Origin of the sequence: Ruania alkalisoli (assembly GCF_014960965.1) — a bacterium.
Taxonomy (GTDB): domain Bacteria; phylum Actinomycetota; class Actinomycetes; order Actinomycetales; family Beutenbergiaceae; genus Ruania; species Ruania alkalisoli.
Map to the genome: position 1 here is coordinate 4,198,237 of NZ_CP063169.1, position 57,671 is coordinate 4,255,907.

Here is a 57,671-nt window from a genome sequence, read left to right on the forward strand (position 1 = left end):
ACCGCCAGTATCGCGGCGAGGAATGCCACACCAGCCCAGCGCGCGATACCTTGTCCGCGCAGTCCGCTCGCCTTCAGCGCCGCAGTCGCGCTCATACGTTCCTCCTCGATTTGCTTCTAGTCTGCGACGCCCACCACTGCAGGATGGCGAGCGCAAGCACAACCGCACCGAAGACAACACCTGCGGCTGAGGCAAACCCGATACGCGGCGATCCGCCACCGGCCACTGCGAAGGCATTCCGGTAGATGAAAACCTCGACCGTCTCGGTTGCAAAGAAGGGGCCACCTCCGGTCATCGTGTGGACGAGATCGAAGACTCGCAGCGTTGACGCAGCCGATAGCACCAGGATGACCAACGCAAACGGGATGAGCAATGGGGCAGATATCCGAGTATGAGTCTGGAACCAAGAGGCGCCGTCGATCTTTGCCGCTTCGTAGACGTCCCTGGGTATTGTCTGGAGCGCAGCGAGCCAGTAGACCATGGTGATTCCGAAGGGTTTCCAGATGAGGATCACCATCAGAGTAGGCAATGCCAGCGAAGGGTTCCCAAGAAAACTCACCGCGGCGTCCGTGATGCCGAGTTGCCTCATCCATTCGTTCACCGGTCCGAGACCGGGGTCCAGGATAAGCGTCATCACCAGTCCAACAATAGCGGTGGTTGTGATCGCCGGTATGAAGAATCCGGTGCGAAACGCGTTCGAGAATGGCAGCTTCCCGTTGAGGACGATTGCCACGATCAATGAGAGCAGCATCCGCACAGGTACGACGACGACCGTCAGCAAGAACGAGTTCTTGAGTGCGTTCCAAAAGTACTGGTCTCGTACGATCTCCTGGTAGTTGTCGAGGCCCACGAACGACTGTGTTCCCACGAAACCGGTCCAGTCGAGCAACGAGTAGTACCACGAGGCGACCATCGGCCAGAAGGTGAAGAGCGCGCCGAGAAGCAAGGACGGTGCCACGAACGCGTAGCACGCGAGCCACGTGCGCCTGCGCTTCCTCGCGGCCGCGTCGCGCCGCTTCGACCCCGCACCTTCGCCTCTGGCTCGCGAGGCCGTGCCGGGGTTAGCCAACAGCGTCACTCGCCGTCCTCATACACGTAGTTCACGGAGGGGTCCCAATCGGCGAAGACCCAGTCATCTCTCGAGACGTTCGCGCCCTCTGCGACTGCGGCATCGACGGCACGATCCAGCTCGGCCTCGGCCCGGTCCTGCAGGTTCCGCATCGCTGCTGCCGGGTCTTCCAGCTGGCCGGTGTAGATGCCCTGGATTGTCGTGCCGAAGTCCGGGCTCAGCGGGCGCAGACCGGCCAGGACCTGAGCGGTCTCGGGATTGCGCGCCGGCGGTTCGGGCAGTCGGCGAACGACCTCGTCAAAGTAGTCGTAGGCGGCGCGAACGCGTGGATCGAGGCCCTCGACCTGGTTCACCTCGGGAAAGGCCAGTGGAAGAGCCCCGCCACCCACACGCTGCCAGTCCGACTGTCCTTCTACGCTTCCAAGGTAGGAGAAGAGCTCGCCGATCACCTCGGGGTTCTGGGACGACGCCGACGCCCACCAGTAGTACCGCTCGCTCGGCGCGGCGACGTAGCCGTGATCCGCGGGCGCCGGCAGGTTCGCGACTCCGAAGTCGAAGTCGGGGAAGGTGTCGAACCACTTCGGTAGCACGCCGGTCTCGTTGATGATCATCGCCGCCTGCCCGGTCGGGACCCGCTCCACTGCCTGTGCGGGAGGTGTTGACGCCACCCCTGGGTCGAAGCTGCCGTCCTCACGCAGCGCTAGCAGCAGTTCGACGGCCTCTAGATACGCGTCTGAGTTGTAGTTGTACGTACCGGTCCGGTAGTCGAAGTCGCCTCCAGGTGCACCTGCGAGTTGACCGAGCAACTGGACCAGAACGCGCCAACGGGATGCCGAAGCTCCTCCGTGAGTGAGGGCCCAGTAGCGCCCGTCTCCCTGCTGCGTGATCTCTCGCGCCGCCTGACGAAAGGTCTCGAACGTGGGTGGCGTCTCCTCGAAGTCGTAGCCCGCTTCCTGCACGATGCCGCGGTTCAGCAGCAGGCCCAGGGTGTAGTTGCCGAGGACGGGGAATGAGTACGTCTTTCCGTTGAAGACGTTGTTGCCCTCGGTGAACACTCCGTCGGGGAACGCGGACCGCCATGTCTCGAAATCTGGCACGATGTCGTCGAGCGGCTGCACGAGTCCGGCCGAGACAGCCTCGGAGGGTGCAACGACGTTCGGCAGCAACCGGAAGATGTCCGGAACGTCGTCGTTCTGGAACGCCAGCTGGAGCACCTGCGCCATGTCGTCGCCGCCGAGGCTCTGGTAGTTGAACGCGACGTTGGGGAACGTCTGCGTGAACCGGTCCGTCACGCTCGGGACGAAGGCCTCGCTGATCGCACCGGTGTCCACCCACTGCACCGTTGCTGATTCCGACGGGACATCCGCCCCTGTCGTAGGAAACGCCTCGGCGCCAGCGCCGGTGTCTGTGGGGGTTCCGCCCGGGCGCTCACACCCCGCCAGCGCCCCTGCGGTCATCATCGACGCTCCCGCCAGGAGGGCGGTCCGTCGGGAAATGTTCGGGCTCATGGTCACTCCGTCGTGGTTCGAAACTGTCGTCGTGCATGCGGATCGGCCGCTCGATGGTGAGCCTAGAATTCCCGTATCGATCTGTCCAAGACGCAGTTCGCATGATTTCCATCCGGAAGACAGATCCAAGTCGAGCGCGATCGGACTGCGGCGCCAAGGTTCCTCCCCAAGGGAGAGGATTTCGGCACTCGGCAAGGGATCGACGACGACAAGAACTTCGAATCAATCCTTGACAACCGGCGACCGTCCGAACTAGCGTCCGTCGACAGTTCAGCACCGGAGAATAGCTTCGGACTGAGCCTCACTTTCGATGCGGACGCATCGTGCAATGTCGACGACGTCCCACCGGTCTCGCCTCCTCACCTGGTCGGTCGACAGCCTTCTTCGTGCGGAAGTCGAATCGACGCCTAGTCATGAAACTGTGGCTAGAGTCCCACCCGTCCTTCATCAAGCCATCCATGAGGGAGAATTATGCGTCAATCTCGCTCCATTCGATTCAAACTGCCACTCTCACGTCGACAGCTGCTCGCCATGGGCGCCGGGGCTGCTTCCACACTCGCTACGCAAGCAATCCCCTCGCCATTTCCGACGACGTCGAACCCGAGCGGCCGCTCCCATTATCTCTTCGCCACGCCTCAGATGTTCGCAGACGCTCGCGCGAAGATCGCACAGAATGAAGAGCCGTGGCGAACGGCCTGGAGAATGACTCACGATCGCGCTTGCTTCGCTTTGACAGCCCCCGTTCCCCTCTATCTCGGTCCCGAGAGGAAACCCTTCAATCACGCTGCTGACATAGCGAAAGGTTACGCGCGCGATTTGGCTTTTTCCTACCAGATCACCGGGAACGTTGCGTTTGCCCACGCTGCTCGCGATATCCTCATGCTGTGGGCAACCGAATCCGTCGGCGCCGATCCCGGATCGGAGAACCCCAACACTAGAGGCCTGGATCTCACATTCGCGGCACACATCTTCTGCTACGCCTACCGCCTGATCGACGAAGAACTCGGCCACGACGAGCGGTCAGCCATCGACACGTGGTTGAGGAGTTGGTCTTCCAAGATCCGAACCTGTTTGGAACGCTGGCACGACAACGACTACTTCGACCAACAGCTCTATCAGAACCAGGTCGTCTGCCAGATCGCTGGACTCACGATCATGGGGGTGACGCTGGATGATCCCGAGTTGGTCGAGTTCGCCCTTCGATCACCCAGCAATCCTCGCAATCTAGAAGTCCTCATCGAGAATTCGATCCTCCTCTCGAACGACGACGTCTGGTACAAGGATCCAACCTTGACCACGGGCGCACCCGACGTGCGGGTGGGTGAGATATACGATCGCTACTTCGGCTCAGGAGGTAAGCTCAGCCACACCTTCCTGAGCATGCGCTTCTTTACATGGGCAAGCGAGGCAGCATTGCACTACCACCACAGCAGCCCAGGCTACTGGGACTACCGTGGCGACGAGGGCGAAGGCATCGACCTTCCTTTCGAATACTACGCAGACTTCATCGTTCAGCAAGACACCGCTGTTGGTGGGGGCTACTACATTGACGATCGAGTGCCTGGAGACTTCGCCGTCACTCAGTACGAGTTCGCCAGCAGCCGGTATCCCCACAGCGAGCAGATTCGCGCCGTCCTCGAGTCGCGAAACCGGGTGGCGTTCGACGCACGAGGTTTCGGCTGGACGGCGCTCTTGACGCACGGCCGCGACGATGTCGACCTCGCCCCAGCGCCAGTTCACGGTCGCGCAGCCGTAAGCTGGAGTTTCTCGGATGAAGAAGTGAGCAGCGGCTGGACGCCTACCGGTGGGTGGAGAACAAAGAACGGTCTCACCGGCGAGCTCAGGGACGGCGCCTGGCATCTCGAGGTCAACGGTCGTGACCCCCAGATCGTCCACGAGAATCTCATCCCTCAAGGAGTCTTCGGCCAGACCCACGTGACCCTACGGATCGTGGCAGCGAACGCCACAGATGACACGGAGGCACGCGTCCTATTCGGCACGGTCGATGAACCAACCTACTCGGGTGACAAGGCGGTCCCGTTCTCGCTGCAACCGCAGAGTGACTTCACGGAGTACCTGATCGATCTGAGCGCGCATCCGAAGTGGAGCGGCGTGGTGGAACGGCTGCGTCTCGATATTGTCGAGAACGTCGACGTGGGATCGGTCGCAGTGAGCGAGATAGCCCTCCTGACGCGCGAGGTTCTCACTCTCCAGGTGGTCAGCCCGCCCAGTCGGTCAATGTACCTCCAGGGCGAGGAACTCGATCTGACGGGGCTGGAGGTGAACGCTGACTACTCCGACGGTTCGCAGGTCGCGGTCGACCACACTCACCTGAGCGTGACCGGCTACGACTCGAACACCCTCGGCGCGCAGACAGTCCAACTCACCTACACCGACGGCGAGATCGAGACCACGGCGACGTTCACCGTCGAGGTGCTGGCCGCCGTCACCGGGATTGAGATCACGTCGCCGCCGACGGATACCCACTACCGGACCGGGGACGAACTCGACCTGACCGGATTGGAGGTGCGGGTGGACCATGCCGATGGGTCGAGCGAGATGATCGGACCTGGGCACGTGCAGGTATCGGGCTATACATCCGTGACCCGGCCAGGACCGCAGACGGTGACCGTGCGCTACGAATCGGCCGCCGGGTCCGCTCAGGACAGCTTCCGGATCTTCATGGCGACAGCCGGCGGCGGACGCCCGGACTGGGTCTGACCCAGCGATTGCCAGACGAAATCGAGGGGAATACTGCCAACCAGTTCGTACAGACCACTGGTCGGCAGTATTCCCCGTCATCCTCGTCCGGCAGGGACCGAGGCTGACCTCAGAGATGATCGAGCCGACGCAGCAGCGCGCCCTCCCGCAGTGCCCACGGGCAGATCTCGACGCGTTCCACGTCGAGTGCGCGCAGCGTCTCGGCCGCCACGACCGCCCCGGCGACGATCTGATACGTCCGCTCGGGCGTGACGCCCGGGAGTTCCATGCGCTGCTCGGCCGGGATCTTCGCCAGCCGCGGCACCCAGTCCTCGAGGAGGCTGGTGCTCATCTGCCAGCGCTGATCCTGCCCGTACCCGTTGACCGACATGCCGGCCAGGCGAGCCAAGGACCGGAAGGTCTTCGACGTGGCCACCACGTGATCGGGGGCAGAGCGCGCTGTCACGCGAGCAACCAGCGGTTTGAGCTGACTACGCACGGCCGATCGGAGCGCCTTCAGTTCCTTCTTCTTGGGAGGGTCGCTCTGCAGGTAGGCCCGGGTGAGGCGGCCGGCCCCGAGGGGGACCGACTCGGCGACGTCGGGGATCTCGTCGATCCCGGCCGCCACCTCCAGTGAGCCGCCACCGATGTCGAGCACGAGAAGCTGGCCGGCGCCCCAGCCGTACCAGCGGCGGGCGGCGAGGAACGTCAACTCGGCTTCCTCGGCTCCGGAGAGCACCTGGAGATCGCCGTCCAGCCGGGAGCGGATCTCACTGAGGATCTCCTCGCCATTGGACGCTTCCCGGATGGCGGAGGTGACGATCACCAACGTCTCATCCACCGCATGAGTGCGGGTGACATCGATCAGCCCGTCCACGGCCTCCAGTAGTGCTGCCCTGCCCTCAGCCACGATCTCACCATCGTCAGAGAGGTAGCGCATCAGCCGCATCGAGACCCGCTCGTCCGCCTCCGGGATCGGCCGGGCGCCGCGGACGACGTCAAAGACGAGCAGGTGGATGGTGTTCGAGCCGATGTCGAGGACGCCTAGTCGCATTCGCACATCGTACGGATGCCAGTGCCGGCGCGCTGGTCATTGGCGAGGTCAAGCTCGCAGCGCAATCGATGACAGGCAGGTGCGTCACCTGACCTGGCTCCGGGATCAGCTGGGCGACCGCGTGGTGGATCTCGTCGTGCTCTACTCCGGCACGGAGGCCTACCGCCGCCGCGATGGCATCGCCGTCGTTCCACTCACACTGCTGGGCGAGTGACCCCGGTTCGCCTAGAGATCCACAACCAAAGCCAGCCTTTCGGCCGATACGCACGAGCCGCCGTCGCGGGCATGCTCGAGGTACCGCCCAACCAAGGAGCAGGCTCGATGCCCAGGACACCGTTCGTCCCACCACGCCCGATCGTCACCGCCGCCTGGAAGGTGCACCGCGCGATCGCCCGCCGCGGGCCCGGCCGCGGCCTGTGGGAACCGGGGCAGCGCAACGCCTGGGGCGCCCTTTCGCTCACCACGCTCGGGCGCCGGTCCGGTCGGGAGCGCACCGTGATCCTCGGCTACCTGCCCGACGGCGTCCGCTGGCACACGCTGGCGATGAACGGCTGGGGCGAGGGTCACCCGGACTGGTGGTTGAACGTGCGCGCCCGGCCGGAAGCCACGATCACCCTGTCCGACGGATCGACGCACGCCGTGCTCACCCACCGCGCCGAGGGCGACGAGCACCGGCGCCTCTGGGGTGCGTGGGTGGCACTCGAGCCGGCGATCGTGGAACTCGCCGCGCGCCGCAGCACGCCCACGGAGGTCGCGGTGCTGACGCCGGTGCGATGACGGGGCTCCCGCACTGGAGCGGTCCGCGCTCGTCCGGTGGAAACGACCACACATGAGACAATTTCGGTCCGGGCCGTATTATCCTGAGAACACGGACGGAACAGAAGGGTCACGATGCTTGCGATGGACGGCGGCACTCCGGTGCGTGCGGAGCCTCTTCCGTCACCCTTGACGGCTGCCGGGCGAACCATCGGGGTGGAGGAGGAGCAGGCGGTGCTGCGGGTGCTGCGCAGCGGCATGCTCTCCGGCGTCTGGGGCACCGAGGTGGCCGCGCTCACTCGTGAGTTCGCCGAGCTGATCGGCACCGCGCACGCCGTCGCGTGCAGCAGCGGCACGGCGGCCCTGCACCTGGCCGTCGCAGCAGTGGATCCCGCCCCCGGCGAGGAGATCATCGTGCCCCCGATCTCGGACATGGGCACCGTCTTCCCGGTGATCGCCCAGAACGCCGTGCCGGTATTCGCGGATGTGGACCCGGCCACCGGCTGCCTGGACCCAGCGGCCGTACAACGTGCGATCACGCCACGCACCCGGGCGATCATCGCGGTGCACCTGTTCGGCAAGCCCGCACCCGTGCACGAGCTTCGCCGCATTGCCGACGGCGCCGGGGTGCTGCTGATCGAGGACTGCGCCCAGGCATACCTGGCACCGGTAGGCGACCGGCTCGTGGGCAGTGTTGGTCATATCGGCTGCTTCAGCCTGCAGCAGTACAAACACATCACCGCCGGTGACGGCGGTCTGGTCACCACCGACGATCCTGCGCTGGCCAGGTCGATGCGTCTGTTCGCCGACAAGGGCTGGCCTCGCGACACCGGCGAACGCACCTACCTCTCCTTCGCGCTCAACTACCGGATGACCGAGCTGGTGGCTGCAGTAGCCCGCGCCCAGCTGCGCAAGCTGCCGGAAGTGGTGCACCGCCGTCGGGAAGGCGCGAGGCGCCTGGCGGACCTGCTCACTGACTCCCCCGGCCCTGCCTTGCCCACTGATACCGGCGATCACGTCTACTGGTACCTCCCGTTGCTGCTGGAGGGCCTCGACGCCGCGGGCCTGCGGCGATATGCCTCGGCCCTGACCGCCGAGGGCGTGCCCAGCCAAGCCGGCTACCTCGCCCGCCCGCTGTATGCCGAGCCGGCGGTGCGCGACTCGGCCGCCTACGGCGGCACCGGCTTCCCCACCCGCGGGGTCGGCGACTACTCCGACGGGCTCTGCCCGGTAGCCGAGGCCCTCATCGAGCGCCGCCTGGTGGTCATCCCTTGGAACGAGAACTTCTCGGATGCCGACGTCGACGACATTGCCACCGCGATCGGCCGCGTGCACCAGGAGGTGGCGCCGTGATCGCCGATTGCGATCTGCTGATCGGGCGAGAGATCACCTCGGGTCTGCGGCAGACACCGGAGCAGCTCGCCGGCCAGCTCGCCCAGGCAGCCATCGACGGCGGAGCGCTCGCCTCGCTGCGTGCGTTGCAGTTCGACGTGCAGACCGGTAACGATGAGGCGGCGGGCGCCGCCCTGCGGTACGGCTGGTGGCCGGTGTACGGGATCGATCTGCGTGACCCGCTGGGCGCCGAGCAGGAGATGGACCGCGCGGCCGACCATGGAGTGCGGCTCCTGCGACTGGCCCCGGGCAGGCAAGAGATCGCTGGAACGGCGCCCCGGCTGCGGATTCTCGTGCGACGTGCCACGGAACTGGGGATGACGCTGCTGGTGGAGGGCTCGACCGTCGATGTGGGCACGGGCATGCTGGGCCTCGGCGCCTCGGTGGTGTTCCTGGACCAGCACTTCTACGACCTTGGCGAGTTCATCCTGCTGGCACGGGACGAACCGGGCTTCCACGTCAGCACCCGGCTACTCGGCAGCCCCGGGGCCTGGGAGCTCCTCCTCGAGCACGCCGGGCCGGAGCGGTTGCTGTTGGGAACCCGCGCCGGTTGGTTCGAGGAGCACGCGGTCCTGGACCAGCTCAAGGGCAGTCCGCTCGCACCCGAGGAGCGTGAGCTCATCGCGGGCGGGAACCTGCGTCGGCTGGCAGGTGGATCCTCATGATCGTGGACGTGCACGGCCATCTGGGCCCGTGGTTCTTCTTCCCGTCCGAGGGCACCGCGGCGGAGAACCTGCGGGTGATGGACGCCTACGGGATCGACATCCAGCTGGTCTCCTCGGTCGAGGCGGTCACCTACGATCCGGTGGCGGGAAACGCGGCCCTGGCCGAGGCCATCGGTGACGAACCGCGGCTACGCGGGCTGTTCGTCATCGATCCGCGCGACCTTGCCGCCGCCGAGCAGCAGCTCGATGAGCTGCGTGGATTGTTCGTCGGCGTGAAGATTCACACCCACTACTCGGCCACTCCAGCCGGTTCGCCGGCGATGGCCGACGCGCTGCGCCTGTGTGCGGACGCCGATCTCCCTGCCCTGGTGCACACGTGGGGGACTGAGATCCTCGACCTTGCCGACACCGTGGCCTCCGTCCCGGGAGCACGGGCGATCGCCGGTCACATGGGCGGCCCGGCCTGGCGCCTGGCCCCCGAAGCACTGACCCGTACAGACCGGCTCTGGCTCGAACCCTGCTATTCGCGGCCCGACGCTGGGCGCGTGCGGTGGGTACTCGACCGGATCGATCCGCAGCGGATGCTGTTCGGCACCGACTCCACCCTGATAGACCCAGCTCTCGCCTTCGGCGCGATCCGGGCGGCGCACCTGAGCGCCGAGGAGGAACGCCTGGTGATGTCCGCCAACGCGATCGACCTGTTCGATCTCGATCTGAGCTGAGGGGCCGACCGGCGACCTCAGCCGCCCAACAGCTCCCCCGGATGCCCGCACCCACACGAGACACCATGCTCGATCTGGGCGTTCAGGCGCACCGTGAGCGGTGGTGCGTCGGGCTGTCGCAGCCGGCGCAGCACCATTCCCATGGCTTCCCGTCCCACGGAAACAGCGGGCTGGCCGGCCGCCGTCACCGACGTGCGCATCAGGTCGGCGTTCGGCAAGGTATCGAAGGCGACGACCGCGATGTCCCCGGGCACCGATAGCCCCACGTCGTCCAGCGCCCGCAAGGCCCCCACAGTCATCGGTGAACTCGCGGTGAGCAGGGCGGTGGGCCGGTCCGCACGCACCATCCGGTCCGCAACCAGCCGCCGGGCATCAGCCGAGCTCCCGTCGCCTTCCCACACGAGCTCTGGGTCCACCTCGATCCCGGCAGCAGCAAGCGCCGACCGGTACCCTTCGAGCCGCTCCCGCAGCGTCGCCACGGCCAGGTCGCCGGCGACGATCCCGATGCGTCGATGGCCCTGGTCGACCAGGTGCTTGACGAGGGTGCGGGTGGCCGAGGCATTCTCCACCCCCACCTGGTCCACCGCGGCGTGATCCAACCGGTCGATCAGCACGACCGGCGTACCCGACTCGCGCGGCCGTTCCACCGCCGCAGGAACACTGCCACTCGCCCGCGCGAGGATCAACGCATCCACCCGGCGGGACTGCAGCACCTGGACCGCACGGAGCTCGGCCTGCGGATCCTCCCCTGAGTCGGCGAGCAGCAGCACGAAGCCCTCCTCGCTCGCCACTGCCTCGATGCCGGTGACCATGTCACGGAAGGCCGGTTCACCGCTGTCGGAGACCACCAGACCGATCGAGTCGGTCCGCGAGCGCCGCATCGCCCGCGCCGAGGCATCCTGGGTGTACCCCGTGGCGTCGAGCGCCTTCTGCACTTTCCGTCGGGTGGCCTCGGTGACGCGACGTGTCCCGTTCACCACGTGCGAGACCGTGGAGGTCGAGACACCAGCAGCGCGCGCGACGTCGACGATCGTCGCGCGACCCCCGTCCGGCGGACGGGTCACGACCGGAGTCTCTCCTGCGTCCACCATCACTCAGCCCTTGACCGCACCGAACGTCATCCCTGCGACGACGTGGCGCTGAAAGACAGCGTAGAGGAGCAGCTGGGGCAGCAGGACCAGGGTGGCCGAGGCCATCATGGCCCCGTAGTCCACCGACCAGAACCCTTGGAACTGCGCCACCCCGAGGGAGATCGTGGTCATCGTTGGGTCGTTGATCAACGTCACCGCGAACGGATACTCGTTCCACACGTAGATGATGTTGAAGATCAACAGCGTGGCCACCACGGGCCGCATCAGCGGGAATACGATCCGCCAGGCCAGCGTCCGCAACCGTGCGCCGTCGATCACTGCGGCCTCTTCGACCTCCACCGGGAAGTCTGCCAAGAATCCGGTGAACAACAGCACGTTGAACGGCAGCTGTGCAGCGATATAGGGCAGGATCAGGGCCCAGTAGGTGCCGAACAGGCCGAGCTCGATATTCAGCCGGTACACGGGGAACAGCAGGATGTAGACCGGGATGGCCAGACCGGCGAGCAGGTAGAACCGTAGACCGTTGCGCAGCCATACCCGTGTCCACTCCATCCGGGTCAGCGCATAGGCGGCCATGTAGGCGAACACCACACCCACCACCACGGACACGCTGGCGAGGATGAAGGTGTTCTTGTACATCAGCATGAGGTTCAGCGTCTGCGTCGCCACCTGGTAGTTCGCCAGGTTCAGCTCGGTGAGGTTGAGCGGGTCGCGCAGGATGTTCTCGTTCGTCTGGAACGAGAGCACCACCACCCACAGCATCGGCAGGATGAGCAGCGCCGTCACCACATACGCCACGACCGCCGCCCACCCCCGACGGCGTCCCGTGCGCCGGCGAGGCACGTCACCTTGTGGGGAGCGCACCTGAGTTCGGGTCGAGGTACTCATGCTGCTGTCGCCTTCCGTCGCAGGAACGCCAGGTATCCGAGCGCGACAGATACACCCAGGACGCTGGTGATCACGGCCAGGGCCATCCCGTAGCCGTAGTTCTGCAGCCCGAAGGTGACGTGGTAGGTGTAGCTGACGAGGGTCTCGGACAGGTGCACCGGTCCGCCGCCGGTGAGCTGCACGACCAGCTCGAAGATCTTGAAGGAGCCGGTGATCACCAGCACCGTCGTGATCCCGATGGTCTCGCGCAACATCGGGACGGTGACGTATCGCAGGCGCTTCAGGCCGGCCGCCCCGTCCAGCTCGGCGGCTTCCATGACGTCACCGGGGAGCATCTTCAGCCCGGCGTAGAAGATCGTCATGATGAAGCCGACGGTCTGCCACACGTACACCGAGCCGATCGAGTACGGACTCAGCGTGGTTCCACCGATCCACTCCGGCGGCTCGGCCACGCCGACCAGGCGCAGCAGCTCGTTGAGCAACCCGAGGTGCGGGTCCAGGATGAATACCCAGATCAGCCCGATCAGGATTGGCGCCACCACGTTCGGGGCAAACACCATGGCGCGCAGCACCCCGGCCCCTCGGATCCGCCGGCCGAGCAGGAGCGCGAGACCGAAGGCGCCCGGTAGCAGCAGGCACAGGGAGATGACGAGGATGATCGCCGTGTTCCGCAGCGAGCTCCAGAACAGCGGGTCATCGATCATCGAGACGTAGTTCTCGGCCCCGACGAGCGTCGAGGACCCGAAGGCCTTCGCGTCGGTGAAGCTCTGCAGCACCGAGTACACCACCGGATAGGTGAAGTACAGGCTGTAGATGATCAATGCCGGCAGCACCATCCCGGCCAGCTGCCACGGCCTGCTCAACCACCGCACGGGCGGCCACCTCCTCTTCGACCTGAGGGACGTCGTCGGGCGATCACTCGAAGGTGTCCTGCACGACCTGCAGCGCCTCTTCCGGGGTGAAGACACCCTGGATCACGCCGTAGATGGAGTCGTACATGGCGCTGGACTGCTCGGCCGAGATGACCAGGTCGGGCTGCGCCTCGGGGCTGGACCACCCGTCGGCATTGATCACCTCGAGTACCGAGGAGAACACGGTCTGGGACTCGTCGACCTGCGGCTCGTAGGTGGTCACCGGGGTCTGGTCGTTGTCCACGAGGATCTGCTGGCCCGCGTCGCTGTAGTAGAAGGCCAGGAAGCGTTCCACGGCGGCTGCCACCTCCTCGTCCTCCATGGCCGCTGCGCTGACCACCAGCGGCGCCGAGGGCGCATTCATGTAGAGCTGCTGGTCCCCGACCCCATCGGCGAATGTGGGTCCGGCCCAGAAAGTGGTGGCCGCGCCGACCGAGCTCTCCTGGATCTGGCCGGCTGCCCACACACCGGCGTCCAGCATCGCGGCGTTACCGCTGGTGTACTCCTCGACGGCCTGCACGTAGTCCTGGGTAGAGACGTTCGGGGAGAACGCGCCCGCCTCGGCGAGCTCGCCGATGTGCTCGTAGAGCCGGAGGAAGTCCTCATTCACGTACGAATCCTCGCCGGCGAGGATGGCATCGATCCGCTCCTCGTAGCCGTACCGGTTCAGCATCGTCAGGAATGCCCAGACGCTGAAGGAGGTGCCGTTCGCACCCTTCGCGATCGTGGTGATGCCCTCGGCGGAGAGGGTCTCGGCCACGACGAGCAGGTCCTCGAAGGTCTCCGGCTGCTCGAGCCCGTACTCGGCCAGGATGTCGGTGTTCACGAAGAAGCCGGTGACCAGGCCTTGATAGGGAACGCCGTACTGCACTGGGTCACTCGAGGAGTCACTGACGTAGCCGCTGAGCATGGAATCCGGGAACGATGCGCGCAGGTCGCCGGAGTCCAGCAGTGGGCCCAGGTCAGCCAGGTATCCCTCATCGGCCATCTGCGTGGCGAGGGAGTTATAGACCCAGAAGATCTCGGGAAGCGTCCCGGACTGCGCGGCGATCTGCATCGCCTGGTTGTGCTCGTCCACGGTCTGTCCCTCGACGTGGATCACCACGTCCGGGTTCTCCGCCATGAAAGCCTGCACGATCTCGTAGGTGGCCGGATCCTGCGCCTCGACGTTGGGGTTCTGCATCGAGAGGGTGATCTCGACGGCGCCTTCATCGGCAGGCTCACCACCGCCGGCAGAGGTCGGGTCCTCGCCGGGGACGGAGCCGCCGCAGGCGGCGAGTCCGAGCGCGAGGGCGGCTCCAGTGGCGGCTGAGCCGATGAGGGTGCGCCGCTTCATCGCAGGACGCAGTGGGTGTGTGGTCATGGAGGTCTCCATTCCTCAGGGCTCCCACGGCGGAGGTGGGAGCCGGGTCAGGGTGCTCACCGTTGCCTAGACCATCGTCGGACGGCGAGAGACGGCGAACCGTTGCGAAACGTTTGTCAGAACGGTAGGACGACCCGAGCGGTACGTCAACCCCCGATTTTCCTTCTAATCGCTCCCCTCGCGACGACGTCTGTGCACGGCGATCGGTTGACAGACATCACGAAGCCAGTCCATTCTCGCTCCATTGAAGGCAAACGTTTCGACGCGCGATCACATCGCTCGACCCGGAGGAAGGGATCACCATGGCAGCAGGACCCCGCGACGGACTCCTCGCAGACATCACCCACGTACGGCAGGCGCGCACCGGTCGCGTTTCGAGCTGGGACCAGACCGGCCGCAACCGGGACAACTGGATCGTGATGCCCGGCGAAGAACGCGTACTCGCCGATCTTCAAGGACCAGGCTGCATCACGCATATCTGGATGACCCAGTCGTGCCGGCGCCAGCCCGGACCCGGCCAGATCGCCCCCGAGGTGGTCGGAGTGCCGATGCTGGAGATCCACAACGCCCTCGGGGTGAGCTGGGAGGTGCACGACCCGGACTACTACCGCAAGATCGTGCTGCGGATGTACTGGGACGATGCCACCACACCCAGCGTGATCGCACCCCTCGGCGACTTCTTCGGGCTGCTCAACTCCCTCTCCGGCTCGTACGAGTCTCTGCCGCTCTCGGTCTCGGCGAAGGAGCCAGAGGAGTACAGCTTCGGCGGCTCCGCGGCGTTCAACTCGTGGTTCCAGATGCCGTTCGGCTCCAGGGCGCGGATCACCGTGGAGAACCAGAACGAGGTGCCGTACCTGCAGTACTTCTACATCGACTACGAGCTCTACGCCGAGCCGCTCGCCGAGGACGTCGCCTACTTCCACGCGCACTACCGGCAGCAGCGACCGTGCGCGGGCTGGGGTCCGGGCCTGCAGACCAACAGCGCCGAAGTGGCCACGGTCCCGCACCTGTCCGCCGAGGGGAACTATGTGGCACTGGAGACCGAGGGCGCCGGCCACTACGTCGGCTGCACGCTCGCCGTCCGGCACTTCCAGGACACCTGGTGGGGTGAGGGCGACGACATGATCTTCATCGACGACGACACCTGGCCCCCGAGCCTGCACGGCACTGGCATGGAGGATTACCTCGGGCACGCCTGGGGCATGCAGCGCAACGGGTACCTGATGAACGGGACCATCGTGCACGAGGCGGACGCTCCGGGGTTCCAGCACAGCTACCGATTCCATCTCGTGGACCCGGTGCGGTTCTCCCGTCGCATCGCGGTGACCTTCGAACACGGGCACGCCAACCATCTCGCCGACGACTGGTCATCGGTGGCGTACTGGTACCAGGACACGATCGCGCCCGGGCTGTCCATTCCCGCCGTCGAGGACCGGTTGCCACTGCGACCGCAGGAGTCGAAGGTGCACGCGAGCCTTCCCGAACTCACCGCAGAGCAGCAGCGCGCCCGGGACGCCGCCGCGGAGCGGATGCGGACCTACGAGGCGGAACGCGATCGCGTCCGGGCAGCCCGCGTGCCGGAGATCGATGCCGCCGAACGAGGCAACACCGAGAACGCGGCTGAGCTCCGCCGTCGGTGGCTGGAGGGACAACGATGACGGACATGACAACGAACGCCACGGCGGCCCGCCCAAAGATCCATTTCACTGCGCGGGAAGGGTGGATCAACGACCCACTCGGCTTGACGTTCCACAACGGCGTCTATCACCTCTTCTTCCAGCACGTGCCCGGGCAGGCCGAGTGGGGCCCGCACCAGTCCTGGGGGCACGCGACCTCCACCGACCTGCTGCACTGGACCGAGCAGCCGGTGATCCTCAGCCCCGGGGACGGCGACGACGGGGTCTGGTCGGGGTCGTTGGTGGTCCCGCCCGAGGGCGAGCCGACCATCTTCTACACGAGCGTGCATGTCGCCGACGTGCAGATCGGGACAGTGCGCACGGCGCACCCGGCCGACCCGCAGTGGCGCACCTGGGCGAAGGGTCCGGAGGTCGCCCGTCTACCGGAGAATGTCGATGCGATCGCCTATCGGGACCCGCAGGTGTTCCACGACGGCGACACGTGGGTGATGCTGATGGGTGCCGGACTCCGGGACGGGACGGCGGTCGCACTCGCGCACCGCTCGGACGATCTACGCACCTGGGGTCCGGCAGAACCGATCGCGAGCCGGCACCGGGACGTGATGGAGCCGGTATGGCTCGGCGCGGTGTGGGAATGCCCGCAGCTGCTGCGAGTGGACGGACGCTGGGTACTCACCATGTCGGTGTGGGAGCCCGAGGTCCCGTACTACGAGGCCTACCTGATCGGGGACCTGGACGACGGCCACTTCGTAACCTCGCATGTCGGGCGGCTCAGCTACGGCCCGTCCTACTACGCCGGGTCCGCTTACGCCGACGCAGCCGGGGACTCCGGTCTCATCTACTGGCTGCGTGGGGTCGACGACCCGGGTGGTGCCTGGGCGAGCGCACACTCACTGCCACACACCCTGCACCTCGAGGGTGACCGGCTGATCGCCGCACCGCACGCCGCCGTCGAACAGGCCCGGGTCAGCTCCGCCCAACAAGCGATGGAATCGACGGTCACCACCACCCCGACCTGCGACGTGCTGCTCACCACGGCGAGCCCGAGTGCTCGGGGCACCGTGATCGTCGACGGCGGTCGCGCCCAGATACTGGTTGCCGCCGGGCAGGTGGAGGTCACCACCGGTGCCGGCAGCTGGTCCATGCCCGCCGGCGGAACGGAGCTTCGACTCGTCCTCGACGGTCCGGTGCTCGAAGTGTTCGGTCCGCACGGGACGCTCGCCGTGCCGCTGCCCGTTCCGGCTGAGCACGTGACCGTTGAGGTGACGGGCGCCTTGGCCGCACAGGTGTGGGAATTGGACTGAACGACCCTTGGCACGGTTCGCCAGCCCTACCAGCGGCACACACCGTCAACCCCTGTGCTGGTCTCACCGGTCCCCTCAAGGACAAACGTCCCGGCGCGAACGAACCGCACGGCGTATCGTGGTCAGACACGCTCGGAGATGAGCTCACGGAGGTGAGTGACGATGACGACCATCTGGGATATCGACCCCGATCCCAGCCGCATCAGCGAGCTGACTGCGGAGGAGTGTTGGCACCTCCTCGCCGACGCCCGGTTCGGACGACTGGCGTATCGCCTCGCCGATGAAGTGAATATCGTGCCGATCAACATCGGCGTGGACGGGCATCGCCTGGTGTTCCGCACGGCCGAGGGCAGCAAACTGCTGGGCATTCACATGAGCGAGAAGGTCGCTTTCGAGATCGACGATGTCGGCATCGAGACGGCCACGAGCGTCGTGGCACGCGGGACGACGCGGGTGCTGAGCGGCGACGATGAGGCGCGTGCCGAGACAGTACTCCCCTCACCCTGGACCGAAGGGTGGAAGGGCACGGTCGTGGGGATCGAGGTCGCTGAGGTGACCGGTCGGCGGTTTCAACTTCGGCGCCGATAGCACGTCGGTTCAGCCCTCAGCTGCTGGCTCTGGGACTCCCTGGCGTGCCGGGCCGGACTCGCTGCGACCGATCAGTCGGAAGGCGACACTGACGATCGGCCGCCGCAAAGTTGCTCGGCCGCATAGCTCACGAACAGGTCCGCCGAAGCGTTCCTCAGGTGTGGGCTGCGGCACATCGAGGTAGGCAGCGTGAGTTCCGGTTCCACTAGTGGGCGATATACGACCCCAGGGATCGTCAGGGTCGCCACGGCGGCAGGAATCACCGCCACCCCGTACCCGGCGCCCACCAGGCCGATCTGGTCAACATAGCCGGCCCCCTCAACCTGGAACCCCGCGTCCTGAGCGTGCGGGGTGAAGCCCACCGCAGCACAGGCAGCGATCGTCGCGTCGTGCAGATCCGGAGCACTGCGCCGGACCAGCATGAGGAACGTTTCCTCCCGCAGGTCGGACATTCGGAGCGCTGGCAACTGTGCAAGCCGGTGCCGCTCGGCCACGACCACCACGAACCTGTCGTCGTACAGTTTCGTCCACCGCAATGTGTGCGGCGAGAACTGCGAGAAAGTCACGCCCACATCCAGACGTTGCTCGGCCACCTGGTCGAGGATCGCCGGGGTGATCTCGCGGTGCAGGGTGACGTCGACATTCGGATGAGCCGATCGGAATTTCCCGACCACGTCCGGTACCGCACTGAACATCAGTGACGGCGCAATTCCCACCTTCACCTGACCGACGTGACCACTGCGGGCCTGCTCGGCCACACCCTCGATCTCGCTGAGCTCCTCTAGAACCCGTCGGCTCCGCACAAGCAGCCGTTCTCCGGCGGGCGTCACCTCGATCGGATGCATGCTTCGATCGATGAGCACGGTGCCGACGTCCTGCTCGAGCCGCCGGATCTGCTGGCTCAGCGCCGGCTGCGAGATGAACAGCACCTCGGCAGCGCGGCGGAAGCTCCGTTCCCTCGCCAGCACCACGAAGTACTCGAGCCGGCGCGTCTCCATGGGGTGAGCAGTCTAGCCGCGAGCAAGCAACAAGCGCTCAGCGCGCCGCGCACGCTGACGCTGCGGGTCCGGCACCGGCACCGCATCGACAAGCCGGCGGGTGTACGCAGCAGACGGAGCGCGCAGCACCTCGTTCGTCGCCCCCTGCTCGACGATCTGGCCCTGGTGCAGCACCACCACTCGATCGGCGATCTGCTCGACGACCGCTAGATCATGGCTGATGAACAGGCACGAGAAGCCCATCGACGCCTGGATCTCCAGCAACAGCTCCAGCACGGAGGCCTGCACCGAGACGTCGAGCGCCGACGTCGGCTCGTCGGCCACCATGAACCGGGGACTGGTAGCGATCGCGCGTGCGATACCGACCCGCTGACGCTGCCCACCGGAGAGCTGATGCGGATACCGGTCGGTCCAGGAACCGGGCAGCCGGACGCGTTCGAGCAACTCGGCGGCACGCTCGCGCAGCACGGAGCGGCGGCGTTCGATCCCGCTCCAGCGCAACGGGTCGGTGACGCTCCAGCCGATCGGGATCCGGGGGTTGAGCGAGGAGCCTGGGTCCTGGAAGACCATGGATGTGGTGCGCCGGACTTCGCGTAGCTCTGCCCGCGACGCTGTGGCAAGGTCCGTACCCATCACGTCGACGGTGCCAGATCGGACCCGCTGCAGGCCGAGCGCGACTCGGCCGAGGGTTGACTTGCCGGAGCCGGACTCCCCGACGAGCCCGACGATCTCCCCGTGCTCGACGCGCAGGTCGACATCGCCAACTGCGACCACCGGTGGACGGCGCCACCCCTGACGGAACTCGACCCGCGCACCGGACAGGGCAAGCACGGGCCCATGGGGGGCGCCCTGGGCGCCTACGGCCTCCGGCTCCAGCTCGGTCTCCTCGTCCGGTGACGGGACGCCATCGTGATCGGTACGCCCGGGGACGGCGGCAAGCAGCTCGCGGGTGTACTCCTGCCCCGGTGACTCGAACAGCCGGTGCACCGGCTGCGACTCCACCACACGGCCGTGCTGCATCACGACCACCTGGTCGGCGACATCTGCCACCACGCCCATGTCGTGCGTGATGAGCACGACCGCCATCCCGAGCCGGTCACGCAGCTCCAGGAGCAGGTCCAGGATCCCCGCTTGCACAGTGACGTCGAGGGCGGTGGTCGGTTCGTCGGCGATGAGCAGCCTCGGCTCGGCAGCGATCGCCATCGCGATCATCACCCGCTGTCGCTGCCCACCGGAGAGCTGGTGCGGATAGCGGGCCAGCATCCGCTCCGGGTCCGGCAGGTGCACCAGCCCCAGGAGTTCGACGGCCCGCGCGTCAACCTCGGTGCGCGTGAGCGTGCTGTGCGCCAGGATCGCCTCGGTGAGCGCGGCGCCGACAGAATGGACCGGGTTGAGGGCCGTCATCGGCTCCTGGAAGATCATCCCGATGGAACCGCCACGGATCGCACGCAGCCGTCCGGGCGGCGCCGCTAGCAGGTCCTCCCCGTCGAAGACGATCGACCCAGTGCGCCGAGCGTTGCCCGGGAGCAGGTCGAGCACGGACATCGCCGTGACGGATTTGCCCGACCCGGACTCGCCGACGACCGCCACCACCTCAGCCTCACCGACGTGGAGATCGACATCGTGGGTCACCTGGACCCGTCCGGGGGGTCCGTCGAAGTCGACGCTGAGGCCGTCGATCCGTAGCAATGGTTCGCTCCTCATCGATGCCTCCGCCTGGGGTCGAGCAGGTCCCGGAGTGCGGCGCCCATCAGTCCGAAGCACAGGACGGTGACCACCACGGCCGCGCTCGAGACGATGAGCAGCCACGGATCGGACTGCATGAATCGTTGTCCGGCCGCGACCATCGAACCCCAGGAGGGCTGAGGCGCGGGAATGCCAAGACCGAGGTAGCTCAGTCCGGACTCCAGCAGGATGGCGTTGGCCAGCGTCACCGGGAACTGGGCGAGGATCGGCCCGCTGATGTTGGGAAGAATCACCCGAAGCAGGATGACGGGCGTAGGGGCGCAGAACGTGCGCGCCGCCTCCACGTACTCGGCGGATCTGACGCTGAGCGTCTGCCCGTAGCTGAGCCGCGCGAACGCGGGCGCGAACAGGATGCCCATGATCACCACGAGTGTCCATGAGCTGGCCCCGTGGATGGTCACGAACAGCAGGGCGAGCACTACCGGCGGGAAGGCCAGCACCACCTCGGTGCCGCGCATCGTGAGTGCTTCTGCCCATCTGCCGAGGTATCCGCCGCACAAGCCGACCAGCACACCTCCCGTCATCGCGATCGCGGTGGCTCCTACGGCGACGAGCAGCTCGGCGCGGGCTCCGTGCAGGATCCTGGAAAGGGTGTCCCGGCCGAACTCGTCCGTGCCGAGCAAATGTCCGTCCGCACCCAGCGGCTGCAGCCGGTTGGGGATGTCCTGGCTGAGCGGGTCGTACGGGGCGATCCACGGGGCGAGCACGGCGGCGATCACGAGCAGGAGGACGACCACCGTCGCGGCAAGGCCGAGCGGATCGATCCGTGCTGCTTTGCGCTGGGTCGTGGTCGTCATGACAGCCGCACTCTCGGGTCGAGCAGCCCGTAGCAGATCTCGACCAGCATGTTGATCAGGACGAAGAGCACCGACACCACGATGACGACCCCTTGCACGACCGGATAATCGCGGCTGGTCACGCCGTCCACCAGTAACGAACTCAAGCCTGGGTAGTTGAATACTCGCTCAATGATCACGGACGAGCCGAGGAAGGTTCCTACCTCGAGCCCTACCACCGTGATCACCGGCATCAGCGAGTTGCGCAGCACGTGGCGCCGGAACACAGTCCGCGGAGCCACTCCCAGCGCCACCGCCGTGCGGACCCAGTCCCGGTCGAGCGTCTCGGCGACGGACGCCCGAGTCATCCGCGCCACGATGGCACCGAAGGCGGCCGAGAGCGTCAGGACCGGGAGGAGGAGGCTCTGCAGGTGCCGGGCCGGCTGCGACCACTCGGCGAACCCGCCGGCGGGCAGCACCCGCAGCGTGACGGCGAACACCAGCACGAGCAGTGCACCCAGCACGTAGACCGGTACGGCGAGCGCCAGGCTCGTTCCCAGCGACATCAGTACATCGACTCCACGGCGGCGGGCTGCGAGGGCACCCAGGGGAAGACCGATTCCTACCGACAGCAGGCCACCCCAGCCGATGAGCTCCAAGGTCGCCGGAAGGCGCTGCAGGATCGAGCCGAGCACAGGCTGACCGTTGACGAAGGACGTACCCAGGTCTCCCTGGAGGAACCCTGCGAGGTAGTCGCCGTACTGCACGTGCAAGGGACGGTCCAGGCCGAGCTCCCTCCGGATTCGCTCGATGCCTTCAGTGGTGGTCCCGGTATCGCCCCCGGCCAGCTGGTAGGCAGGGTCACCTGGCACCGCATGGATGGCGAGGAAGATGACCGTGAGCACCACGAAGACCAGGGCGATACCGGTGCCGAGGCGGCGAAGGACGAACGAGAGCACAGGGACTGCTCCTCCCTACTCGGTCGCCATGGTCACGTCGACGAAGTTGTTCACCGAGTACGGCTGGGCGAATCCCGGCATCACGGTGAAGCCCTGGACGTTCTCACTGAGTGCGTACGACTGCATGCGCTGGTTCAGCGAGGCGAACGGGACGTCGTCGGCAATGATGGCGTACGCCCGGGCGAGCGCGTCGTCCTTCTCCTCCGCACTGGTGGCTGCCAGCGCGTCCGCGAGTGCCTGGTCGAGCTCATCGTTCTGATATCCGAACGACGTGTTCGCGGCGGGCGGCGGCTGCACCAGGACGGGCAGCCATGCGGCCGGATCCTGCACATTGCCGATGTTGCCTTGCACGATCAGGTCGTAGTTGCCTGCCACCGCTTCTTCGGTGAACGTCGCCCAGTCGGGGCTGGTGAACTCCACATTGAAGCCGACTGCCTCGAGGTCGGACTGTACGGACAGCCCGAGGTCCTGCAGGAACACGTAGGTGGAGTTCGACAACAGGTGCACCGTCAGTTCGCCCTCGTCGTACCCGGCCTCAGCGAGGAGTTCGCGTGCACGGTCAGGGTCATCGGACCAGAGGTTCTCGCCGGCCCTGCCAGTGCCTGGAACACCGTAGAGCGGCTCACCATGTCCGAAAAAGCCCGCCTCCACGGAGTTGTCACGGTTGACGGCGTAGGCAACCGCCTGCCGCAGCAACGGGTCGCTGAACGGACCGTCCTGCACGTTGAACAGCACCGACTGGAACACCCCGACGGCGCCGTCCAGCTGATAACCCTCTGTGGAGCTGATCTGCTCGTAGCTCTCCCACGGCACGTAGTCGATGAAGTCGAGATCGCCGCTGAGCAGAGCGTTCACCCGCGCCGTCGCGTCGGGGTAGAAGGTGACGTCCACCTGATCCAGGTCGACGGCTGCAGCGTCGTCGTAGCCGTCGTACTTCGTCAGGGTCAGGCCGACGCCCTCGTCCCAGCTCTCGAGCTGGAACGGTCCGGCGCCGATGGTGGCCTCGGCGTCCGCCTGGTACGCCTCGGCGGGGGCGATGAATGCGCTCGGGTCGGCGAGGTATTCAAGGAACGAGGAGTTCGGGGAGGAGAGGTGGACGGTTGCCAGCCGGTCGCCGTCGGAATCGACGGACTCGACGTACTGCATACCGGCATAACTGCGGGCGGAGTTCGCCGGGTCGGCGTAGTGCAGCAGGGCCGTCTGGACGTTGTCCGCGGTGATCGGTGTGCCGTCCTGGAACGTGAGGTCCGGGCGGAGGGCGATCTCATAGGTGACCGGGTCGACTTCCTGCACGGACTCGGCGAGGGCGGGGATGACGTCGCCGTCGGGCCCGTACATCATCACGCCGCGGTGCACGAGCCCGTACAGCTGGTAGGACACGGTGCTGGCGGTGCCCCCGGTGGTGCTCATCGGCGGCGGTTCGGAGGAGAAGCCGAACCGGATGCTCTGCTCGGCGGCGACCGGGGAGGTGCCGCCGTCGTCTGCGGTGTCTGTCCCGCAGGCGGTGAGGGTGAGGCACGCGGCGGCTGCGGTCGCTAGCGCAGTTCGCAGCGCGCGCCTCCGGCGTGACTGGTTCGATACGGTACTGATCATTTCTCTGGTCCTTCCTCGTCGACGGTCCCAGGTGGGGTCTCCCCCAGTGGTGGTCATGTGCAGGCGTGGTGAGAAGGCGGAGCCTCCCCGGGCCCGGCTGGGTCTGGATCGGCAGCCGGGCCGTATGCTGCCCGCGCTCTCTCGATGGAGAGCCGCTGCTCGCGGATATCGGTGGCCACATCGTCGGCGGAGCGGGCACCAGGCTCGCCATATCCTCCCCCGCCAGCCGTGAACATGCTGGCTGCGTCGCCGCGGGCGAGGACGGTCCCGACGGTGTCGACGGCGTGGCCGTTGATCTCGATCCGCGACGGAGCTCCGGCGCCGCCTCCGAACAGACCCCATGGTGCGGACCGAATACGGCTGGTCTCCAGCTCGCTGCGGCAGTCGTCGTGATCTGCCCGAATCTGCCGGTGGATGCCCTGTCCACCACGATGCTGGCCCACTCCACCCGAGTCCTCGACGAGCTCGTACCGGGTGACCGTGAGGGGGTACTCCGCTTCCAGGCTCTCCACCGGCAGGTTCGAGGTGTTGGTGATATGCGCCTGGACCCCGTCAAGCCCGTCACCGCCGCAGCCGGCACCCAGGCCGCCGCCGATGCTCTCGCCATAGACGTAGAACGTCCCGGTGCGGGGGTCCACTCCGGAGAACACCATGCTGGCCACGGCACCGTTGCAGGCGGCGATGACCCGATCAGGCAACACGTTCGCGAGCGCTCCGTGCACCAGGTCGACGACCCGCTGGCAGGTCATCGTCCGGACGTTGACGGCGGCCGGTGACACGCAGTTGAGGATAGAACCGCGTGGCGCGTCGACCGTGATGGGCCGGTACAGGCCGGAGTTGGACGGGATGTCCGGCCCGACGAGCGTCTTGATCGCGTAGTACACGGATGCCTCGAGTGCGGTCTTGACCACGTTGAAGCCGGCTCGCACCTGCGCGGGCGCATCGAAGTCCAGCCGGATCTCGTCGTCGGTGACGGCGATCTCCACGCTCATCTGGTGGGTCTCCGGCAGACCGGTGTAGTCGAAGGTGTCCGCGAACCGGTAGGTGCCGTCGGGGATGCTACGGATCCCGGCCCTGATCTTGCGCTCGGTATAGTCCAGGAGCTTGGTCCCGGCTGCGGCGACCGTCTCCGCTCCGTACTTCCCGCAGATCTCCCGGTACCGTTCCACGGCGAGGCGGTTCGAGGCCACCTGTGCGTTGAAGTCCGCGATCCGCTCCGCCGGGACCTGCATGTTCGTCAGGATGAACCGCAGCACGTCGGGTTCGTATTCACCTTCCCAGACGAACCGGATCGGCGGGATCCGTAGGCCTTCTTCGAAGATGTGGTGGTGGCGACGATCGGCGAAGTCGGAGTGGTGGGCGAGATTGGTGGCCCACGTCCGGAGCTGTCCGTCGACGAAGATCGGGGTGACCAGGACGATGTCGTGCAGGTGGGTACCCCCACCCTCGTACGGGTCGTTCCCGAGGAAGGCATCGCCGTCGCGGATCTCCTCCAGGGGGTACTGCGCCATGACGCCGTGCACGATGCCGACCAGGGAACCCAGGTGGATCGGGATGTGCTCGGCCTGGGCGAGCGTGTTGCCGTGGGCGTCGAAGAGGGCTGTGGTGCAGTCCCGGCGCTCTTTGATGTTCGGTGAGTAGGACGTCCGCACGAGCGTTTCCCCCATCTCGTCGCAGAGTGACTCGAGCGCCGACCCGATCACCTCGACCTGGATGGAGCCGATCTCGTCGGTCGTGGGTGTGATGGTCTGCGTCATTGGTCTGCCTCCTCATGATCCGCGCCCGGTTCGGCGACGAGTACCAGCCATGGGTCCACGTGCACGTCCTGCCCGGGCAGGACCAGGAACGTGGTGTCGTACTGCTCGATCACTGCCGGCCCATGCACCACGTGACCGTGCTGCAGCAACCGCCGGTCGTACAGCGGGACCGGGCGCCGCTCGTCATATTCGGGGAGGAACACCTCCCGGGTTCCCGCCTGTGCCGCACAGATGGGCACGTCCGTTCGTTCCTGACAGGGGAACTGCGCCCGTGGCACATCACCGGTCGCCTCGATCCGGACCGTCACGATCTCCACCGGCTGATCGGGGGAGGCGTAGCCATAGCGGGTGTGGTGGGCGTCGTGGAAGGAGGCAGCCACCGTGCGGCGCCAGGCGTCATCCGCGTCGGTGGCCGGCACTGGGACGGTGAGCTCGTAGTTCTGCCCGACGTACCGCAGGTCCGCTACCCATCGGGTGTTCTGCGCTGGGGCAGGGACCCGCTCGCGGTCGAACCAGTCGCGTGCGTCCTGATCCAGGGACCGGAAGGCCTCGGAGATCCAGGTGACATTCCGGTGATCCAGCACGGCGATGTGGGTGCGGGAGAAATCCGCGCGGAGCTCGGTCATCAGCATGCCGAGCGCGGAGAGCGCGCCGGGACGCTGCGGGATCAGCGTCCGCCGCACACCCAGCTCTGCGGCAAGGCGACCCGAGTGCAAGGGGCCCGCACCGCCGAAGGCGACCAGGGCGTAGTCAGCAGGGTCGTACCCGCGCTGGACAGAGATGACCCGGATCGCGCGGACCATATTGGCGGTGACCACGCTGATGATTCCCTGAGCGGTCTCCACGGCGGACAGACCGAGCTGGCTCCCGAGCCGTTCGACCGCGCTGAAGGACCGCGACGCGTCGATCGGCATCGCGCCACCCAGCAGCGTTTCCTGGTTGAGGATGCCGAGCACCACGTTCGCGTCGGTGACCGTGGGTTCGTCGTTGCCCCGGCCATAGCAGGCCGGGCCAGGATCGGCGCCAGCGCTGCGAGGGCCCACCTTGAGGTGCCCTCCCTCGTCGATCCAGGCGATGGACCCGCCGCCGGCGCCGACGGTGTTGATGTCGAGCATCGGTGCCCGCACCGGTCGCCCGTCCAACGTCATTCCGGTAGAGGATGTCGGGCGGCCCTCCCGCACGAGTGAGACGTCGGAGGACGTGCCGCCCATGTCGAAGGTGATGATGTCGGGGCATCCGGATGTGGCAGCGATCCGGGCCGCCCCCACCACACCGGTGCTCGGACCAGACAGAACGGTCCGGACGGGCAGTGCCTCCGCCGTCGGGAATGACATCATCCCGCCGTTGCTCTGCGTGACCTGCGGCATGGCGTCGAGACCGTGGTCGGACAGCGACATGCGCAGCCGGCCGAGATAGCCGGACATCACCGGACCGATGAAGGAGTTGATCACCACGGTGGAGAGCCGCTCGTACTCACGGAACTCGGGAAGCACCTCGTGCGAGGTGGAGACGAAAACGCCGGGGAGCTCCTCGGCGAGGATCGCTTTGACCCGCTGCTCGTGCTGGGGATGCAGGTAGCTGTACAGGAAGCAGACGGAGACCGCCTCGACACCGGCCAGCCGCAGCTCCCGGGCACGTTGACGCACCTCCTCGTCGTCCAGGGCATCCTCGACGCTCCCGTCGTGACGGACCCGTTCGGACACCTCCAGGCGGAGATCGCGTGCGGCGAGCGGCGTGGGCTTGCGCGCGGTCAGGTCGTACAACATCGGGCGGCGCTGCCGGCCAAGCTCGAGCAGGTCCCGGAACCCGGCAGTCGTGATCAGCCCCGTTCGTGCACCCCGTCCTTCGAGCAACGCGTTGGTGGCGACCGTGGTGCCGTGAGCAAACTGACCGATGCTGGCGAGATCGGCACCGTTGCCAGATGATCCCCCGTGCAGCGCCTCCTGGACACCAGCCACGACGGCCGTCCCGGGATCGGCTGGCGTGCTAGACACCTTCACGACCGTCATCTCGTGAGTCTCGTCGTCGTACAGGCACACGTCTGTGAACGTGCCGCCGGTGTCGACTCCTACGCGCAAAGCCATGGTGCCTTCCTTGGTACCGAACCTGGGATGGCTCGATTCTGCGCGGCAACGGAGCGAAGCGTCCAATATGACTTAGATCCTTCTCCATAAGTATTTACTTATACGGAAGGAAGCGCGCCGCTGCCGCGCGACGTCACACGCCCATGTGACATCAGTCAGCCTCGCTAACGACGGGAGCCACGCCCGAAATGCAAGCACTGGGCACTACCGGACGAGTTGCTCTGAGCACAGTCGTCGGCCACCCCGGAGAGGCTAGGAGACGTCGGGAAGGTTCTGATCGGCGAAGTCCATGAAGTGCTTCCAATCCTCAGCGAGGACATCGTGACCACCGGCGCGGATATGGTAAGAGAGTTGGTGCCCTGCTCGCACACCGATCGGAGGCATCTCGACGGCTGTTGCCTCCGCTGCCGGCACGTCGATGGCACCCTCCGTGGCCACAGTGCCGCGCCCCCCGAACAGTTCGACCACTGGCGAAGCGTGCACAGTGCTGAGGAACTCCCCACGAGGATCGGCGTGGGCATCGAGGTCAGCACTCGCAATATGGACCGGTCGTGGCGCGATAGCAGCGAGGAGCTGGTGCTGATCGATGGGCAGTGACGCCTCGGCGTGCTGGAACCGGTTGAACGCTTCACAGAACCAGTGCGGGAAGTTCTGCGTGATCATGTCAATGTTCTCCCCGGCCTGGTGCCGGAACAGCGACGCCCCTGCGCACCCCGAGTCGTTGCTGATGGCCGCGGCGAACCGTTGATCTTGGGCGGCTGCCCACAGTGCGGTCTTGCCTAGCCGCGAGTGGCCATGAACGATGACTCTGCGCGCATCCAGTTCTGGCAGGCTGCCGATGGCGTCGAGCGCACGCGCGAGGCCCCACGCCCAGGCGCCTATCGCGCCCCAGTGATCTGGCTGACGGTCACGTTCCATCTGCGCGGCGGTGTGAAACAGACCCCTGACGCCCGTTGCCGCCGCTCCGGGACGATCCTCCTCGAGGCTGGCGTGGTGGATGGTGGCCACCGCGTAGCCGCGGGCGATCGCCTGATCGTAGGGCCACCTGCGCGCCTGGTTGCCTCGGGGAGCAGGCGCCTTGACCCACGCTCGGCTGAGCGCCACACCCTCGTCGGAGGTAGTGGAATGATTTCCCTGGAAGTTCAGACCGAGCAGCACCGGCGCCGGAGCGGAGATGTTGCTCGGGTGGAAGAGCAGCATGGAGATGTCTCGACTGCCGCGCGGGCCGCTGACCGTGATGGTCAGCTCACGGCGGACCGCCGTCGCATCAAGGGCGTCATCGACACGAGACTTCTCGACAATTGCCTCTACGCCGCCCCCACTGGGCGTACGGCCGTAGACATTCGCAGCAAACGCCTCGACGATCTGTGGTGCCCGCTGCGTACGCCAGGCCTCTGGGGAGCGGTCGCTGACCGGTCCCCACAGCCTCGGGAGCTGATAGTCGCCGAGCGAGCGCTCCGGCTTGTTCGACATCCCACTCCTTGCCTCGGTAGCGGAGCCTGATCTTGGCACGGGCCGCCGGGTAGTCATGCCATCGACGACGAAGCAGTCAGTCCGCCTGGTCCTGGAGTCGTGCTGAGTTCCCGCGCGGCGTCGGGATCAAGGAACCAGAGCGCACGCGGATGATCCTGCAATCGACTGGCGGGGCACGCGCTCTCCACCGGGCCCGTCAGTGCCCGCGCCACAGCAGGTGCCTTCTGAGCACCGAGCACGGTGCACACCATCAGCGAGGCCGAGGCCAAGGCAGGCACCGTCAGCGTGAGGGCGCGAGCAGGGACGTCCGAGACGTCGGCGAACAGTCCGTCGTCGACCTGCTGCTGGCGGGATACCAGGTCCAACGTCACCTCGCGTACCCAGGCGCTGTCGGCGAAGTCGGTGATACCCGGCTCGTTGAAGGCGATATGGCCGTTGACGCCGACACCGAGGCACGTCACGTCAACCGGCGCCGCGGTGATCAGCGCGCCGTAGCGGGCAATCTCGTCGGCGCCGTCCTCAGTGTCCGCGCGGATGCGCTCGAATCCAGGGAGAGCCGCGAGTGGGAGACGATCGGCCAGCCACTGACCGAAGGCCTGCGGCCTGTCCATCGCCAGGTCGAGGTACTCATCCATATGGAACGAGCGGACCTTCGACCAATCGATGCGTTCGTCCCGAGCCAGAACGGCAAGCATCGCCTCTTGCGACGGAGCGCTCGCAAAGATGACCCGCGCCACTCCGCGCCGTCGGACCGCGTCGACGATCGCATCGGCAACGGTGCGTGCGGCTGCGCCTGCGGCCTCCTGCACCCCCGCACCCACGGTGACGCGGCAATCTTGGTCCGGTACATCGGTCGGCAGCATCGTGTTCCTTTCGATTCAATCAGTTACACCAAGCGATCAGACGTGATCGCGTTGGTCACCCCACACGGCGCTGGCATCAGCGAGAGTGCCGACCTGCACGCAACCACGCGTCGGCGCTGTAGCTGCCACGTATGCCGTGGACTCAGCGCAGCCTAAAGGCAAACACGGCGGACCTGCAACCGCTTGCAGTTGCAGGTCGGTCAGCCCGCCACCCTGACGCCGGGACGGGCATCGCCTGTCGAAGAGATTCACTTCAATCGGTTGCATAACTGACCGAGGCGTGGCTATGCTCGCCGAGTGCAACCGCTTGCAGTTGCTGGTTGTGCTCGCTGGGCAAGCGCTGTCCATCGCCATTCGAAGGAGAATCATGGATATTTCACGCCGCTCGCTGATCGTCGGGGCGAGCGCCCTGAGTGCGGGAACGTTGCTGAGCTCCTGTAGTGCCAGTGAGTCTGGTTCGCCATCGGGCTCAGGCTCAGCAGGGGGCCTCGGTGGTGAGATCACCGTCTTGACGCCCGCCTTTTCCAGCGGCGACCACAAGGCCGTCTACGACGCCATCGTCGCCGAGTACAACGAGATCTATCCAGATGTCACGGTCACCACTGACCACACCGACTATGGAAAGCTCAACGAGAAGTTGACTGTGGCCGTTGCCAGTGGCGTGATTCCAGACGTCATCATGTCAGGCATGGGGTGGGTCGAGCCCTTCGCTGCCAAGGGAATCTACGCCGAGCTGGACGCCTCCGTCATGGAGGGGCGCGACTACCCCGAGGCGGTCCTTGGACCTTGCCAGTATCAGGGCAGTCTGTACGCGGTCCCATCGTTCCTTGACACCCGGTGCTTCGTCGGCAACCGCGAATTGTGGGATCGTGCCGGGATCTCTGAGGCGCCCACCTCCTTCGCCGAGTTCCGCGAAGCCGCGAAGGAGATGACCGGCGGATCGGGCAGCAACAAGCAGTGGGGCATCATCATCAACGGTGCCGGGGCCGCACGGCAGCTCCTCGCGATGGCGATCGGCGCAAACGGCGGGTCGATGTTCGACGCCGACGGCACGACGGCACTCTTTACCTCACCGGAGTGTGTCGAAGCCATGCAGTTCCTGGTCGACCTGATCGAGGACGGCTCGACGTCGTGGGACCTGAAGCCCGCTGAGGGAAGTCCCCACCCGTTCCTCGGTGGCAATATCGGCATGAGCGTGTGCCCCACGACCTTTTGGTCGGACTGGAGCGAGGGCGCCCCGGAGCTCGTGAGCGAGGAAAGCAGCATCCTGTTCCGGATGCAGAACGTCCGGGAATCAATCTTCCTCGGCGGCACGCTCATGTCCAGGAGTGCTCAGTCACGCAACGCCGAAGCCGCCGATGCCTTCGTCAAGCACCTCTCTGGAGTCTCGTCGATGCAGCAGATCTGTGAGATCAGAGGTGCCGTGCCGGCCACGGACGAAGTGCTTGAGCAGAGCGCATCTCTCCAAGAGAACCGCTTCATCGAGTATGGGGTCGAGTCTCTGGAGTTCGCTTCCTACGAAGGAGGCAGCGAGGCCTGGATGGAGATCCGTGGACAACTCAACCCCATCCTTGAGGAGGCACTGGTGGGACAGACCGAGGTTCCGGTCGTGATGGAGAAGGCCAACGCGATGGCCCAGGAAGCGATTGACCGCTCGGCATGACGAACACCGTTACCCATCCACAGCCAACTCGTACCCGTTCTGGTACACCGGCTGCGAAACTCACGCGTGGTCGGTTGCACCGCAAAGAACGCCAGGCCGGCTGGCTGCTCGTCGCGCCAGCCGGCCTGCACGTCTTCATCTGGGTCGGCCTGCCACTGATCGTCGCCTTGATCCTGAGCTTCACTCGCTATGAACTACCCGCGAAGCCGCGATTCATCGGCTTCGAGAACTTCGTCGAAGCTTTCGGAAAAGAATCCTTCCGAACGGCCGTCCTCAACACCTTCATCATGACTGGAGTTGCCGTTCCGGTCAGCATGACGATCGCCCTGTGCATAGCCCTGCTACTGAATCAGGGACTCAAGGGACAAGGATTCTTCCGTACCGCCGTATTCATGCCGCACATCACGGCAACCGTCGCGGTCGCGGTGGTATGGCTATGGATATACAACCCAGATAGCACGGGTTTGCTGAACAAGGCGATCGAGATTTTCGGTATCGGCCCGGTGTCCTGGCTGGGATATCCCGACCTAGCCTTGGGATCAGTGATCGTGATGTTGATCTGGCAAGGGATCGGCATCAAGATGCTGATCTATCTGGCCGCCCTTCAGGGCCTACCTCTTGATCTGGACGAGGCCGCAAGGATCGACGGAGCGAATGTGGTGCAGCGCTTCTTGCACATCAAGGTTCCCCTGCTCCGCCCCGCCACCTTCTTTGTGCTCGTCACCTCGATCATCCAGTCGTTCCAGGTTTTCGATCAGATCTTCATCCTGACCAGCGGCGGTCCGGCGAACGCGACCACGGTGATCACCTATCAAATATACCTATCGGCGTTCGAGGCATCCAGAATGGGCTATGCCTCAGCTCAGTCGATAGTCCTGTTCACGTTCCTCATCTTCCTGGCCATCTTTTCGCGGCGAGTTGTTGGAGGCACCGATGCCCACTGAGTTCGCCACCGTGAGCATGGATCGAGACAACCGGGAGTCGTTGCTCGCACGACGGCGAGCCACTGTGGCCCGCTCAGTTGCCTGGACGATCCTACTCGTCGTCTCGTTGCTGATGCTGGTTCCATTCCTGTGGATGCTGCTCACGGCTTTGAAGACTGACGGTGAGATCGCACGTGGCGGCAGCCTGCTGCCGCAGGAATGGCAATGGAGCAACTTCGCCAGCGCACTCGAAGCCGCACCATTTCACATCTACGCACGGAACAGCCTGCTCATCGCCGTCGGTCACACCGTGATGACGCTGACGTACGCGTCAGCAGCTGGCTACGCACTCGCCAAGCTTCGATTCTCGGGGGCCAAGTGGCTGTTCGGCGGGTTTCTTGCGGCGATGATGATCCCCAGCTACGCAACGATCGTCCCTCAGTTCCTCATGGTTCGATTCATGCCGCTGTTCGGGGGTAATGACATTTTCGGCCAAGGTGGTAGCGGTTGGATCGATACGTGGTGGGCTCTCATTATTCCCGGTGGGGTCTCCGCCTTCTCGGTCTTCCTGTTCCGGCAGTTCTTCACTTCCGTACCGACGGAGCTGATCGAAGCCGCCAGGCTGGATGGACTCAGCGAGGTTGGAATCTTCGCCAGGATCTCCGCACCTCAGGTCGTCCCAGCATTCCTGACCGCCGGACTACTGAGCTTCGAGAGCTCGTGGAACAACTTCCTGTGGCCACTGCTCGTTACCTACAGCGAGGAACTTCGTGTGGTTCAAGTGGGTCTTGCGGGATTCCGCCAGGAGACCACCGCCGAATGGAATCTCATGATGGCGGGAACCGCCATGGCAACGCTCCCCATGGTCGTGATCTTTCTATTCGCACAAAAGTACTTCGTTCAGGGCTTCGCGAACGTCGGCATCAAGTGACTTTCGGCTGACATCTTTCGGCGACCTGCCCTCGAACGCGATCAAGCCAGTCGATGGCGGCCAGAACGTCGCCCCGACCATCGCAATTCCGCTGTGGCCCAGATCTGCGGCGAGTACCTCGAAGGAATGAACAACAACGGAGAGTGATATCCCATGGTGTACAACGAAGTAGCCTTTTCCCGACGCACCCTCCTCGGTGTCGGTGCCGCACTCGGTGCCACCGCTGCGTTGGGGCATCTCGGTGCCAGACCGGCCTGGGCGACTGACGACTACGAGTACGTCCGGGAACGCTTCCGCGCAGACCTGGTGGGCAGTCGTACGGTCGATCCCGACGATCCGGCCGTGGCGGCCATCGTCGCCGGGTACGACGACGCCTGCGACGAGCGGCTCGACCAGTTCTCTCCCAGTTCCCAGGGGGTGTTCGCCGACCTGAACATCACCGGCACATCCAGTTCAGCACCGGTGAGTGCATCGTTCACCGGGCTGCGGTCCATGGCCTACGCCTTCGCCGTGCCCGGCGGCCGGTACACCGGGTCGTCCGAGCTGGCTGACCAGATTGTGACCGGTCTGCAGACCATGAACGATCTCGTGTACAACGTCGACCAGCCCGAGTATGACAACTGGTGGACCTGGGAAATCGGCTCGACCGGCAGGATCATCGAGATCCTCACGATGTGTCACGAGGTCGTGCCCGCGGATCTACGAGCGGCCCTGTGCGACGCCATGGCTCACTTCGTCCCCGATCCGGGGTTCAACTACCCACCCGATAGCCCACGCCGAGTTGTGAGCAGCGGCGCCAACCGGATCAACCTGTGCCGGGCCGTGATCCTGGAGGGCATCCTGATGCGGCGCCCGGATCGGATCGAGCTGGGCATCGAGACATTCCTCCCGGCATTGGAGGTCAGCGACACCGGAAACGGTCTGCTTTCCGACGGGTCGTTCGTCCAGCACAACCAGGTGGCCTACACCGGTGCGTACGGATGCTCCTACCTGAACGGGGCTTCCAGCTTGGTGTCGCTGATGCCCCAGACCCCATGGGAGATGGCCGATTCGCAGGTCGCCGCTCTTCTGCGGTCGATCGACGACGCCTACACGCCCTTGGTGTTCAACGGGCAGCTGGCTGCCTCGCTCCGCGGCCGGGCCGTGTCCTATCCCTCGTCCTCTGATTCCGGTGACGGTCAGGTCATTCTCTCGAGCGCGCTGAGGCTGGCGCGCCAGGCTGACCCAGAGACGGCCGCCCGGTGGCGCGGACTCTGCCTCGGCTGGATCGAGCGATCCCGGCACTACGACATCAGGGCCAGTGCCGCGCTGCCGCTGCTGGCGCTGATCGAGGAGGCGGAGGCGCTGGCGCCACCGATTCAGCCACAACCGATCGAATCCCGTACCTTCCCGGGCATGGACCGGGTGGTTCACCAACGGCCGGGGTGGTCGGCCAACGTGGCCATCGGGAGCACGCGGATCAACAAGTTCGAGGTGATGAACCGAGAGAACCGCACCGCTTGGCATCATGGGGACGGGTTCCTCGGCCTCTACCTGGAGAACGAGGAAGTCGCGCAGTTCGACGACAACTTCTGGCCCACTGTCGATCCCTACCGAATTCCAGGAACAACAGTCGACAGCCAACCCCGACCCATCCTCAACGGTGGTGGCCTGGACTCGATGCTCGGTTTCTCTCCGATGGTCGGCGGCTGCGTGGTTGGTGGTGAACCGAACCCACCGGCTCAGCGCGGAACCCATGCGATCTGGACGGCGCGCGAGCGCAACTGGAGATCATCGATGGAAGCCACCCTGTCGTGGTTCTTCCTCGACGATGGCATCGTCGCTCTCGGCAGTGGGATCAACGCACCGATCGTGGAGCGCGTCTCGGCGTTCGGAGACGCCTATGTTCGAGGCGGCACCTACGCAGACAACAACTACAGCACGGCAGGCTACCTTCCAGTGCGGAAATCGAGCAGTGCCTCCTACACCCGCGAGACCTACTTCCAATTCTCCCTGGCCGACCTCCCCGCAAGGATCAGGTCGGCGACGCTGTATTTCAATGCTGACGTAGATGACAGCGGCGGCACGGAGATGGATGTCGAGGTTCACGCGGTCGATGGGGAATGGGTCGAGAACACCATCACCTGGAACAACCGCCCACCCACCGGCGAACGGTTGGCGACGGTGCACGTGGTCGAGGAGCCCCGCTGGCACGCGGTTGAGATGACCGAACACGTCCGGGAGCTACTTGCCGCAGGAGACACACTCAGCGTCGTCCTGCTGGAGGACCCGCCGGACGGCACCGGACTGAACGTCAAGGTTCGCGGCCGCACCAGCAGCACATCCACCGCTCCCTACCTGGAGATAGAGCTCGACGAACCCACCCCTGACACCTACCCGATCGAGACGATCCTCGAGAACCGCAAGGTGCCCGGGGACGATGTCCCGGCGTGGTCGGTGGATGGCGTGCCGGTATCCGGCTCCGATGTTCCGGGATGGCGGGATGCGATCGTGGGCACCACAGCACATCTACCCGGCACAGCGGGCTATCTGATGCTCGACGGCGAACGCACCTTCGATCTGACGTGTGACGAGCGGACCGGGGACTGGCATCGCATCAGGGAACGCGAGGACGACACTCCTATCATCCGGACGTACCAGACCGCGTGGCTGGATCACGGACGGATGCCAACGGATGCATCATTCGCCTATCACCTATTGCCGAGGATCAGTGCCCAGGATCTCGCAGATCTGGCGGAGTCCCCGAGTGCGGTGGTCGTGGCGAACGAAGCTGATCGTCAGGCGGTGGCGGCACCGGGCCAGGGTTACTTTGCGGCCGCCTTCCACGCAGCCGGCGAAGTCCGCCATGGACGACAGTCGATCCGAGCCGAGGCGCCGTGCACCGTAGCGACCTTGGGCGAGCCCGGTGCAGGCGGATCATTCGAGATCTCTGTCGCCGATCCCGCTCGTGACGCCGACGTGGTCGAGGTTCAGGTCTCGCTTCCGCCGGGCCTGCCCTTGCGGGTCACCCGCGCTGACGACACCATCGACCTCTCGATCAGCAATGGAGTAGCACATCTGACAGTTCGCACCGCGGAGACCTACGGTCGCTCCCAGCGGATCCTGTTCACCGCTGACGTCTGAGATCGAGCTCGCGGCATCCACTCGCCTGATCATGCGCCAGAGCCTGGGATGCCCGTTCCTTCTTCACGGTCCTACCCACGATCCCATTTCTCGGGTAGGACCGTGAAGAAGCTGGTCGCACAGGGAGTCACCGACGCGATTCCCCATCTAGCCAGGCCCTGATCTCCTCACCAGTTGTCGACCGTCGGCGCGAGAGCAGCCCCACCTATCTCCGACTGGCAATGAGTTGCTGGGAGCCGTCCGTTGTGACCGTCCCACCTCAGCCATCTGGTGCACGGCCACCCGGATGTCCTCGCGGAAGTAGATCAGGTCCGGCAGATGCCACCGGTACAACCCATGCATCGGCGGTGCCTCGGTGGAGGAGTCTGCGGTCTGTGAAAGTCACTCAGTGCGCATGCTGGGGGTACCCGTGATAGGCGCCGAGAAGGTGCTGATCTGCTTCGTGCGCAGACCGTGGGCGTGCATGTTGGGCAGATAGCCGAGCTCGGCCGCCACGGCGCGGATCCGTTGTGCGACGGCAGGGTTCACCCGCCCGGTGTCGGGATCGACGTCACCGAGGTGACCGGTCGGCGGTTCGCGTTCGATGTCGCCGGTACAGAACTGACGGCGCTCAGCCCATCCGTGCCTCATCTGGCACAGCGTCGCCAGGAGCCGTCAGTTCTGCACGGTCAGGAGCTCGAACGCCGCCCGCGGATCACAGCGGCCGCCACCAGCCCGGCGAAGAGCGCGAACCCGCCGAGCCCGACCAGCACCGGACCGGCGGGAAGTCCGAGAATCTCCCGCATCCGGGTGACGTGCGTGACCTCGCGGTGGTCGCCGGCTTCCGGAGCGGGGGCGAAGGTGAAGTCGGAGACGATCTGCTCGCTGGGATCGTCGAAGCGCTGGTCGAAGACGGTCAGATAGGCGCCGTCGCCCACCAGTCCTGCGAGCGTCTCATCAGCGGTTTGCCCTGGTTCGAGCGGGCCTGCGAACCGTCGCTCACCGGTCTCCCTGTCCCAGGTCGGATCGGTGCGTTGTACCTGCTGGTCGGTGACCACATAGGTGCGCACGTACTGTTCGCGCGTGGCGGCCGCGGAGATCCGCATCGGGTAGAGGAGCGCCGAGGAGTCGAATGTCAGCCGGAGCGGCTGAATCTCGCCTGCCAGCACCTCGGACTCGGGGGCGATCCGCACCGCGACGTAGTACCAGCCCTCGGAGACGTAAGGCAGCAACGCCTCGGCCACGGCATCGTTCATCACGTAGTCGTGGGCGTCGAGCCAGTCAGCAAGGCCGTCGGCATCACTGGCCGAGAGCACACTGACCTCGAGTGGCCCGAGCGTGACCGTGCTCATGACGTCCACTGAGGAGCCAGAAGGCGCCGCGCCGTCGGACCCGCCAGCGCCGCCACCTCCCTGCGGCCACCACCGGTAGTCCACCTCGACACTCGGTGCGATCAGCTCCTCGAGGGCGTCGAAGACGGCCGGGTCGACCAGTCCCACATCGGCGGGAGCGGGCGTGGGAATGACCAACGCTGCCTCATCGGCCTCGGAGAGCATGTCCAGCTGCAGGATGACATCCTCGGTCTCTCCGTCCCAGGCGACGAGCGCCTCCTCCCGGTCCACGGCGATGTCGTAACCCTCGTGCGCCACGGCAGCACCGCATCCGCACGCCGCGGCCGGCTCGGGGATCAGCACCAGCCCGGCTGCCAGTGCACCCGCGGCGAGTGTGGTGGCAACGGCCCGGTGGGTGCGGGAGGTTCCGTGCGCAGGGAGACCTCGGGTCGTCGTCATGCGATTCACGGTAGGGCAGCGATCGGCGCGAACCCGGGCCCGATGCCGGATCGATACCAAGCTCGAAGCGATCGTGACCATTCCGTTGTGCGACCTGCACAAGACCTGCACAGCGCCGACGAGGGTAGCGTCGACATACCCTCGGGGGGTACCATGGGCGGACGAGACGAGGACGATGCAGGGAGCATGCGATGACCGAGCAGACGGTGGAGCCCGACACCTCCGCCCACGGCTACACCCCGGAGAAGGAGGCCTATCTCAAGCGGCTGCGACGGGTCGAGGGCCAGGTGCGCGGGATCGCGCGAATGGTCGAGAACGACACCTACTGCATCGACGTCCTCACGCAGATCTCTGCCGTGACGAAGGCGCTGCAGGCCGTCGGCCTGGGACTTCTCGAGGACCACCTCGGCCATTGCGTCGTCGATGCGGCACGCCGCTCCCCGGAGGAGGGGGCCGCGAAGGTGGAGGAAGCCAGCGCCGCCATCGCACGCCTCGTCCGTTCCTGACACCGAAAGGACCCACCATGACCACCACCACGATCGACGTCACCGGCATGACCTGCGGCAACTGCGTTGCCCACGTGACGGCAGAACTCAAGGAGATCGACGGCGTCTCTGACGTCTCCGTCGACCTGCACCAGGGCGAGGCCTCGCCCGTGACCATCACCTCGACCTCGCCGGTGGAGGAGGCAGCCATTCGCGCGGCTGTGGACGAGGCCGGCTACCAGGTCACTGCGATCCGCTGACCCTACTGACGAGCGGCAGACGAAACGCCGCGTCCGGTGCGATCACCATGCACCGGACGCGGCGTTTCGTCGCTGAGGGAGCGATCAGGCGCCCTGCCCTGCCTCGACCTGCGGCGCCTCCGTGGTGGCATCGCTGGTCTGCACCTCGATCTTGCGCGGCTTGGCACGCTCGGCCACGGGAATCCGCAGGGTGAGCACGCCGTGGGCGTAGTTGGCGGCGATCGCCTCGACGTCCAGGCCGTCACCGAGGGTGAGCTGACGCCGGTAGGAACCGGACGGGCGCTCCTGGGCCAGCCACTTGCCGCCGTCGGGCTGGGCGACAGTTCGCTCTGCCTGCACGGTCAGCATGTTGCCGTCGACGTCGAGATCGATCGAGTCGGGCGCAACCCCTGGCAGGTCGATGTCAACGACGAAGTCGTCACCGACGCGGTACAGATCCATCGGCATCCAGCGCGGGCCGCGGCCGGCGAGGCGGTCGAAGTCACGGAACGGGTCGAACATCAGGTTCATCGCAGACCTCCTGTGGTCGGTGGCCCCGTGGGGCCAAGGGCACTCGGCGGGCACCTCACCCGCCGTACACCCTGTCCAACGGCGACGGCGGCCCCTGTGTTCCAAAGTTGAGTCCCCTTCGCTCAAGGCGAACATCTATCCGCACCATACCGCGGTTCCTCCGTACCTCAGCGCCCCGAGCGCCGCTCCGTCAGACGACGGCGGGTCGCAGCGATCGCCTGACGCGTGGACGCGAGCTGATCGTCGGGCGCCCCCACCTCCTGACGCAGTCGCAAGGCCGTGAGGAACCACTCCAACGCCTCGTCGTAGCGACCTTGGTCGAACAGGCTCTTGCCCCCGTGCTGCCACGCGAAGTACCTCATCGCGATGGTGACGCGCTCCTGTCGGGAGCCGGGCTCCGCCGTCCCGCACGCAGACTCTGCCGAGTGCTGCGCGCGACGGAACAGCAGGTCGGCCAGCGCGAATCGCCGCTGCCACTGCAGCACGTGAGCCAGCCGGAGGGCGGGCCCGATCGCAGCCACCGGCAGCACGCAGGACCGTTCCGGCGGCCCGCTCCCTTCGCGCACCCCCATCGCCTCCGGCTGTTCGTCCCCCTCCCGCAGCAGCGCAGGATCGGACGGTCCGCCGGCCCGCGCCAGGGCTGCCCACCCGAGCCGCTCAGCCTCCTCCAGCTCATTGAGCATCCGCAGCCAGCCGATGCGCTCGGCATCTGCGTCCTCGCCGAGTGCGGCGAGCGCCGCTACCCGCTGCCGTGCCGCCTCGACGTCATCGGGCCGGTCCCGCAGATCCTCATCGTCGATGGAGTAGGTGGCAGGTGGAAGTTCGGGCGGCATGGCGTCATGCTCGCACGACCTGATCGACACAGATGCGTAGAGCGCAGCGCCACCACGCCGTAGGGTGACGCAGCCGTGTCGATCCCGTCACCGCGCGCACCACACCGCACGTCGGTAAACGCTATCCAACACGAGGAGGACCTGGCAGAATCTCCCTCCATGGCTTCAGAGCAGATCCAGACCCCGGTGCAGATCCAGACCTTCAACGACAACGGAGCCTGGTGCTGGTTCCAGGATGAGCGCGCCATCATCGACCCGGTCACCGGCACGATGCTGATCGGCTCCGTGGCCGCGGCCGAGGGGGCGGGAGGCCAGGCCCGCTCCGGCAACATCGAGCTCGCCGTCGTTGATCTGAGCTCCGGCGCCTCCCAGATCGTGGTGCTGCACGCCAACCTCGAGGTCGACGACCACAACGATCCCGCCCTGTGGATCCGCCCCGACGGGCGATACCTGGCGATGTACACCAAGCACAAGAGCGACAACTTCCAGCGCTGGCGGATCTCCACCCGCCCCCACGACGCCACCGAATGGGGCCCGGAGCAGACCTTCGACTGGACCGAGCTGACCGAGGGCCGGGGCGCCACCTACTCCAACCTGCACTACCTCGCCGAGGAAGGCCGCCTCTACGCCTTCGCGCGCGCGGTCAACGACGACCCCTCGATCCTGATCAGCGACGATCACGGCGAAACCTTCCGCTACGGCGGCAAGCTCTTCACCCGGCCGAAGATCGGGTACGTCAACGGGTACACCCGGTACGCCTCGAACGGGACCGATCGGATCGACTTGATCACCACCGACCACCACCCGCGCGACTACGACAACTCGATCTATCACGGCTACGTCGCCGGCGGCGCGCTGCACGACTCCCATGGCACGGTCGCCGACCCCGCGGTCCTCTCCCCCGAGGCCCCCTCCCAGGTGGAGCTGACCACGCTGCTGGCCACGGGCACCACGTTGACCGACTCCCCGCTCACCCACGCCTGGACCACCGACATCCGGCAGGGCCGCGGCACGCAGACAGGTCAGCTCGCCGCCGTGCTCACCGCCCGTGCCCACGATGAGCCGGAGAACAGCAACTACTCCGACCACCGCTTCGTCTATGCCCGTCACGACGGCGCAGGCTGGCAGATCTTCCCGCTCGCCCCGGCGGGGGCGAACCTGCTCCCGCACGAGCAGGACTACACGGGCCTGGTCTCGATCGACCCCTACGATCTGGACTCGCTGTACCTCTCGGCGCCGATCGACCCGCGGGACGGCTCAGCGCTGGCCCACCACGAGATCTTCCACGGCCGTACCACCGACGGCGGAACCTCCTGGGCATGGACGCCCATCACCGAGAACTCCGGGGAGGACAATCTGCGACCGATCGCCGTCCCCGGAGACCCCTCGACTCTCGCCGTCACGTGGTTTCAGGGAACTATGACGGCATCCCAGCACTACGCGTGTCGGGTCCAGGGGTTTGTCCAGCCCCGACCTTGATCGCCATCAGTTCGCCGGTGTCGTCGAACTCCTTCTCGATCGTCGCGTCATGCCGGTAGGTGGCGCGGCTGACGACGACCGCCAGCACCAGGCCGACGATGAATCCCGGCAGTAGTTCATAGATTCCGGTGTCGAACCGGCTCCACACGAACACGGTCACGGCACCGCCGATCATCGCGGAGAGCGCCCCCCAGTTGGTGAGCTTGCGCCAGAACAGGCTCAGCAGCACGATCGGCCCGAACGAGGCACCGAACCCTGCCCAGGCGAAGGAGACGAGCCCGAGGATGGTGTCATTGGGCACGATCGCCATCAGCGCCGCGACGACCGCGACCAGCAGCACACAGGAGCGCCCCAGCACTGTCAGGTGCTTCGGTGAGGGGGCCTCACGGCGCATCACCTTGTACAGGTCCTCCACCAACGCGGAGGAGCAGACGACGAGCTGGCTGGAGATGGTGCTCATGATGGCCGCCAGCACCGCAGCGAGCACGAAGCCGGCCACGATCGGGTGCAGGAGCAGTTGCGCCATCACCAGCACGACCGTCTCGGGGTTGTCGAGACTGTTCCCAGTCCGCTCGAAGTAGGCCAGGCCCACGAGCCCGCAGACGACCGCGCCGATCATCGACAGTGCCATCCAGGTCATGCCGATGCGTCGGGCGGAGGTCGCGGCTTGCGGGCTGGGCAGTGCCATGAAGCGCACGATGATGTGGGGCTGACCGAAGTATCCGAGGCCCCATGCCAGGGAGGAGATGATGCCGATCACCACGCCACCGGTCACGGCCGCCCCGCCGAAGATCTTCAGGTGGTCCGGCCCCACTTCTGCCAACGCGGGGCCGATCTCACCGAATCCGCCGAGGCTGACCACCGCAAGCACAGGGACCACGAGCAGCGCCGTCATCATCATCAGCCCCTGCGCCACATCGGTGAGCGAGGCGCCCAGGAACCCGCCGAAGAGGGTGTAGCTCAAGGTCACGATTGCGACGAGTGCCAACCCGAGGTGATAGTTCGATCCGAAGGAGCTCTCGAAGAACACCCCGCCGGCCACCATGCCGGAGTTGATGTAGAGGGTGAAGAACACGAGGATGATCACGCTGGAGACGATCCGCAGCAGCCGGGACGTGTCCTTGAGCCGGTTCTCCAGGAAGCTCGGGATCGTGATCGAGTTGTTCGAAACCTCGGTGTAGGCCCGCAGTCGCGGTGCCACGAACCGCCAGTTCAGGTAGGCACCGATCGTCAGGCCTACGGCGATCCAGGCATCGATGAGGCCGGAGACATAGATGGCGCCCGGCAAGCCCATGACTAGCCACCCGGACATATCCGAGGCGCCGGCGCTGAGGGCGGCTGCCCAGGGCGGAAGGTTCCGCCCTGCGAGCATGTAGTCCTCGTGGTCTTTGGTGTTGCGAGCCGCGAAAACCCCGATGGCGATCATGCCTGCGAAGTAGAGCGCGAGTGCGATGTACAAATACGTCTGATCGGACATCGTCGTCCTTTCTCGGTTGTTGTGAGACTACGCGCTCCGCGCAGTCACCGCCGGAATGTCGTAGCGGCGGATGGTGCCGAAGCGGTGAGCGGTGATGGAGACCGCCTGCTCCTTCAGGAACGTCAGGAGCTCGATCCGTCCCGCGGCGACCACCTTGTGGGTGTACAGCGCGACGGCTGGTGATCCCTGGGTGAGGGAAGCCAGTTCGGCGGCGGACCCACCGATCAGGCGGATCCTCCCGCCCGTCTCGGCGAGGCGACGTGCCCGCGTGGCCCAGGCTGCGCCGTCCTCGACATGCAGCTCGGCCACCGTTGCCACATAGTCGGTGATCTGCCGTGGCAGATCGGCAACGACGCTCACAATGACGGCAGCACCGGCTCGTGCCCCGGCGGCGACCACGCGCAGGAGCTCGGCGTAGCGCTCACTCTCGAAGCGCACGGTGGCCGGCTCCGGGTGGTAGCGGAACGCATTCTGCTCACTGGCGAGCCCGGTGGCATCGCGCACGATGCCGAACTCACCGGCCCACGCTGCCTCATCGGTGGTGAGGGCGCCCGCCAGCCAGTCACGTTCGGCGGCCGGAAGGTCCGCGGCGGCATCGAGGGCCCGGCGACTGATGGCGTCAGACGCCCCGGAGACTGACACCGGCGCATCCGTCCAGGTGCCGAACCCGGTCAGATAGTTCGGTCCGCCGGCCTTCGTACCAGCACCCACCGAGGCCTTCTTCCAGCCGCCGAAGGGCTGGCGCTGGACGATGGCGCCGGTGATGCCGCGGTTGACGTAGAGGTTGCCGGCCTCGACCCGAGCCATCCAGGTCGCGATCTCCGCCTCGTCGAGGGAGTGCAGGCCGCTGGTGAGGCCGTACTCGATGCGGTTGACCAGTTCGATGGCCTCGGTGAGGGTGTCCGCGGTCATGATTCCGAGCACCGGACCGAAGTACTCGGTGAGGTGGAACTGCGAACCCGGCCGGACGCCGTCACGGATGCCTGGACGCCACAACGTGCCCGACTCGTCGAGCTGTTGCGGCTCCACGAGCCAGCTCTGCCCCGGCTCGAGCGTGGTGAGCGCGCCCAGCAGCTTGCCCTCGGCCGGTCCGATGATCGGGCCGATCTGCGTCTGCTCGTCCCAGGGCTGGCCCACCGGCATCGACGTGACCGCGTCGACGAGCTGACGGCGGAACCGCTCCGAGGTGGCCGCCGACCCCACGAGGATGACCAGGGAGGCGGCCGAGCATTTCTGGCCGGCGTGACCGAACGCGGAGGTGGCGACGTCGCGCGCGGCGAGGTCGAAGTCGGCGCTCGGGGTGACGATGAGAGCGTTCTTCCCACTCGTCTCGGCCAGCAGCGGCAGGTCGGGCCGGATCTCGCGGAACCGCTCCGCGGTCTCATACCCTCCGGTGAGGATGACCCGGTCGACCGACTCGTGGCCGATCAGCTGGGACCCGAGCTCGCCCTCGGAGAGCTGGACGTGGCGCAGCACCTCGCGCGGGACGCCCGCCTCCCACAGCGCCTCGACCATCACGGCACCGGAGCGTCGCGCCTGCGGTGCGGGTTTGATGATGACGGCAGATCCTGCCGCGAGCGCCGCAAGTGTGGACCCGGCGGGAATGGCCACGGGGAAGTTCCACGGGGGCGTGACGACGGTGAGCCGGTCAGGGCTGAAGCTCGCCCCGTCCACGGTCTCCAGCTCGCGGCCGCGCTCGGCGTAGTAATGCGCGAAGTCGATGGCCTCGCTCACCTCGGGGTCACCCTGGGCAAGGACCTTGCCGCACTCGGAACCCATCACCTCGAGCAGGTCGGCGCGGCGGGCCTGGAGCACATCGCCGGCGCGGTGCAGGATCTCGGCGCGGCGGTCCGCCCCGAGATCGCGCCAGGCCTCGCTGGCGGCGACGGCGCCGTCGATCACCTCCTGCAGCTGGGCGGGGGTGTCGATCACGGATGCCTCGACCGTGGCGAGACCGAGCGTGCTGCGCTGCATCTGGGCCCGGACGCGATCGCCCCAGGCACGGTTGGCCGCGATGGCCGGATCGGTGTCCGGGGTGTTCTGGAAGCCGAGTGCCGGAATGTCCCTATCCCGGGTGCCCGCGTCCGGCTGGCTCCGGTCCTGGTTGCGGTGCGGCTCAGGAATCTCGGTGGGGATCGTGGCGATGGAGTCGAGGAAGCGCTGCTTCTCCCGCTCGAACAGGGCATCGGTGCCAAGATCGAAGACGGCGGACATGAAGTTCTCCGACGAGGCACCCTCTTCGAGTCGGCGCACCAGGTAGGCGATGGCGACGTCGAACTCCCGCGGGTGCACCACCGGGGTGTACAGCAGCAGAGCGCCGACGTCCTCGCGCACAGCGGCCGCCTGGGCGGTGGCCATCCCGAGCAGCATCTCGAACTCCACACCATCGGTGACGCCGCGGCGCTGGGCCAGCAACCAGCCGAGGGCGATGTCGAAGAGGTTGTGGCCCGCCAGGCCGATGCGGACGGCGCCGATGTGCTCGGGGCGCAGTGCATAGTCGAGGACGGCCTTGTAGGAGGAGTCCGATTCCTGCTTGCTGCCCCAGGTGGCCAGTGGCCAACCGTGGGCCTCGGCGTCCACGCGCTCCATCGGCAGGTTCGCGCCCTTGACCACGCGAACCTTGATCGGCGCCCCGCCGCGGGCCACCCGTCGGGCAGCCCATTCCTGCAGCCGGATCATCACGCTCAGAGCATCGGGCAGATAGGCCTGGAGCACGATGCCGGCTTCGAGGTCATGGAACTCGTCGCGGTCGAGGAGGGTGGTGAAGACGGCCTCGGTGAGGTCGAGATCCTTGTACTCCTCCATATCGAGGTTGATGAACTTCCCGCCCGCCTCCTTCGCCTGGCGGAACAGGGGGCTGAGGGAGGTGACCGCGTGGTCGACGGCGTCGTCGAAGGACCAGGGGCTGTGCGGGGCGACGGTGGAGGAGACCTTAATGGAGACGTAGTCGACGTCGTCGCGGGCGAGCAGCCGTGCGGTGCCGGCCACGCGGCGGCTGGCTTCGTCGCTGCCGAGGATTGCCTCGCCGAGCAGGTTGATGTTGAGCCGGATGCCCTGGTCGGCATCGCGCAGTGTGGCGATGGCGGGCCCGAGCTTACGGTCCGTGGCATCGACGATGAGGTGCCGCACCATGCGGCGCAGCACGAACCTGGCAGCCGGGACCACGATCCCCGGGGCCACACGGCTGGCGACGCCGCCGGCCCGGATTGCCGCGCGCAGATGCCAGGGCAGCAGGCGTGGGGTGAGCGGTACGAGCCCGCGCAGGGCACGGGCGGCCACAGCGGTGTCTTCCGGGCGAATCACACTGTCGACGAACCCGAGGGTGAAGGCGAGACCATTCTCGTCGCGGAGGATGGCGGCGAGGCGCTGTGCGGCCGGATCGACCGGATGAACCTTGCTGGCTTCGAGCCACCGCCGCACCTGAGCAATGGCGTCCTGCGCCAGTGCCTCGTCGATCACCGTCGCCGGCTCCGTCGTCACGCCCACCAGCCCTCCTTCGCCTGCAGACCTATTCCGCTCCGTCTGGCCCCGTGTTGTGCTCCCGATCTGTCCGTGCTCCCAGGCAGCCTTTCCTGGTCAGCTCAGGGCAACACGGGTCACCTCGATGTCGCCCCAGTGTGGTGCCCGGCTACCTGTGATGAAAAGTGATACTTTCAGAACAGATTCGTTCGACAGGATCGAAGATTCGGGAGTGGAACTCGATGTGGGACTCCGGTCGGCTCCGGCTGCTGCGTGAGCTGCAGCTGCGCGGAACGGTCACCGCCGTAGCGCAGACGCTGAACTTCAGCGTCTCGACGGTCTCCCACCAGCTCGCACGGCTCGAACGTGAAGTCGGCGAGAAGCTGCTGGAGCCGGATGGTCGCCGGGTACGGCTGACGGCGCAGGGCCGGGTGGTCGCCGAACACGCCGCACGGATGATGGATGCGGAGGAGGCGACCCGGGGCGCACTGGAAGCACTCGAGCCGGGGCCCGAGACCGTCCGTGTGGCGTCCCTGGAGACAGCAGCACGCGCTCTGCTGCCGCGGGCACTGGACGCCCTGGCCATCTCCCGTCCGGAACTGCGGGTGGAAGTGGCCGTGGTGCCACCGGAGGTGGGACTGTTCGAGCTGGAGGCACGCCATTTCGACCTCACGATCGCCGAGGAGTACCCCGGATCGACCCGCCAGCTGCGGCCGGGCCTGGACCGCATGACCCTGGGCCAGGACCCCGTGCGTCTGTGCGCGGCCGCGGCCACGACGGTGACCTGCCTGCAGGATATGGCCGACCACCCCTGGGTGATGGAACCGCCGGGTGCGATCGTGCGCGACTGGGGCGTCCAGCAGTGCCGGGCAGCCGGGATCGAGCCGGATGTGCGGTACGAGGCCACCGACCTGACCGTGCACATCCGGCTGATCGCCGCGGGCCACGCCGTCGGTATCCTCCCCGATCTGGTGTGGGCCGGCTACTCGGCCGAGCTGGCGCTGATCGACCTGCCCGGCACCCCCCACCGGGAGCTGTTCACCTCCGCGCGCCCGAGCTCCCGCGCCCGGCCGGCGGTGCAGGCCGTGCACGACGCACTGGCGGCGGCACTGCACTCCCCGGTGGCCCATCCCGCCTCGGTGCCCCGCCACGCGACAGGAGCAACCCCGGACTGACGCGAGGTGACACACAGCACTGTGAGGGCGAGAATGGAGCCACCGCCATCGGCGACGATGCCGCGCCATTCGTCGAAAGGCCCGCATGAGCACGTCACCCGCACCCCGTCACATCGCCCTCGTCGCGCACGACAGCATGAAGGTCGACCTGCTGCGCTGGGCCGAGTACAACCGCGGCACCCTCGCCGAGCACGTCCTCTACGCCACCGGCACCACGGGCACCATGCTCGAGTACGAGCTCGGCCTCCCGGTGCACCGATTCCTCTCCGGACCCGTCGGAGGCGACCAGCAGATCGGCGCGAAGATCGCCGAGGGTCAGATCTCGATGCTCATCTTCTTCTGGGACCCGCTCGAGGCCCAGCCCCACGACCCGGACGTCAAGGCCTTGCTACGAATCGGGGCCGTGTGGAACGTGCCCATGGCGTGCAACGTGGCGTCGGCAGATCTGATGATCTCCTCGCCGCTGATGAGCAGCGGCTACGAGCACCAGCGCCCGGACCTCTCACCGCGCACCTGGGATGAGTCGTCCGGATCCCCGACGGCGTAACTCACGCCGACACCCGCAACGCCCACAACACCGACACAACCTCAGCACCGACCACAACCTCACCACCGACCACAACCTCACCGGGGGTGAAGTTGACGTCGATTATGTGCCGATAACCGGCGTCAGGTTCACCCCCGGTGAGGTTGTGGTCGGTGCAGGGGGCGACGAGAGGTACGGGCGCGTCCGGGTCCGGGTCCGGGTCCGCGTCCGCGTCAGGGCAGGGCAGGTCAGGTCAGGTCAGGTCAGGTCAGGGTCAGCCCTTCACGGCCCCCGCCGTCAGTCCCTGCACGATCCACTTACTGGCCAGCGCGAACATCACCATGGTCGGCAGGATCGTCAGCACCGCGGCCGCTGACATCGACCCCCAGTCGATGTTGAACGTCGAGATGAAGCCGTTCAGCGCGGCCGGGATCGTCCGGTTCGACTCCGCGTGCATCAACACCACCGAGAGGAACAGCTCGTTCCAGGAGTTCACGAAGTTGAAGATGAATGCCGCGATGATCCCCGGCGTCATCACCGGCACGATCACCCGGAACAACGCCCCCAGCCGGGAGCAGCCGTCGATCATCGCCGCCTCCTCCAGCGCATCGGGCACGTTCTGGAAGAACCCACGCAGCATGATGGTGGAGAACGGGATGCTGATCGCCACATAGACGAGCACCAGACCGAACTTGCGGTCCACCAGCCCGAGGTCGGACATCATCGAGTACAACGGCCCGAGCGCGATGAACGCAGGAATCATCTGCGTGAGCAGGAAGGCGACCAGCACCGCACCCCGAGAGCGGAAGTGGAACCGCGCCAGCACATAGGCACTCAGCAGCGCGATCAGCGTGGCAGTGGCCCCCGCCGTGGTGGCCACGATCGCCGAGTTCGCGAGGAACACCCCGAAGTTGCTCTGCTCGAACAGGCCCCGGTAGTTCTCGATCGAGAGCTCTCCCGGCCAGTACTCCAGCGGGAAACGGCTGATCGTGCCCGGCGCCTTCAACGACGTGATCGCGATCCAGTACAGCGGGAACAGGGTGATCAGCAACCAAGCACCCAGCCCGATCACCCGCAGCACGCCGCCGATGGTGACCCGGCGCGGCGCTGCCCTGGTGACCACCGGCTCGGGGGACGTCGGCGCAGAGGTGAGGGTCGCCGTCGTACTCATGACTGGTCCGCCTTCCGGATCGCCATCAGGTAGAACGCGCAGAAGACCAGCAGGAATCCCACCACGCACAGCCCGAGGGCACTGGCGAGGCCGTAGTTGCCCTGCTGGGTGAAGTTGATCATCCAGGTGGTGACGATGTGTGTCCGGTTGGCCGGCCCGCCACCGGTCATGGCGTAGATGATGTCCGGGAAGTTGAAGATCCAGATGATCCGCAGCAGCACCGTGAGCAGCAGGGTCATCGAGATCGTCGGGATGATGATCGAGAAGAGCATTCGCACCTTCCCGGCGCCGTCGAGGCTGGCCGCCTCGATCATCTCCTCGGGCACGGACTGCAGCGCTGCGAGGATCATGATCGCGAAGAACGTCACCCCGTACCAGATGTTCGCCACGATCACCGCGATCATCGCCAGGGTGGGATCGGCCAGCCACGGGATCGGCGCATCGATCATCCCGACCTTGCCGAGCAGATCGTTGACCACACCGAACTCGGCGTTGAACATCCACCGGAACAGCATCCCGATGAGGAACCCGGAGACGGCCCAGGGGAAGAACACCAACGCCTGGTAGACGCCGCGAAACCGGAACCGTTTGCGCAGGGCCAGCGCGAGGGCGAAGCCGATGAGTAGCTGCGGCACCAGCGAACCGACCACCCAGAGCACCGAGTTGCGCACGACGGTGGGGAACACCGGATCGCTGAGGATGGTGGCGAAGTTGTCGAACCCGATGAAGGGTGTCGAGGTCAGGTCCCACAGGTTCCAGTCGCGGAAGGCCATATTGGCCCCGCGCAGCATCGGGTAGTACGTGAACCACCCCACGAACACGATCGCCGGCGCCAGGAAGGCCAGGATCGTCAGGCCGTGACGGGCCCGGAACGCCGGTCGGCGGCGGTTGCCTGGCGCCCCGCCGCCGGCTGCGGCGGGGCGCTCGGTGGAGGTGGCGGTCACCTCAGTCACTCCGCGGCGTACTTCTCGGTCCAGAACTCATCCCACGAGGTGAGCAGTTCCTCGTGCGTCATCTCGCCGAGGAGCACACTCTGGATCTCCTGGTCGGACTTCTGGATCCACTCGGTCCACCAGCTCACGTCCCGCGGCTGGGTGACGTTGACATAGGTGTCCGGGTTCTCGGTCATGGTCACGTAGCTCGTCCACGGACCCTCGGAGTAGAACGGGTCGTCCGAGGCCGAGGCGATCGGCGGCACAAGGCTGTTGGCCTGGGCGAACTCCGTTCCCGGCCCTTCGGAGGCGAGGAACTGCACCAGCGCCACCGCCTCCTCGTGGTGCTCGCTGAACTCCGTCACGCCCCATCCGGCCACTGCCAACGGCTGCGCGGCACGGCCCGTGGGCCCCACCAGCAGCGGTGCGGTGCCCCACTGGTCCTCGGAGAGGGTGTCCGATCCCTGGATGGTGGCGATCACCTCGGGGTCCTGCAGCAGGAACGCAGTGGAGCCGTTGTTGAAGCCCTCAACCATCTCCGGGTAGCCCCAGGAGACTGCGGACGGCGGGGACGCCTCCTCGAAGAGCGCGAAGTACGTCTCCAGCGCATCCTGAGCCTCGGGAGCGGCGAAGATGGTGGAGCCGTCCTCCATCAGGAAGGCGTTCTCGGTGTCGAGGCCGTCGATCACATACGCCTCGATGGCGGCGACCACGTTGCTGTTCGCGTTCTGCCCGCCACGGAAGGCGTAGCCATAGGTGTTGCTGGAGGGATCCTGGATCGCGCTCGCCTGCTCGAGCAGGTCCTCCCAGCTGGACGGCGGCCCGTCGAAGCCCGCCTCGGCCACCAGGTCGGTCCGGTAGAAGAGGGAGAGGCCGTAGAAGCCGTACGGGAGGAAGTAGCTCTCGCCATCCCCCTCGGCCACGGCGCGGGCGTTGTCGGTGAGGGCGTCCCACCCGTCCCAGGACTCCAGGTCACCGCTGAGGTCGTAGAGCCAGCCGTTGTTGGCGAACGGACCGACGGTGATGTCGCGGACTTCCAGCACGTCCACACCGGAGCCGGACTGCAGCATCTGCTGGATGGTCTGGTCCGCCTGCTCGGTCGGGGGCGAGACCAGTTCGACCTCAACCCCGGGGTTCTCCGCCTCGAAATCGTCGAGCAGGCCGCGGATCAGCGTGGTGCGATCCGGGTTGGTCAGGGATTCCACCATCTGGAGGGTCACGGTGCCTTCGGAGTCTCCGGCATCACCGGAGTCACCCGAGCACGCCGCCAGGGCGATCATCGAAAGGCCAGCCGTCGCGGCGACGGCGGAACGTAGGTGTCTCATGTGTTCTCTCCTTTGAGGGGGGACGGGTAGCGAGAAGATGGTGCGTGAGGTGCGGAGCGGACCCGCCCAGGCGAGGCGGCCAGTCCGCTGGCTTCGAGCACGAGCGGGATGGCCCGCTCGATGAACTGGTGGAAGTCGGACTCCTCGGTGTACAAGTGCGCCGAGAGGCGCAGGTAGGGCCGAGAGTCGAAGGTGGTGAACGCGGCCTCCACGCCGGCGCGCTGGAACAGCACGTCACGCAGCCGGTCTGCGGCTTCGCGGCGGTCGGCGAGGGTGTCCGGTATCCGCACCAGACGCATCGACGGCACCTGCGCGGCACTGACGACCACCGGATCGGAGTCGAGGTAGGGCGCGATGGCCTCGCCGATGATCTCGGCGCCATGGTCGACGAGCTCGGCCATCGTCTCGCGGGCCGCCGACCAGCCGTACTCGCGCTCGATCCAGGAGATCGCGTGGGGTGCGGCGAGATAGCTGGTGGCGTCGATCGTGCCCTGCGTGTCGAAGCGTGCCGGGAACGGCTCCTCGGCGGCCCAGGAGTCGATGAGGGGCCAGAGGTCGTCACGGTCGGCTGCGGTGCTCACGAGCACGGCCGCACCTCGAGGCGCGCACGGCCACTTGTGCAGGTTGCCGAACCACCAGTCCGGCTCGCCGCACTGGGCCGGGGCATCGATCAGGCCGGGTGCGTGGGCACCATCGACGAGCACACGAACGCCGGAGCGGCGCGCCTGCGCCGTGATCTGCTCCACCGGGAAGCGACGGGCAGTGGGTGAGGTGATCTGGTCGACCACGATCAGCCGCGTCCGGTCGGTGGTGGCTGCGGCGAACTGGGTGAGCACCTCGTCATCACTGGCGAGCAGGGGGATCGCGACCGTGCGCACGCGAGCACCGAAGCGCCGGGCGAGCCGGCGAGCACCCATCGTGATGGCGCCGTACCCGTGGTCGGTTACGAGAATCTCGTCACCGGCCGCCAGCTGCAGGCTGTTGTAGATCACCGTCGCGGCGGCGGAGGCATTGGGGACGAAGACCATGTCCTCGGCGCGAGCGCCGATGAACGGTGCGATCTCCCGGCGCGCCTGGGCCACCAGTGCGGGAACCTGCGGGAACCACCCGACCGGGTTGCGATCGGCCTGGGCCCGGAGCCCGTCCTGGTGGCGCACCACCTCGATGGGGACGGCACCGAACGAGCCATGGTTGAGGTGCACGACATCCGGGTCAAGCGGCCAGGCGTCCCGTGCCCGGTCGTATCCGCGCAGGCTCACACCTGTCACGGCGTCCCGACCGACCGTCTGCTGCATCACGTCTCTCCACTCTGCACCCATGTTGTTCGATGACTTATCGTCATCTCGGGCTGTTGGCGCACCATGAGACCATCTTTCACGCTACTTGTCGAACAACTCGTGACGCTCTAGCGTGGTCCAGACCACGAAGGGGCAAGGATGCGAGCACTTGAGACAGCACTGGACGGACTGCGTGCCCTGATCGCCGGAGGTGATCTACAGCCGCGGGACCGGCTACCGAGCGAGTCGGAACTGTGCGAACGATTCGGGGTCTCGCGCGGTTCGTTGCGCGAAGCGATCCGCATGCTCTCGGCACTGGGCGTCCTGGATACCCGGCACGGTTCCGGCACCTACGTCGGTGATCTGCGAGCGGCGCCGATCCTGGAGAACCTCTCCCTCACCGTGGGACTCCTGCCCCTGGACTCACTACTGGAGCTGACCGAGTTGCGGCGCGCCCTGGAGTCACACGCAGCATCGCTGGCCGCGGCACGCATCGACGACGCCGATCTGGCGGCGCTCGACGCCCTGCTCACCGAGCTCGAGGTGACCACCGACGATACCGACCAGTCCCGACTCGATCATGAGTTCCACATGCGGATCGTCGAAGTCGGGGCCAACAGCGCCTTCGCGGCGATGGTTGCCGTGCTGCGTTCCCGCTCGCGCGCCTACCACTTGTTCAGCACCAACGACGGCGCCGCAGTCAAGGAACTCTCCGACGCCGGGCATCGCGCCATCTGGCACGCCCTGCAGACCAGGGATCCCATGGCCGCGGCCGCGGCCGCGGCCGCCCACGTCACCCAGACCGAGGTCTGGTTGCGCAAGCACCGCCCGCCGGCCGTGGTCGGCAGTCATGCGCATCCCGCCGGCCGGTCCGCAAGGGTCAGGTCAGCACCCGGCCGCTGATAGCAAGGAGCGCGCGCCGGGGCAGGAGCCTCGTCAGGGCCGCCGTGGCCGCGTTCGACCAGCCGGACACCACACTCGGGGGCCGCGAACCGGACTCAAGGGCCCGGAAGGTGCGGGAGACGACCTGGGCGGAGGACTGGAAGCGCCCGACGGCAGCGGACGCATCGCCGACCACGTCGAAGAACTCGGTGCGGGTGGCCCCCGGGCTGATCGCGAGCACCCGCGCACCCGTGCCTCGGACCTCGTGTGCCACGGCCTCGGTGAAGTTGAGTACGAACGACTTGCTGGCACCATAGGCGGCCATCGTCGGGCACGGCTGGAATGCGGCGGTACTGGCCACATTCACCAGCAGACCATCGGCCGCGAGGATGTCGGGGAGGAACTCCCGGGTCATGGCCACGACGGCGCCCACGTTGAGGCGCACCATCTCGTCGAGGCGGGCGGGGTCCGCCTCGACCAAGGCCCCTTTGAGTCCGAAGCCGGCATTGTTGACCAGACCTCCGATCCGTACCTCGCGCTCCCGCACCTGCTGGCGCAGGGCCCGGGCGGCCCCATCCACCGCCAGGTCGGCACCGATCGGGTACGCACACACGCCGTACTCACGCCGGAGGCAATCAGAGAGCTCCTGCAGGCGTTCCGCACGGCGGGCCACAAGCACGAGGTCATGTCCACGGCGCGCGAACTGTGTGGCGAACTCCGCGCCGAGGCCCGAGCTTGCGCCGGTGATGAGGACGGATGCATCGGTGAGGGTCATAGCACGCAATGTAGACAATGACAGCATTGTTGTCAATGTCTACATTGGGCTAGGATGGAGCGATGACAGCGCGCCCGTACCACCATGGCGGTCTGCGCGAGGCGCTGCTGGAAGGCGCCGTACGGGAGATCGAGGTCCGCGGCGTCGACGGACTCTCCGTGCGCGGCCTCGCACGCGATCTAGGTGTCAGCCACGGCGCTTCGGCACGGCACTTCCGGGACCGGGCTGCACTGCTGGACGCCGTCGCGGTCGAGGGCTTCGGACAGTTGCTGGAAGCAATGCGGGCGGGCGGCAGCGACGAACTGCTCACCGCCGCCCACGGATACGTCCGGTTCGCCGTCGACCATCCGCGCTTGCTCGCGGCCACCTTCGCCGCGAAGCGCGCCCAGACACCGAGTGAGGAGCTGCTTGCGGCCGGGGAGCGCGCCTACGACTTTGTCGTCGAGCTGCTCGTCCGCGGACAGGGCGAGGGCCGCGTCCGGCCCGGCGATCCGCGTGCACAGGCCCGCGTGACATTCGCGGCGGTCCACGGTGTCGCGATGCTCGCGGTCGACGATCTGCTCGACGGCGCACCCTGGGAGCAGGCCACCGATGAGATTATCGAGTTGCTCAGCGCGGGCCTGGGATCGCCGTCGCAAGCAACCACGGTCCCATCGACCACGCGAGACTAGGAGCATGGACAGCGCTCGGGCCGCCTCACACCGCCCCGCCACTGCACCGCCCACCGTGCGCGCCCGCTCCCGGCGCCTGACCGCGGAGATCTGGATCGTCCTCGGCCTGAGCCTGGGCAAATCAGCCGTGTACGCCATCGTGGCGATCATCGCGGCCCTCACCCGCGGGCCGCTCGGCGAGCAGACCACCGCACTGAACACCTCTCAGTCGCCGCGCCCGTACCTCGACCTCACCTACCAAGTGCTCTCCGTGGCCTTCGCGCTCGTGCCGGTCGCCCTTGTGCTCTACCTGCTCAGTGAATCCGGCCGTAGCGCCTTCCGGCGGATCGGCCTGGACCTGCGCCGTCCGGTCCGCGATCTCGGCTGGGGGCTCGCACTCGGCGCCCTCATCGGGATCCCCGGACTCGGGCTCTACCTGGCCGGCCGCGCCCTTGGTATCACGGTGGCGGTGCAGGCTTCCGGGCTGGACCCGTACTGGTGGACGGTGCCCGTGCTCCTGCTCGCGGCGCTGAAGAACGCGCTGGTGGAGGAGGTGATCGTCGTGGGGTACCTGATCGAGCGCCTGGGTGAGAAGCGCTGGGGGCTGCCGGCGATCGTCGCCACCTCGGCCCTGCTGCGCGGCGCGTATCACCTGTACCAGGGGTGGGGACCGTTCGCGGCGAACGCGATCATGGGCGTCACCTTCGCCCTGTTCTACCTCTCCCGGTTCGGCCGACGGCGGGTGATGCCTCTCGTGGTCGCCCACACCGTGCTCGATGTGGTCGCCTTCGTGGGCTACCAGTACCTGCCCGAGGCCTGGCTCGCGGCGCTTGGCGTGGACGTCTGAGGGTCGCCGGCCCTCTGACCCACCTATACACGCCACCGGCGGTGGTTCTCCACCGCCGATGCTGTATCAGCCGCCGGAGCGTGAACGGTGAGGCCCGTCACACGCGAAGGCCTGCACGAACCCGGAAATGACCAGGGTTGCCGAGCGCACCTCGCCTACCATCGGGAGCATGGCCGTCGAGAACCCGCAGACGCCGGAGCCGCCGCGCGGTCCGGTGCAGACGGTCTCTCTCGTGGATCTGCCGGTCGCCAGGGTGCGACGCCCGATCGACCTGGTGCTGATGCTGGTGACCCTCACCGCGGTGGTCGCGGTGCTCGCGCTGTCGGTCTACGCCTACCGCACGACCACCGGCGTCACTGCCGATGTCCGTTCGGTGTTCTCCGAGGTGATCCGCAACATCCTGCTGGTGCCGGTCAACGCGATCGAGGGTTTCCTCACCCTCATCCTGCCGGTGGTGGTGATCGTCGATCAGCTCGTACGCCGCCAGCCGCGCAACATCCTGGACGCCCTCGGCGCTGCGTTCACGGCCGTCCTCGTGACGGCGGGGGTCGCCTGGCTGCTGGAAAGTTACGCCCCGATCGAGGTGCTCCGGGCGTTGCGCATCCTCGCCGATGAGGGCTGGGTGATGACGGTGACACCGATGGTGGCGGGGCTGGCCGCGTTCCTCACCGCTATCGGTACCCGCTCACGACGGCGCCTGGTGGCGATCTCGTGGAACCTGCTGTGGATCGTGTTGGTCGTCTCCGTGATCTCCGGTGACGCCACGCTCGTCGGTGCGCTGGTCTCGGTACTGATGGGGCGCGCCGTCGGGCTGGGGATGCGGTACGCCTCGGGCGTGCGGTCGGAGCGTGCCCACGGTCAGGTACTGGTAGACGGTGTGCGCCGGGCCGGGGTGGACGCCGTCAGCGTGATCCGGATCGGGGACTCCAAGGACGTCAGCCGGATGCCACGGGAGACCATCGCCGTCTCCGGCCCCATCGGCTACGTCCCCGGCCGCGCGGGCCGCACCGCAGCACGTGCCACGACCTCCCCGACCGGCAGTGGCAACCGGGCCGGGATCAGTGACGATGCCGGCGGTGGGCTCGCCGTCGGCGCCCCGGAGGCCACCACCGCTGGGCCCGCGGGCCAGCACGAGCCGCCTGCCGACCATGTGCAGGACTCGGCCACGGTCGCCACCGAACGCGAGGGTGCCAACCGCGTCTACGCCGTCACCGATGCTGACGGGGTGCGCTGGGATGCGGTGGTGCTCGACTCCGACAGGCAGGTGATCGGCTGGCTCAACGCCGTCATCTCGACGTTGGC

Annotated in this window: 50 protein-coding genes (2 of these 50 only partly in view); 22 read left to right on the forward strand and 28 right to left on the reverse strand. The window is 66.6% G+C overall.

Annotated features, from left to right (window positions below; genetic code table 11):
- The 3 genes in view from IM660_RS18625 to IM660_RS18635 are tightly spaced (each overlapping or abutting the next) and all read right to left on the reverse strand, a layout consistent with a single transcriptional unit that may run on beyond the window.
- Positions 1-95, reverse strand: the 5' end (the start) of a protein-coding gene (locus IM660_RS18625; RefSeq protein WP_193497246.1) for a carbohydrate ABC transporter permease. 766 nt of this gene lie to the left of the window's left edge; 95 of the gene's 861 nt are visible here — the first part of the coding sequence; its start codon is at positions 93-95; its stop codon lies beyond the left edge, outside the window.
- A complete protein-coding gene (locus IM660_RS18630) occupies positions 92-1,078 on the reverse strand; it encodes a carbohydrate ABC transporter permease (RefSeq protein ID WP_193497247.1) in 987 nt (328 codons plus the stop codon). The genes IM660_RS18625 and IM660_RS18630 overlap by 4 nt, the downstream gene beginning before the upstream one ends.
- Complete coding sequence (locus IM660_RS18635) at positions 1,075-2,577, reverse strand: ABC transporter substrate-binding protein (protein ID WP_193497248.1); 1,503 nt, start codon at positions 2,575-2,577, stop codon at positions 1,075-1,077. Before IM660_RS18635 ends, IM660_RS18630 begins: the two co-directional genes overlap by 4 nt.
- A 531-nt stretch (positions 2,578-3,108) precedes the next feature.
- On the opposite strand from IM660_RS18635, the gene IM660_RS18640 reads away from it, so the two are divergent.
- A complete protein-coding gene (locus IM660_RS18640; protein ID WP_193497249.1) occupies positions 3,109-5,298 on the forward strand; it encodes a bacterial Ig-like domain-containing protein in 2,190 nt (729 codons plus the stop codon).
- 109 nt (positions 5,299-5,407) lie between these two features.
- On the opposite strand, the gene IM660_RS18645 is transcribed toward IM660_RS18640, so the two are convergent.
- Positions 5,408-6,331, reverse strand: a complete 924-nt coding sequence (locus IM660_RS18645) for a Ppx/GppA family phosphatase (RefSeq protein WP_193497250.1) — start codon at positions 6,329-6,331, stop codon at positions 5,408-5,410.
- Between the two features lie 79 nt (positions 6,332-6,410).
- Here IM660_RS18645 and IM660_RS19975 point away from each other — a divergent pair, with 79 nt between their 5' ends.
- From IM660_RS19975 to IM660_RS18665, 5 genes are all read left to right on the forward strand, one after another.
- On the forward strand, positions 6,411-6,545 hold the full coding sequence (locus tag IM660_RS19975; protein WP_281389267.1) for a hypothetical protein: 135 nt from the start codon (positions 6,411-6,413) through the stop codon (positions 6,543-6,545).
- Positions 6,546-6,652: 107 nt separating this feature from the next.
- The gene (locus IM660_RS18650) at positions 6,653-7,108 is read left to right on the forward strand and encodes a nitroreductase/quinone reductase family protein (protein ID WP_193497251.1); all 456 of its coding nucleotides are present in this window, start codon (positions 6,653-6,655) and stop codon (positions 7,106-7,108) included.
- A 123-nt stretch (positions 7,109-7,231) separates the two neighbouring features.
- Positions 7,232-8,440, forward strand: coding sequence for a DegT/DnrJ/EryC1/StrS family aminotransferase (locus IM660_RS18655; protein WP_246465032.1), 1,209 nt, complete (start codon positions 7,232-7,234; stop codon positions 8,438-8,440).
- On the forward strand, positions 8,437-9,144 hold the full coding sequence (locus tag IM660_RS18660; RefSeq protein ID WP_193497253.1) for an amidohydrolase family protein: 708 nt from the start codon (positions 8,437-8,439) through the stop codon (positions 9,142-9,144). The genes IM660_RS18655 and IM660_RS18660 overlap by 4 nt, the downstream gene beginning before the upstream one ends.
- The gene (locus tag IM660_RS18665) at positions 9,141-9,866 is read left to right on the forward strand and encodes an amidohydrolase family protein (RefSeq protein ID WP_193497254.1); all 726 of its coding nucleotides are present in this window, start codon (positions 9,141-9,143) and stop codon (positions 9,864-9,866) included. Before IM660_RS18660 ends, IM660_RS18665 begins: the two co-directional genes overlap by 4 nt.
- Positions 9,867-9,883: 17 nt before the next feature.
- On the opposite strand, the gene IM660_RS18670 is transcribed toward IM660_RS18665, so the two are convergent.
- From IM660_RS18670 to IM660_RS18685, 4 genes are read right to left on the reverse strand one after another with little or no spacing between them, the layout of a single operon-like run.
- Entirely contained in the window at positions 9,884-10,930 is a 1,047-nt protein-coding gene (locus IM660_RS18670) for a LacI family DNA-binding transcriptional regulator (RefSeq protein ID WP_246465033.1), read from the reverse strand.
- Positions 10,931-10,960: 30 nt separating this feature from the next.
- Positions 10,961-11,845, reverse strand: a complete 885-nt coding sequence (locus tag IM660_RS18675) for a carbohydrate ABC transporter permease (protein ID WP_193497256.1) — start codon at positions 11,843-11,845, stop codon at positions 10,961-10,963.
- Entirely contained in the window at positions 11,842-12,717 is an 876-nt protein-coding gene (locus IM660_RS18680) for a carbohydrate ABC transporter permease (protein ID WP_210769027.1), read from the reverse strand. The genes IM660_RS18675 and IM660_RS18680 overlap by 4 nt, the downstream gene beginning before the upstream one ends.
- A 43-nt stretch (positions 12,718-12,760) precedes the next feature.
- A complete protein-coding gene (locus tag IM660_RS18685) occupies positions 12,761-14,119 on the reverse strand; it encodes an ABC transporter substrate-binding protein (RefSeq protein WP_210769028.1) in 1,359 nt (452 codons plus the stop codon).
- A gap of 302 nt (positions 14,120-14,421) precedes the next feature.
- On the opposite strand from IM660_RS18685, the gene IM660_RS18690 reads away from it, so the two are divergent.
- The 3 genes from IM660_RS18690 (at position 14,422) to IM660_RS18700 (ending at position 17,648) form a co-directional block, all read left to right on the forward strand.
- The gene (locus IM660_RS18690) at positions 14,422-15,777 is read left to right on the forward strand and encodes a glycoside hydrolase family 172 protein (protein WP_193497258.1); all 1,356 of its coding nucleotides are present in this window, start codon (positions 14,422-14,424) and stop codon (positions 15,775-15,777) included.
- 5 nt (positions 15,778-15,782) lie between these two features.
- A complete protein-coding gene (locus tag IM660_RS18695; protein WP_193497259.1) occupies positions 15,783-17,060 on the forward strand; it encodes a glycoside hydrolase family 32 protein in 1,278 nt (425 codons plus the stop codon).
- A 162-nt stretch (positions 17,061-17,222) separates the two neighbouring features.
- A complete protein-coding gene (locus tag IM660_RS18700; RefSeq protein WP_193497260.1) occupies positions 17,223-17,648 on the forward strand; it encodes a pyridoxamine 5'-phosphate oxidase family protein in 426 nt (141 codons plus the stop codon).
- Between the two features lie 71 nt (positions 17,649-17,719).
- On the opposite strand, the gene IM660_RS18705 is transcribed toward IM660_RS18700, so the two are convergent.
- From IM660_RS18705 to IM660_RS18745, 9 genes are all read right to left on the reverse strand, one after another.
- Positions 17,720-18,646: a LysR family transcriptional regulator gene (locus IM660_RS18705; RefSeq protein WP_193497261.1), complete on the reverse strand. Its 927-nt coding sequence runs from the start codon at positions 18,644-18,646 to the stop codon at positions 17,720-17,722.
- 12 nt (positions 18,647-18,658) lie between these two features.
- Complete coding sequence (locus tag IM660_RS18710; RefSeq protein WP_193497262.1) at positions 18,659-20,350, reverse strand: dipeptide ABC transporter ATP-binding protein; 1,692 nt, start codon at positions 20,348-20,350, stop codon at positions 18,659-18,661.
- Positions 20,347-21,189 (reverse strand): ABC transporter permease, encoded by an 843-nt coding sequence (locus IM660_RS18715; protein WP_193497263.1) that lies wholly within the window; start codon positions 21,187-21,189, stop codon positions 20,347-20,349. The genes IM660_RS18710 and IM660_RS18715 overlap by 4 nt, the downstream gene beginning before the upstream one ends.
- A complete protein-coding gene (locus IM660_RS18720; RefSeq protein ID WP_210769029.1) occupies positions 21,186-22,127 on the reverse strand; it encodes an ABC transporter permease in 942 nt (313 codons plus the stop codon). The genes IM660_RS18715 and IM660_RS18720 overlap by 4 nt, the downstream gene beginning before the upstream one ends.
- 15 nt (positions 22,128-22,142) lie before the next feature.
- Complete coding sequence (locus IM660_RS18725) at positions 22,143-23,720, reverse strand: ABC transporter substrate-binding protein (RefSeq protein ID WP_193497264.1); 1,578 nt, start codon at positions 23,718-23,720, stop codon at positions 22,143-22,145.
- A 53-nt stretch (positions 23,721-23,773) separates the two neighbouring features.
- Positions 23,774-25,477, reverse strand: coding sequence for a hydantoinase B/oxoprolinase family protein (locus IM660_RS18730; protein WP_193497265.1), 1,704 nt, complete (start codon positions 25,475-25,477; stop codon positions 23,774-23,776).
- Positions 25,474-27,561 carry a hydantoinase/oxoprolinase family protein gene (locus tag IM660_RS18735; protein ID WP_193497266.1) on the reverse strand — a complete coding sequence of 696 codons (2,088 nt, stop codon included), beginning with the start codon at positions 27,559-27,561 and terminating at the stop codon, positions 25,474-25,476. Before IM660_RS18735 ends, IM660_RS18730 begins: the two co-directional genes overlap by 4 nt.
- Positions 27,562-27,813: 252 nt before the next feature.
- A complete protein-coding gene (locus tag IM660_RS18740) occupies positions 27,814-29,034 on the reverse strand; it encodes a glucuronyl esterase domain-containing protein (protein ID WP_193497267.1) in 1,221 nt (406 codons plus the stop codon).
- A gap of 53 nt (positions 29,035-29,087) precedes the next feature.
- Complete coding sequence (locus IM660_RS18745) at positions 29,088-29,897, reverse strand: 6-phosphogluconolactonase (RefSeq protein ID WP_193497268.1); 810 nt, start codon at positions 29,895-29,897, stop codon at positions 29,088-29,090.
- Positions 29,898-30,264: 367 nt separating this feature from the next.
- Between IM660_RS18745 and IM660_RS18750 the strand changes: the two genes are divergently transcribed.
- The 4 genes from IM660_RS18750 to IM660_RS18765 all read left to right on the forward strand — a co-directional run bounded on the left by IM660_RS18750 (position 30,265) and on the right by IM660_RS18765 (position 36,537).
- On the forward strand, positions 30,265-31,560 hold the full coding sequence (locus IM660_RS18750) for an extracellular solute-binding protein (protein WP_193497269.1): 1,296 nt from the start codon (positions 30,265-30,267) through the stop codon (positions 31,558-31,560).
- Positions 31,557-32,504 (forward strand): carbohydrate ABC transporter permease, encoded by a 948-nt coding sequence (locus tag IM660_RS18755; RefSeq protein WP_193497270.1) that lies wholly within the window; start codon positions 31,557-31,559, stop codon positions 32,502-32,504. The genes IM660_RS18750 and IM660_RS18755 overlap by 4 nt, the downstream gene beginning before the upstream one ends.
- A gap of 64 nt (positions 32,505-32,568) precedes the next feature.
- On the forward strand, positions 32,569-33,414 hold the full coding sequence (locus IM660_RS18760) for a carbohydrate ABC transporter permease (protein ID WP_246465034.1): 846 nt from the start codon (positions 32,569-32,571) through the stop codon (positions 33,412-33,414).
- Between the two features lie 153 nt (positions 33,415-33,567).
- Entirely contained in the window at positions 33,568-36,537 is a 2,970-nt protein-coding gene (locus IM660_RS18765) for a polysaccharide lyase family 8 super-sandwich domain-containing protein (RefSeq protein WP_193497272.1), read from the forward strand.
- Between the two features lie 381 nt (positions 36,538-36,918).
- Here IM660_RS18765 and IM660_RS18770 read toward each other — a convergent pair whose 3' ends face one another.
- Together IM660_RS18770 and IM660_RS18775 are read right to left on the reverse strand one after the other, a co-directional pair.
- Positions 36,919-37,167 (reverse strand): helix-turn-helix domain-containing protein, encoded by a 249-nt coding sequence (locus IM660_RS18770; RefSeq protein WP_193497273.1) that lies wholly within the window; start codon positions 37,165-37,167, stop codon positions 36,919-36,921.
- A gap of 38 nt (positions 37,168-37,205) precedes the next feature.
- The gene (locus IM660_RS18775) at positions 37,206-38,306 is read right to left on the reverse strand and encodes a DUF2330 domain-containing protein (protein ID WP_193497274.1); all 1,101 of its coding nucleotides are present in this window, start codon (positions 38,304-38,306) and stop codon (positions 37,206-37,208) included.
- Positions 38,307-38,497: 191 nt separating this feature from the next.
- Between IM660_RS18775 and IM660_RS18780 the strand changes: the two genes are divergently transcribed.
- A complete protein-coding gene (locus IM660_RS18780) occupies positions 38,498-38,812 on the forward strand; it encodes a metal-sensitive transcriptional regulator (protein ID WP_193497275.1) in 315 nt (104 codons plus the stop codon).
- A gap of 17 nt (positions 38,813-38,829) precedes the next feature.
- A complete protein-coding gene (locus IM660_RS18785; protein ID WP_193497276.1) occupies positions 38,830-39,051 on the forward strand; it encodes a heavy-metal-associated domain-containing protein in 222 nt (73 codons plus the stop codon).
- An 84-nt stretch (positions 39,052-39,135) separates the two neighbouring features.
- Here the strand turns inward: IM660_RS18785 and IM660_RS18790 are convergent, their stop codons facing one another.
- Entirely contained in the window at positions 39,136-39,561 is a 426-nt protein-coding gene (locus IM660_RS18790) for an Hsp20/alpha crystallin family protein (protein ID WP_193497277.1), read from the reverse strand.
- Between the two features lie 167 nt (positions 39,562-39,728).
- A complete protein-coding gene (locus tag IM660_RS18795; protein ID WP_193497278.1) occupies positions 39,729-40,394 on the reverse strand; it encodes a tetratricopeptide repeat protein in 666 nt (221 codons plus the stop codon).
- A 159-nt stretch (positions 40,395-40,553) separates the two neighbouring features.
- On the opposite strand from IM660_RS18795, the gene IM660_RS18800 reads away from it, so the two are divergent.
- A complete protein-coding gene (locus IM660_RS18800) occupies positions 40,554-41,873 on the forward strand; it encodes a BNR-4 repeat-containing protein (RefSeq protein WP_193497279.1) in 1,320 nt (439 codons plus the stop codon).
- Here the strand turns inward: IM660_RS18800 and putP are convergent.
- Positions 41,812-43,350 carry a sodium/proline symporter PutP gene (putP, locus tag IM660_RS18805; protein WP_193497280.1) on the reverse strand — a complete coding sequence of 513 codons (1,539 nt, stop codon included), beginning with the start codon at positions 43,348-43,350 and terminating at the stop codon, positions 41,812-41,814. The two genes, IM660_RS18800 and putP, sit on opposite strands and share 62 nt — an antisense overlap.
- Before the next feature lie 27 nt (positions 43,351-43,377).
- A complete protein-coding gene (locus IM660_RS18810; protein WP_193499520.1) occupies positions 43,378-46,839 on the reverse strand; it encodes a bifunctional proline dehydrogenase/L-glutamate gamma-semialdehyde dehydrogenase in 3,462 nt (1,153 codons plus the stop codon).
- 212 nt (positions 46,840-47,051) lie between these two features.
- Between IM660_RS18810 and IM660_RS18815 the strand changes: the two genes are divergently transcribed.
- Together IM660_RS18815 and IM660_RS18820 are read left to right on the forward strand one after the other, a co-directional pair.
- A complete protein-coding gene (locus IM660_RS18815) occupies positions 47,052-47,984 on the forward strand; it encodes a LysR family transcriptional regulator (protein ID WP_193497281.1) in 933 nt (310 codons plus the stop codon).
- 85 nt (positions 47,985-48,069) lie between these two features.
- A complete protein-coding gene (locus IM660_RS18820) occupies positions 48,070-48,531 on the forward strand; it encodes a methylglyoxal synthase (RefSeq protein WP_193497282.1) in 462 nt (153 codons plus the stop codon).
- Between the two features lie 253 nt (positions 48,532-48,784).
- Here IM660_RS18820 and IM660_RS18825 read toward each other — a convergent pair whose 3' ends face one another.
- Genes IM660_RS18825 through IM660_RS18840 form a run of 4 tightly spaced genes read right to left on the reverse strand, consistent with a single transcriptional unit; the run spans position 48,785 to position 53,233 of the window.
- Positions 48,785-49,681, reverse strand: coding sequence for a carbohydrate ABC transporter permease (locus IM660_RS18825; RefSeq protein ID WP_193497283.1), 897 nt, complete (start codon positions 49,679-49,681; stop codon positions 48,785-48,787).
- Positions 49,678-50,634 (reverse strand): carbohydrate ABC transporter permease, encoded by a 957-nt coding sequence (locus IM660_RS18830; protein ID WP_193497284.1) that lies wholly within the window; start codon positions 50,632-50,634, stop codon positions 49,678-49,680. The genes IM660_RS18825 and IM660_RS18830 overlap by 4 nt, the downstream gene beginning before the upstream one ends.
- On the reverse strand, positions 50,631-51,938 hold the full coding sequence (locus tag IM660_RS18835) for an ABC transporter substrate-binding protein (RefSeq protein WP_193497285.1): 1,308 nt from the start codon (positions 51,936-51,938) through the stop codon (positions 50,631-50,633). Before IM660_RS18835 ends, IM660_RS18830 begins: the two co-directional genes overlap by 4 nt.
- A complete protein-coding gene (locus tag IM660_RS18840; RefSeq protein WP_193497286.1) occupies positions 51,935-53,233 on the reverse strand; it encodes an aminotransferase class V-fold PLP-dependent enzyme in 1,299 nt (432 codons plus the stop codon). Before IM660_RS18840 ends, IM660_RS18835 begins: the two co-directional genes overlap by 4 nt.
- Positions 53,234-53,374: 141 nt before the next feature.
- Between IM660_RS18840 and IM660_RS18845 the strand changes: the two genes are divergently transcribed.
- Positions 53,375-54,118, forward strand: coding sequence for a FadR/GntR family transcriptional regulator (locus IM660_RS18845; RefSeq protein WP_193497287.1), 744 nt, complete (start codon positions 53,375-53,377; stop codon positions 54,116-54,118).
- On the opposite strand, the gene IM660_RS18850 is transcribed toward IM660_RS18845, so the two are convergent.
- Entirely contained in the window at positions 54,096-54,872 is a 777-nt protein-coding gene (locus tag IM660_RS18850) for an SDR family NAD(P)-dependent oxidoreductase (RefSeq protein ID WP_193497288.1), read from the reverse strand. The two genes, IM660_RS18845 and IM660_RS18850, sit on opposite strands and share 23 nt — an antisense overlap.
- Before the next feature lie 62 nt (positions 54,873-54,934).
- Here IM660_RS18850 and IM660_RS18855 point away from each other — a divergent pair, with 62 nt between their 5' ends.
- The 3 genes from IM660_RS18855 to IM660_RS18865 form a co-directional block, all read left to right on the forward strand.
- Positions 54,935-55,543: a TetR/AcrR family transcriptional regulator gene (locus IM660_RS18855; protein ID WP_193497289.1), complete on the forward strand. Its 609-nt coding sequence runs from the start codon at positions 54,935-54,937 to the stop codon at positions 55,541-55,543.
- Positions 55,544-55,547: 4 nt separating this feature from the next.
- Positions 55,548-56,369, forward strand: coding sequence for a CPBP family intramembrane glutamic endopeptidase (locus tag IM660_RS18860; RefSeq protein ID WP_193497290.1), 822 nt, complete (start codon positions 55,548-55,550; stop codon positions 56,367-56,369).
- A 169-nt stretch (positions 56,370-56,538) separates the two neighbouring features.
- Positions 56,539-57,671: the start of a lysylphosphatidylglycerol synthase transmembrane domain-containing protein gene (locus IM660_RS18865; RefSeq protein WP_193497291.1), read on the forward strand. The gene runs 1,549 nt beyond the window's last position; the window shows 1,133 of its 2,682 coding nt (coding positions 1-1,133); its start codon is at positions 56,539-56,541; its stop codon lies beyond the right edge, outside the window.

Coding starts and splice junctions, on each gene's coding strand:
- IM660_RS18750 (WP_193497269.1), top strand. CDS start 30,265: ATGGATATTTCACGCCGCTCGCTGATCGTCGGGGCGAGCGCCCTGAGT.
- IM660_RS18855 (WP_193497289.1), top strand. CDS start 54,935: ATGACAGCGCGCCCGTACCACCATGGCGGTCTGCGCGAGGCGCTGCTG.
- IM660_RS18785 (WP_193497276.1), top strand. CDS start 38,830: ATGACCACCACCACGATCGACGTCACCGGCATGACCTGCGGCAACTGC.
- IM660_RS18820 (WP_193497282.1), top strand. CDS start 48,070: ATGAGCACGTCACCCGCACCCCGTCACATCGCCCTCGTCGCGCACGAC.
- IM660_RS18725 (WP_193497264.1), bottom strand. CDS start 23,720: ATGATCAGTACCGTATCGAACCAGTCACGCCGGAGGCGCGCGCTGCGA.
- IM660_RS18755 (WP_193497270.1), top strand. CDS start 31,557: ATGACGAACACCGTTACCCATCCACAGCCAACTCGTACCCGTTCTGGT.
- IM660_RS18770 (WP_193497273.1), bottom strand. CDS start 37,167: ATGAGGCACGGATGGGCTGAGCGCCGTCAGTTCTGTACCGGCGACATC.
- putP (WP_193497280.1), bottom strand. CDS start 43,350: ATGTCCGATCAGACGTATTTGTACATCGCACTCGCGCTCTACTTCGCA.
- IM660_RS18640 (WP_193497249.1), top strand. CDS start 3,109: ATGGGCGCCGGGGCTGCTTCCACACTCGCTACGCAAGCAATCCCCTCG.
- IM660_RS18695 (WP_193497259.1), top strand. CDS start 15,783: ATGACAACGAACGCCACGGCGGCCCGCCCAAAGATCCATTTCACTGCG.
- IM660_RS18685 (WP_210769028.1), bottom strand. CDS start 14,119: ATGACCACACACCCACTGCGTCCTGCGATGAAGCGGCGCACCCTCATC.
- IM660_RS18665 (WP_193497254.1), top strand. CDS start 9,141: ATGATCGTGGACGTGCACGGCCATCTGGGCCCGTGGTTCTTCTTCCCG.
- IM660_RS18840 (WP_193497286.1), bottom strand. CDS start 53,233: ATGCAGCAGACGGTCGGTCGGGACGCCGTGACAGGTGTGAGCCTGCGC.
- IM660_RS18745 (WP_193497268.1), bottom strand. CDS start 29,897: ATGCTGCCGACCGATGTACCGGACCAAGATTGCCGCGTCACCGTGGGT.
- IM660_RS18675 (WP_193497256.1), bottom strand. CDS start 11,845: ATGAGTACCTCGACCCGAACTCAGGTGCGCTCCCCACAAGGTGACGTG.
- IM660_RS18710 (WP_193497262.1), bottom strand. CDS start 20,350: ATGAGGAGCGAACCATTGCTACGGATCGACGGCCTCAGCGTCGACTTC.
- IM660_RS18845 (WP_193497287.1), top strand. CDS start 53,375: ATGCGAGCACTTGAGACAGCACTGGACGGACTGCGTGCCCTGATCGCC.
- IM660_RS18860 (WP_193497290.1), top strand. CDS start 55,548: ATGGACAGCGCTCGGGCCGCCTCACACCGCCCCGCCACTGCACCGCCC.
- IM660_RS18690 (WP_193497258.1), top strand. CDS start 14,422: ATGGCAGCAGGACCCCGCGACGGACTCCTCGCAGACATCACCCACGTA.
- IM660_RS18795 (WP_193497278.1), bottom strand. CDS start 40,394: ATGCCGCCCGAACTTCCACCTGCCACCTACTCCATCGACGATGAGGAT.
- IM660_RS18780 (WP_193497275.1), top strand. CDS start 38,498: ATGACCGAGCAGACGGTGGAGCCCGACACCTCCGCCCACGGCTACACC.
- IM660_RS18700 (WP_193497260.1), top strand. CDS start 17,223: ATGACGACCATCTGGGATATCGACCCCGATCCCAGCCGCATCAGCGAG.
- IM660_RS18645 (WP_193497250.1), bottom strand. CDS start 6,331: ATGCGACTAGGCGTCCTCGACATCGGCTCGAACACCATCCACCTGCTC.
- IM660_RS18815 (WP_193497281.1), top strand. CDS start 47,052: ATGTGGGACTCCGGTCGGCTCCGGCTGCTGCGTGAGCTGCAGCTGCGC.
- IM660_RS18730 (WP_193497265.1), bottom strand. CDS start 25,477: ATGACGCAGACCATCACACCCACGACCGACGAGATCGGCTCCATCCAG.
- IM660_RS18635 (WP_193497248.1), bottom strand. CDS start 2,577: ATGAGCCCGAACATTTCCCGACGGACCGCCCTCCTGGCGGGAGCGTCG.
- IM660_RS18800 (WP_193497279.1), top strand. CDS start 40,554: ATGGCTTCAGAGCAGATCCAGACCCCGGTGCAGATCCAGACCTTCAAC.
- IM660_RS18650 (WP_193497251.1), top strand. CDS start 6,653: ATGCCCAGGACACCGTTCGTCCCACCACGCCCGATCGTCACCGCCGCC.
- IM660_RS18850 (WP_193497288.1), bottom strand. CDS start 54,872: ATGACCCTCACCGATGCATCCGTCCTCATCACCGGCGCAAGCTCGGGC.
- IM660_RS18790 (WP_193497277.1), bottom strand. CDS start 39,561: ATGAACCTGATGTTCGACCCGTTCCGTGACTTCGACCGCCTCGCCGGC.
- IM660_RS18765 (WP_193497272.1), top strand. CDS start 33,568: ATGGTGTACAACGAAGTAGCCTTTTCCCGACGCACCCTCCTCGGTGTC.
- IM660_RS18735 (WP_193497266.1), bottom strand. CDS start 27,561: ATGGCTTTGCGCGTAGGAGTCGACACCGGCGGCACGTTCACAGACGTG.
- IM660_RS18835 (WP_193497285.1), bottom strand. CDS start 51,938: ATGAGACACCTACGTTCCGCCGTCGCCGCGACGGCTGGCCTTTCGATG.
- IM660_RS18715 (WP_193497263.1), bottom strand. CDS start 21,189: ATGACGACCACGACCCAGCGCAAAGCAGCACGGATCGATCCGCTCGGC.
- IM660_RS18655 (WP_246465032.1), top strand. CDS start 7,232: ATGGACGGCGGCACTCCGGTGCGTGCGGAGCCTCTTCCGTCACCCTTG.
- IM660_RS18705 (WP_193497261.1), bottom strand. CDS start 18,646: ATGGAGACGCGCCGGCTCGAGTACTTCGTGGTGCTGGCGAGGGAACGG.
- IM660_RS18775 (WP_193497274.1), bottom strand. CDS start 38,306: ATGACGACGACCCGAGGTCTCCCTGCGCACGGAACCTCCCGCACCCAC.
- IM660_RS18740 (WP_193497267.1), bottom strand. CDS start 29,034: ATGTCGAACAAGCCGGAGCGCTCGCTCGGCGACTATCAGCTCCCGAGG.
- IM660_RS18825 (WP_193497283.1), bottom strand. CDS start 49,681: ATGAGTACGACGGCGACCCTCACCTCTGCGCCGACGTCCCCCGAGCCG.